This window comes from Brevundimonas sp. (assembly GCF_044336875.1).
Taxonomy (GTDB): domain Bacteria; phylum Pseudomonadota; class Alphaproteobacteria; order Caulobacterales; family Caulobacteraceae; genus Brevundimonas.
On sequence record NZ_JBIIOP010000011.1, the window covers coordinates 1 to 57,671 of the forward strand.

46 protein-coding genes (1 of these 46 running past the window's edge) are annotated in these 57,671 nt (G+C 66.0%); 27 read left to right on the plus strand and 19 right to left on the minus strand.

The genetic code is table 11. From position 1 onward, the window contains the following. Positions 1-205: hypothetical protein (locus tag ACIQ1T_RS12820; protein ID WP_395944942.1), on the plus strand; the 205-nt coding region annotated here is incomplete at its 5' end. A gap of 57 nt (positions 206-262) precedes the next feature. On the opposite strand, the gene ACIQ1T_RS12825 is transcribed toward ACIQ1T_RS12820, so the two are convergent. Next, positions 263-703 carry a CBS domain-containing protein gene (locus ACIQ1T_RS12825; protein WP_395944943.1) on the minus strand — a complete coding sequence of 147 codons (441 nt, stop codon included), beginning with the start codon at positions 701-703 and terminating at the stop codon, positions 263-265. A gap of 92 nt (positions 704-795) precedes the next feature. Then, positions 796-1,464 carry a rhomboid family intramembrane serine protease gene (locus ACIQ1T_RS12830; protein WP_395944944.1) on the minus strand — a complete coding sequence of 223 codons (669 nt, stop codon included), beginning with the start codon at positions 1,462-1,464 and terminating at the stop codon, positions 796-798. Positions 1,465-1,583: 119 nt separating this feature from the next. Here ACIQ1T_RS12830 and hfaA point away from each other — a divergent pair, with 119 nt between their 5' ends. From hfaA to ACIQ1T_RS12860, 6 genes are all read left to right on the plus strand, one after another. After that, positions 1,584-2,021, plus strand: coding sequence for a holdfast anchoring protein HfaA (hfaA, locus tag ACIQ1T_RS12835; RefSeq protein ID WP_395944945.1), 438 nt, complete (start codon positions 1,584-1,586; stop codon positions 2,019-2,021). Beyond that, a complete protein-coding gene (gene hfaB, locus ACIQ1T_RS12840) occupies positions 2,018-3,037 on the plus strand; it encodes a holdfast anchoring protein HfaB (protein WP_395944946.1) in 1,020 nt (339 codons plus the stop codon). The genes hfaA and hfaB overlap by 4 nt, the downstream gene beginning before the upstream one ends. After that, positions 2,964-4,223, plus strand: coding sequence for a holdfast anchor protein HfaD (gene hfaD / locus ACIQ1T_RS12845; protein WP_395944947.1), 1,260 nt, complete (start codon positions 2,964-2,966; stop codon positions 4,221-4,223). Before hfaB ends, hfaD begins: the two co-directional genes overlap by 74 nt. Positions 4,224-4,457: 234 nt before the next feature. Then, positions 4,458-5,354, plus strand: coding sequence for a beta-1,6-N-acetylglucosaminyltransferase (locus ACIQ1T_RS12850; protein ID WP_395944948.1), 897 nt, complete (start codon positions 4,458-4,460; stop codon positions 5,352-5,354). Between the two features lie 2 nt (positions 5,355-5,356). Continuing rightward, positions 5,357-5,767, plus strand: coding sequence for a hypothetical protein (locus tag ACIQ1T_RS12855; RefSeq protein ID WP_395944949.1), 411 nt, complete (start codon positions 5,357-5,359; stop codon positions 5,765-5,767). Positions 5,768-5,957: 190 nt separating this feature from the next. Further along, positions 5,958-8,843, plus strand: a complete 2,886-nt coding sequence (locus ACIQ1T_RS12860) for a M16 family metallopeptidase (RefSeq protein ID WP_395944950.1) — start codon at positions 5,958-5,960, stop codon at positions 8,841-8,843. Between the two features lie 130 nt (positions 8,844-8,973). On the opposite strand, the gene ACIQ1T_RS12865 is transcribed toward ACIQ1T_RS12860, so the two are convergent. After that, positions 8,974-9,852: a hypothetical protein gene (locus ACIQ1T_RS12865; protein WP_395944951.1), complete on the minus strand. Its 879-nt coding sequence runs from the start codon at positions 9,850-9,852 to the stop codon at positions 8,974-8,976. A 279-nt stretch (positions 9,853-10,131) separates the two neighbouring features. Here ACIQ1T_RS12865 and ileS point away from each other — a divergent pair, with 279 nt between their 5' ends. The 3 genes from ileS (at position 10,132) to ACIQ1T_RS12880 (ending at position 16,482) form a co-directional block, all read left to right on the plus strand. Further along, positions 10,132-13,044: an isoleucine--tRNA ligase gene (gene ileS, locus ACIQ1T_RS12870; protein ID WP_395944952.1), complete on the plus strand. Its 2,913-nt coding sequence runs from the start codon at positions 10,132-10,134 to the stop codon at positions 13,042-13,044. Positions 13,045-13,248: 204 nt separating this feature from the next. Next, positions 13,249-15,303, plus strand: coding sequence for a capsular polysaccharide biosynthesis protein (locus ACIQ1T_RS12875; protein WP_395944953.1), 2,055 nt, complete (start codon positions 13,249-13,251; stop codon positions 15,301-15,303). Between the two features lie 27 nt (positions 15,304-15,330). Next, the gene (locus ACIQ1T_RS12880; protein ID WP_395944954.1) at positions 15,331-16,482 is read left to right on the plus strand and encodes a beta-ketoacyl-ACP synthase III; all 1,152 of its coding nucleotides are present in this window, start codon (positions 15,331-15,333) and stop codon (positions 16,480-16,482) included. Here ACIQ1T_RS12880 and ACIQ1T_RS12885 read toward each other — a convergent pair. Further along, on the minus strand, positions 16,479-17,672 hold the full coding sequence (locus ACIQ1T_RS12885; protein WP_395944955.1) for a M48 family metallopeptidase: 1,194 nt from the start codon (positions 17,670-17,672) through the stop codon (positions 16,479-16,481). The genes ACIQ1T_RS12880 and ACIQ1T_RS12885 overlap by 4 nt on opposite strands. A 145-nt stretch (positions 17,673-17,817) precedes the next feature. Between ACIQ1T_RS12885 and ACIQ1T_RS12890 the strand changes: the two genes are divergently transcribed. Next, positions 17,818-18,075, plus strand: coding sequence for a hypothetical protein (locus ACIQ1T_RS12890; RefSeq protein ID WP_395944956.1), 258 nt, complete (start codon positions 17,818-17,820; stop codon positions 18,073-18,075). A gap of 75 nt (positions 18,076-18,150) precedes the next feature. Here ACIQ1T_RS12890 and ACIQ1T_RS12895 read toward each other — a convergent pair whose 3' ends face one another. The 3 genes from ACIQ1T_RS12895 to ppdK form a co-directional block, all read right to left on the minus strand. After that, positions 18,151-18,693, minus strand: a complete 543-nt coding sequence (locus ACIQ1T_RS12895) for a porin family protein (protein WP_395944957.1) — start codon at positions 18,691-18,693, stop codon at positions 18,151-18,153. Between the two features lie 105 nt (positions 18,694-18,798). Next, positions 18,799-19,326, minus strand: coding sequence for a porin family protein (locus ACIQ1T_RS12900; RefSeq protein WP_395944958.1), 528 nt, complete (start codon positions 19,324-19,326; stop codon positions 18,799-18,801). 222 nt (positions 19,327-19,548) lie between these two features. Beyond that, positions 19,549-22,227: a pyruvate, phosphate dikinase gene (gene ppdK / locus ACIQ1T_RS12905; RefSeq protein ID WP_395944960.1), complete on the minus strand. Its 2,679-nt coding sequence runs from the start codon at positions 22,225-22,227 to the stop codon at positions 19,549-19,551. 427 nt (positions 22,228-22,654) lie between these two features. On the opposite strand from ppdK, the gene ACIQ1T_RS12910 reads away from it, so the two are divergent. Continuing rightward, positions 22,655-23,008: an endonuclease domain-containing protein gene (locus tag ACIQ1T_RS12910; protein ID WP_395944961.1), complete on the plus strand. Its 354-nt coding sequence runs from the start codon at positions 22,655-22,657 to the stop codon at positions 23,006-23,008. Between the two features lie 126 nt (positions 23,009-23,134). Here the strand turns inward: ACIQ1T_RS12910 and glyS are convergent, their stop codons facing one another. From glyS to ACIQ1T_RS12940, 6 genes are all read right to left on the minus strand, one after another. Then, positions 23,135-25,201, minus strand: coding sequence for a glycine--tRNA ligase subunit beta (glyS, locus tag ACIQ1T_RS12915; protein ID WP_395944962.1), 2,067 nt, complete (start codon positions 25,199-25,201; stop codon positions 23,135-23,137). A 156-nt stretch (positions 25,202-25,357) separates the two neighbouring features. Beyond that, positions 25,358-26,251, minus strand: coding sequence for a glycine--tRNA ligase subunit alpha (locus ACIQ1T_RS12920; protein ID WP_395944963.1), 894 nt, complete (start codon positions 26,249-26,251; stop codon positions 25,358-25,360). A gap of 97 nt (positions 26,252-26,348) precedes the next feature. Further along, complete coding sequence (locus ACIQ1T_RS12925) at positions 26,349-27,242, minus strand: fasciclin domain-containing protein (protein WP_395944964.1); 894 nt, start codon at positions 27,240-27,242, stop codon at positions 26,349-26,351. 210 nt (positions 27,243-27,452) lie between these two features. Beyond that, positions 27,453-28,325 (minus strand): 4-(cytidine 5'-diphospho)-2-C-methyl-D-erythritol kinase, encoded by an 873-nt coding sequence (locus ACIQ1T_RS12930; RefSeq protein WP_395944965.1) that lies wholly within the window; start codon positions 28,323-28,325, stop codon positions 27,453-27,455. A 5-nt stretch (positions 28,326-28,330) separates the two neighbouring features. Continuing rightward, complete coding sequence (locus ACIQ1T_RS12935) at positions 28,331-30,247, minus strand: tetratricopeptide repeat protein (protein WP_395944966.1); 1,917 nt, start codon at positions 30,245-30,247, stop codon at positions 28,331-28,333. Positions 30,248-30,316: 69 nt separating this feature from the next. Beyond that, a complete protein-coding gene (locus tag ACIQ1T_RS12940) occupies positions 30,317-31,972 on the minus strand; it encodes an electron transfer flavoprotein-ubiquinone oxidoreductase (RefSeq protein ID WP_395945033.1) in 1,656 nt (551 codons plus the stop codon). Between the two features lie 196 nt (positions 31,973-32,168). Between ACIQ1T_RS12940 and ACIQ1T_RS12945 the strand changes: the two genes are divergently transcribed. Next, positions 32,169-32,966, plus strand: coding sequence for a uracil-DNA glycosylase family protein (locus tag ACIQ1T_RS12945; protein WP_395944967.1), 798 nt, complete (start codon positions 32,169-32,171; stop codon positions 32,964-32,966). A 197-nt stretch (positions 32,967-33,163) separates the two neighbouring features. Then, complete coding sequence (locus tag ACIQ1T_RS12950; RefSeq protein ID WP_395944968.1) at positions 33,164-34,747, plus strand: lytic transglycosylase domain-containing protein; 1,584 nt, start codon at positions 33,164-33,166, stop codon at positions 34,745-34,747. A gap of 4 nt (positions 34,748-34,751) precedes the next feature. Here the strand turns inward: ACIQ1T_RS12950 and ACIQ1T_RS12955 are convergent, their stop codons facing one another. The 5 genes from ACIQ1T_RS12955 to ACIQ1T_RS12975 form a co-directional block, all read right to left on the minus strand. Next, entirely contained in the window at positions 34,752-34,901 is a 150-nt protein-coding gene (locus ACIQ1T_RS12955) for a hypothetical protein (RefSeq protein WP_395944969.1), read from the minus strand. 95 nt (positions 34,902-34,996) lie between these two features. Next, positions 34,997-35,641 (minus strand): glutathione S-transferase, encoded by a 645-nt coding sequence (locus ACIQ1T_RS12960; RefSeq protein ID WP_395944970.1) that lies wholly within the window; start codon positions 35,639-35,641, stop codon positions 34,997-34,999. A gap of 21 nt (positions 35,642-35,662) precedes the next feature. Next, positions 35,663-36,835 (minus strand): glycosyltransferase, encoded by a 1,173-nt coding sequence (locus ACIQ1T_RS12965; protein WP_395944971.1) that lies wholly within the window; start codon positions 36,833-36,835, stop codon positions 35,663-35,665. Between the two features lie 10 nt (positions 36,836-36,845). Continuing rightward, a complete protein-coding gene (locus tag ACIQ1T_RS12970; RefSeq protein ID WP_395944972.1) occupies positions 36,846-38,189 on the minus strand; it encodes an oligosaccharide flippase family protein in 1,344 nt (447 codons plus the stop codon). Beyond that, entirely contained in the window at positions 38,186-39,187 is a 1,002-nt protein-coding gene (locus ACIQ1T_RS12975; protein ID WP_395944973.1) for a glycosyltransferase, read from the minus strand. The genes ACIQ1T_RS12970 and ACIQ1T_RS12975 overlap by 4 nt, the downstream gene beginning before the upstream one ends. 201 nt (positions 39,188-39,388) lie before the next feature. On the opposite strand from ACIQ1T_RS12975, the gene ACIQ1T_RS12980 reads away from it, so the two are divergent. Then, the gene (locus tag ACIQ1T_RS12980) at positions 39,389-41,299 is read left to right on the plus strand and encodes an acyltransferase family protein (RefSeq protein ID WP_395944974.1); all 1,911 of its coding nucleotides are present in this window, start codon (positions 39,389-39,391) and stop codon (positions 41,297-41,299) included. Between the two features lie 16 nt (positions 41,300-41,315). Here the strand turns inward: ACIQ1T_RS12980 and ACIQ1T_RS12985 are convergent, their stop codons facing one another. Beyond that, on the minus strand, positions 41,316-43,427 hold the full coding sequence (locus ACIQ1T_RS12985; RefSeq protein WP_395944975.1) for a WD40/YVTN/BNR-like repeat-containing protein: 2,112 nt from the start codon (positions 43,425-43,427) through the stop codon (positions 41,316-41,318). A 558-nt stretch (positions 43,428-43,985) separates the two neighbouring features. On the opposite strand from ACIQ1T_RS12985, the gene ACIQ1T_RS12990 reads away from it, so the two are divergent. The 12 genes from ACIQ1T_RS12990 to ACIQ1T_RS13045 all read left to right on the plus strand — a co-directional run. After that, positions 43,986-46,193 carry a GumC family protein gene (locus tag ACIQ1T_RS12990; protein WP_395944976.1) on the plus strand — a complete coding sequence of 736 codons (2,208 nt, stop codon included), beginning with the start codon at positions 43,986-43,988 and terminating at the stop codon, positions 46,191-46,193. Positions 46,194-46,396: 203 nt separating this feature from the next. Continuing rightward, entirely contained in the window at positions 46,397-47,719 is a 1,323-nt protein-coding gene (locus ACIQ1T_RS12995; RefSeq protein WP_395944977.1) for a UDP-glucose dehydrogenase family protein, read from the plus strand. Next, positions 47,719-48,693, plus strand: a complete 975-nt coding sequence (locus tag ACIQ1T_RS13000) for an SDR family NAD(P)-dependent oxidoreductase (protein WP_395944978.1) — start codon at positions 47,719-47,721, stop codon at positions 48,691-48,693. The genes ACIQ1T_RS12995 and ACIQ1T_RS13000 overlap by 1 nt, the downstream gene beginning before the upstream one ends. 59 nt (positions 48,694-48,752) lie before the next feature. After that, positions 48,753-49,151 (plus strand): glucuronosyltransferase, encoded by a 399-nt coding sequence (locus tag ACIQ1T_RS13005; protein WP_395944979.1) that lies wholly within the window; start codon positions 48,753-48,755, stop codon positions 49,149-49,151. Further along, complete coding sequence (locus tag ACIQ1T_RS13010) at positions 49,148-49,636, plus strand: glycosyltransferase (protein WP_395944980.1); 489 nt, start codon at positions 49,148-49,150, stop codon at positions 49,634-49,636. The genes ACIQ1T_RS13005 and ACIQ1T_RS13010 overlap by 4 nt, the downstream gene beginning before the upstream one ends. 3 nt (positions 49,637-49,639) lie before the next feature. After that, positions 49,640-50,758, plus strand: coding sequence for a glycosyltransferase (locus ACIQ1T_RS13015; protein WP_395944981.1), 1,119 nt, complete (start codon positions 49,640-49,642; stop codon positions 50,756-50,758). Beyond that, the gene (locus tag ACIQ1T_RS13020) at positions 50,755-52,059 is read left to right on the plus strand and encodes an O-antigen ligase family protein (RefSeq protein ID WP_395944982.1); all 1,305 of its coding nucleotides are present in this window, start codon (positions 50,755-50,757) and stop codon (positions 52,057-52,059) included. Before ACIQ1T_RS13015 ends, ACIQ1T_RS13020 begins: the two co-directional genes overlap by 4 nt. A 2-nt stretch (positions 52,060-52,061) precedes the next feature. Then, complete coding sequence (locus ACIQ1T_RS13025) at positions 52,062-53,171, plus strand: glycosyltransferase (protein ID WP_395944983.1); 1,110 nt, start codon at positions 52,062-52,064, stop codon at positions 53,169-53,171. Then, a complete protein-coding gene (locus tag ACIQ1T_RS13030; RefSeq protein ID WP_395944984.1) occupies positions 53,168-54,709 on the plus strand; it encodes a lipopolysaccharide biosynthesis protein in 1,542 nt (513 codons plus the stop codon). The genes ACIQ1T_RS13025 and ACIQ1T_RS13030 overlap by 4 nt, the downstream gene beginning before the upstream one ends. Continuing rightward, positions 54,706-55,809, plus strand: coding sequence for a polysaccharide pyruvyl transferase family protein (locus ACIQ1T_RS13035; RefSeq protein ID WP_395944985.1), 1,104 nt, complete (start codon positions 54,706-54,708; stop codon positions 55,807-55,809). The genes ACIQ1T_RS13030 and ACIQ1T_RS13035 overlap by 4 nt, the downstream gene beginning before the upstream one ends. 31 nt (positions 55,810-55,840) lie before the next feature. Continuing rightward, positions 55,841-56,884: an acyltransferase family protein gene (locus ACIQ1T_RS13040; protein ID WP_395944986.1), complete on the plus strand. Its 1,044-nt coding sequence runs from the start codon at positions 55,841-55,843 to the stop codon at positions 56,882-56,884. A gap of 99 nt (positions 56,885-56,983) precedes the next feature. Beyond that, positions 56,984-57,671, plus strand: the start of a protein-coding gene (locus tag ACIQ1T_RS13045) for a hypothetical protein (protein WP_395944987.1). It continues 1,100 nt past the right edge of the window; only the first 688 of its 1,788 coding nucleotides appear in the window; it begins with the start codon at positions 56,984-56,986; its stop codon lies off the right edge, out of view.

The following is a 57,671-nucleotide window of genomic DNA, read 5'->3' on the forward strand; positions in this document are numbered from 1 at the left end:
CGCAGAGGCCTTCCTCTTAACCGTTCGGCGATTCGATTGGAGCGCGGAACCTATTGAAACCAACCCAGGAAAGCAAGAAGTTTTTCAACTCTTTCTTCCCCCGATTTCCCCGGAAACCTCAGTCTCCGAAGCCCTCCGGGCCGGCCCGTTTCCGAGCGAGGCGGCTCTATACGGGCCACCCTTTTTGACCGCAACCGGATTCTGACCAATCAATGAAAAAACTGACGGAGTCGGAATCGGCGAACCCATGTCGGCGCCCCGCTCAGCCAGCCGCTATATAGGTTCTAAGGCTTTCAGCCTCTCGCGCATGATCCTCGATCTGGCATTTGACCACGTCGCCGATCGACACCACCCCGACCAGCCGACCGTCGTCGACCACCGGCAAATGGCGAATCCGCCGGTCGGTCATTCGACTCATCAGGGTGGACATCGCCTCGTTCGGGGCGGCGAAGATCACCTTCGACGACATATAGTCGGAGACGGGACGACCAAGGGCGTCGGGTCCGTCGACCGCCAGGGCCTTCACCACATCCCTTTCGGAGAAGACGCCGACGACGGATTCGCCATCCCCGACCCTGGCGCAGACGACCAGCGCCCCGACGCGTCTTCGCTCCAGTTCCCCGCAGGCCTGGGCCAGCGCCAGGTCGGGCGCGATGGAGAAGACGGCGTTTCCCTTGGTCTTGAGGATCTCGGCGACGAACATCGCGGCTCCTTCTCTAGGATTAGAGACGACCGCGGGGCCGGAATGGCGACAGGGCCGCTCGCGAACGATGATCGCTCAGCGGGCGGAGAGAATCAAACCTCGGTTTCGGCAGGCGCCGGCCCCTTGCCGAACGCCCGCGCCAGCGGCCCTATAAGAAGCAGGCCGGCGACGAAGCCGAAGGCGTGCGCCTCCCAGGCGATACGCGCGCCCTCGGCGCCGGGCGCATAGCCGATCAGCCCGGTGACGGCGTTGACCGCCATCCAGGCGATCGAGGCCCCGATCACCCGCCGGTCGAACAGGCCCAGCAGCCGCCCTCGCCCGCCCATCAGACGGGTCGCCGCCCCGATCAGGCCGAAGACGGCGCCGGACGCCCCCACCATGGGCTCGGTCGAGCCCCAGTGGACCAGACCATAACCCAGGGCTGCGATCACGCCGCACCCTATATAGAAGAGCAGGAAGACGGTCGGTCCGATCCGGTCGCCGAACAGACGGGCCACCGGCGCGCCGAAGGCCAGGGCGGCGATGGCGTTCATGATGGCATGGGTCCATCCCGCGTGCAGCAGCATGGCGGTGAACAGCCCGCCCCAGCGTCCATCCTGCAGATCGCTGGGCGCGAAGGCCATGCTGGCTCCCATGTCCGGCAATTGACGCTGGAAGAAGAAGAGCGCCGGCATGGACAGGGCGATCAACACCACCGTTACGGGGGCGTTGAACATCCTCTCGTTCTGCGTGCCGTCGAATCGGCCTTCTGGATCAGACATGGCCCACCCATGCGCAACGATTTCCGCGATCTCAAGCGCTTCTTAACATCCTTAACGCAGGTTGCGGTGCGGATCGTGCCTTCGGTCCGTCGTCCGTCTGCGCGCGAGGAGTCCCAAAAATGCCGGTCAACAGGCTGATCGCTCCCGTCGCGGCCCTGCTCGTCATGGCCGCCCCGACCCTCTCCGCCGCCCAGTCCACGGGCTCGGCCGGCGCCGCCCGGTTCCAGCAGGGCTACGGCGCGGCCCGCAGCACGACCAATACCGCCACCACCGGATCGACCCGTGACGCCAACGGCAACCGGCTGATCGTCAACGGCATCATCCAGTCCGGCGCCTCTTCCTATTCCAGCCAGTCCGGCGGCGTCGCCTCGGCCTACGCCGGGGCGGGCTCGTCCAACGGCGGCGGCTCGACCATCGGCGGCTCCACCGCCATCGGCAACCAGTTGAACGTCGTGGTCCAGGGCAGCTGGAACACCGTCATCGTCAATTCGAAACAGACCAACACCGGCGACGTCAACGCCGGGACGGCTCTCAACGGAAACATCACCCTGCCATGAGCCGTCGCCTCCTCACCCGCACCGGCGCCATAGCCGCCACCGCGGCCGCCCTGCTGCTCGCCGGCTGCGTCAGCCCGGTCGCCGGGCCGTCGGGCCAGTACGCCACGCCGATCGGCAATGCGCCGGTCACCGCCAACCCGACCCCCTATTCTACCGCTCTGTATTGCCTGGCCGACTACGCCCGGCGCTACAATCTGCCCTCGCCGCGCATGGCCGTGGGTCGGATCAGCGACTACACCGGCACAGTCTCTTCGGACGGCGGCCGCCAGATCACCGGCGGCGCCTCGCTGATGGCCAACTCCGCCCTGGCCAAGGCCGGGGCCCGAATCGTCGAACGCTACGACACCTCGGTGTCGGAGCTGGAGCTGCGCTACGCCAACAACAAGCTGATCGGCGACAGCGCCCCCGGCGCCCAGGGTCCGGAAGACACCCAGTACCGCCGCATCCTGGCCGGCCAGGTGCCCGGCTCGGACTTCTACATCGTCGGCGGCATCACCGAGGTGAACTACAATATCCGCTCGGGCGGGTTCGACGCCGCCGTGGGCGAGGTCGACAGCGACCGTCCCGGCTCGGGCATCGCCACCCACCGCACCTATGTGATGAACATCGCCATGGACCTGCGTCTGGTCCAGACCACCACCCTCGAGGTCGTCGATGTCGTCTCGTATCAGAAGCAGATCATCGGCCGCGAGATCTCGGCCGGGGTGTTCGACTTCCTGAACGGCAATGTCTTCGACATCTCGGCCGGGTCCGGCGGAATGGAGCCGACCCAGCTGGCCGTCCGCGCCCTGGTCGAACGGGCCACGGTCGAGTTCATGGCCAACCTCTACGGGGCCCCCGGCCCCGAGATCTGCCTCAACGCCGCCAACGATCCGCTTGGCGATTCCGCTGTCGGTCCGACCGGCGGCTATTATCCGGCCTACCCCACTACGGAGACGAACAATGGCCAGACCCGCGCCGATCCGTCTCGCTGGCATGATCGCCGCGACGGCGACGTTCGCCCTTCTCGCTACTGAGGCGACCGCGCAGGAAACGCCGCTCTGCGATCCAGAGACCGGCTCCACCTGCTCCAGCACCCAGACCCAGAACGGCGACGTCACCGGGACGGTGAACCTGAACGTCGCCGTCGACCAGCTCGAGGTCAGCACTAACGCGCGCGGCAACTCGCTGGCGGGCGGGATCGAGGATTCATCCGGCGCCCTGACCTCGCGCCAGACGATGAGCGGTTCGACGCGGGCTGAGACCACCCTGATCCTGAACGGCGAGTCGGAGGGCGCGATCGCCACGACCACCGATGCGCGGGCCAATTACCTCGGCGTCACCACCGACGGCGCGACCTTCGCCCTCGACGCCGCCCAGACCGCGAACGGCGACCGCGTCGAGGCCACGACCGACATCGACGCCCCCACAGCCCACGTTCTCGGCGGTATGGCCGGCGGATCTCTGGCCGTCGCCAACAGCGTCGCCCTGGGCGGTCCGTCCTCCTCGATCACCGGCACGGTCGCCCAGTCGGCCCAGACCACGGTCTTTGCCGAGACGGTCGCCGACGTGCAGTATATTCCCGCCCAGGGCGACTTTTCGGCCCAGGCCATGGCCAATGCGGTCCAGACCTCCACCACGGGGGCCTCACACCAGAACCTGGCGATCCGCCAGACCAACAGCCCCTCGACGACCGAGGCCCGCACCGACGTCTATGTCGACAACGCCTGGAACCTGGCCGCCCGCGCAAACGCCGGCGCCAACCAGACCGTGCTCTATAACGCCGGCGGTTCGATGGTCGCCAACACCAACCAGAACAACCAGGGCCGCGTCCGCGCCTTCACCCAGGCCCAGACCAATCTTCAGGGCGAGACCGTCGTCTCGGCCCGCGCCGTCGCCAACGAGGTGATCGCCGGCAACAACGACATCTATCTGGAACTGGACAACACCCAGCTGAACTCGGGCGGAGTCGAGGCGAGCGCCGTCTCGATCGGGGTCAACGGCTACGACACCTATGTCGGCGCCGACGCCGTCGGCAACAGCGTGACCGGATACGCCTGCTCGCAATGCGGCGGCGAGGTGAACTTCACCAACAACCAGGTCAACAACGGCAATGTCTCGGCCACGGCGACAACCACCATCGGCGCCGGCCGCGCGGCCGTGGTCGGCGCCAACGCCGTCGGCAACAGCGCGACCTTCTACGTGAGCCGTCCGGGCGGCTGAGATCGACGGCGGAGGGGTCTCGTCAGCCCCGAACGCCTTCCAGACTCGCAATTCGGCGATCCGTCCCCATATGCGACGATGGTCGCCGAGGGTGAGCCGTCTTGGGTGACGGTCGATCCGCCCCGGTTTGATCACCCTTCGAAAAAAATCGCCCATGACATGGCTCATCGAGCTGTTCGTCCGTCACGCTCGCGTGTCGCCCGTTTTCGCGCGTCTGAGTGATCGGCGGTCGGCATGATCGCCTATCTGCTGCTGGTCCATCGCTTCCCCGACCAGTTCGAGCGCCTGTTCAAGGCCATCCACCACCCCGCCCACCACTATGTCGTCCATGTCGACGCCAATGCCGACGCCAGCGTCGCGGCGCAGATCGAGACCTTCCTCTCGGCCTATCCGAACGCCGCCATGCTGGAGCGCCGCCCGGCGCTGTGGGGCGGCTACAGTCTGGTCGACGCGGAACTGCGCGGCATGGCCAAGCTGCTGGAAATGGGCGTGGACTGGGAGTTCTTCATCAATCTGAGCGGCCAGGATTTTCCGCTCAAGTCCCAGAGCTTCATCCGCGCCTTCCTGGCCCGCCATCGCGGCAAGGAATTCATCCGCGCGGTCAATCAGGCCATCGTCCGCTCGGACACCATGAACAGGGTGCGCCACTATGTGGTCGAGCGGCGCAACCGCGTGGTCCGCACGCCCTTCCCGCGCCCCTTCCTGCGCGGCGCGACGCCCTATATCGGCAATCAGTGGATGATCGTCAGCCGGCGCTTCTGCGAATTCGTCTGCCACGACCCGCAGGCGGACCGGTTCAAGGCCTTCTATCGGAACAGTTTCATCGCCGACGAGGGCTTCTTCCAGACGGTGATGATGAATACCGCGACGCACGGCGAGGTCGTCGGCGACGACCTACGCCGCATCGACTGGGTGCCGGACGGGGCGATCAAGCTGCGGCCCCGCACCTATACCATGGCGGATGCGGAACCGCTGACGGCGGGCAAGGATCTGTTCGCGCGCAAGTTCGACGCCGAGGTGGACGCCGACGTCCTGACCCATCTGGAAAACCACATCAGGGCCGAGGCGCACGACGGTCCCGCCCTGGCGTCGATCTCCACCCTTCCTCCGACCGAACGACAGGCGGCCTGACCATGATCGAAGAAAACTATGTGCGGCTTTACGCCAACGACCTGATCCGGATGGCGCAACGCGTCCAGGCGCGGCCGAACGAACTCGACCCGGTGCCGCAACGCCTGGGCCAGGCGCGAACCCATGCTGCGGTGATGGACGCGGCCAAGGGCGAGGGCCATCTCGCCGCGCTGATCACCAGGCTGCGCGATGAGGCGCGGCGTCCGTCCGGTCAGACCCGGATCGGCTCGGACGCCGAGGCCATCGCCTCGGCCCGCCGCCCCGCCCTGTTGCTGGCGATGGCGGATGCGCTCGGCGCGCCTGACGCCAGCCAGGACAGGCAATGGCGCGACGACATCCCTTCGGCGGTATGCGGAACGGACGCGGCGCTTTTGCCCACGTCCCTTGCCACAACATCCCGCGCACTGAACTGACCCGGATCAGACACCCCGTCCCTTCCTCACTTTGTGGGGAGGGGACCTTGACGCCGAAAAACTCAAGCTCGCTCACTCACGAGAAGAGAGACAGGCCTGCGAACCCGACGCCGCCTTGCCCCCGCCGCCGCCCTCCCCTACTCCAGTTCCGTCGCGCCATCGGGGGTTTGCGGTTTATCGGAGTGATCTCATGCGTTCTGCGCGTCGCCTGCTGCTTGTCGCGGCCTCCAGCCTGGCCCTGTCGACCGGCGCCTTCGCCGCCCCCGCACTGGCCTTCACGTCGCCCGCCGCCGTTCAGACCCAGCAGGTCGCCCCCTCCGATCCCTGGGCTCAGGCCGCCAGCGACATTCCCGCCGATCCGGCCGTGCGCTACGGCCTGCTGCCCAACGGAATGCGCTACGCCCTGCTGAAGAACGCCACTCCGCCGGGCCAGGCCTCGTTCCGGCTGCGGATCGACGCCGGTTCGCTGATGGAGCGGGACGACCAGCAGGGTCTGGCCCACTTCATGGAGCACATGGCCTTCAACGGCACCAAGGACATTCCCGAGAACGAGATGCTGCGCATCCTCGAACGTCTGGGCCTGGCCTTCGGCGCCGACACCAACGCCTTCACCAGCTTCGAGCAGACCGCCTATATGCTGGAACTGCCGAACACCAAGGACGAGACGGTCGACGCCTCGCTCCACGTCATGCGCGAGATGATGGGCGACGCCCTGATGGCCGCCGACGCCATCGACGCCGAGCGCGGCGTCATCGTCGGCGAGGAGCGCAGCCGCAACAGTCCGCAGATGCGGGTGCTGAAGACCCAGCTGGCCCTGCTGGCGCCCGGCCAGCGCCTGTCGCAACGCCTGCCGATCGGCGATCTGGAGGTGATCCGCACCGCCCCGCGCGACCGGTTTGTCGACTTCTACGACGCCTATTACCGCCCCTCGCGCGCCACCTTCATCGCCGTGGGCGACTTCGACGTGGATGCGATGGAGGCCAAGATCCGCGGCGCCTTCGCCGACTGGACGCCCAAGGCCGCCGACGGTCCCGAGCCCGATCTGGGCGTGGTCGCCCCGCGCCAGCCCGAGACCAGCATCATCGTCGAGCCCGGCGTTCAGTCCTCGATCCAGATCAACTGGATCAAGGCGCCGGACCTGGATCCCGACAGCTTCGCTGAACGCGCGGAATCCATCCGCCGCAGCCTGGGTCTGGCCGTGCTGAACCGCCGCCTGGGCGAGATGGCCCGCGCCGACAATCCGCCCTTCCTCGGCGCCGGCGCCGGCTATCAGTCCCTGTACGACAGCCTGGACGCGGGCATTCTGTCGGTCGCCTTCACCCCCGGTGAATGGAAGCGGGCCCTGGAGACCACGGAACAGGAGGCGCGCCGCCTGACCCAGTACGGCGTCACCGCGCCAGAGCTGCAACGCGAGATCACCGAATACCGCACCAGCCTGCAGAACGCCGTGGCCACCGCCGCCACCCGCTCGACCCCGGCCCTGGCCGGCGCCCTGCTGAACGCGGTCAACGGCGACACCGTCTTCACCGCCCCGGCCGAGAGTCTGGCCCAGTTCGAGCGGATCGTCGCCGACCTGACGCCCGAACAGGTCGACGCCGCCGTCCGCCCGGTCTTCGAGGGGCAGGGGCCGCTGGTCCTGTTCACCAGCCCGGTCCCGGTCGAGGGCGGCGAGGCTGCGGTCACCGCAGCGCTTGAGGCCTCGCGTCAGGTTCCGGTCGCCGCGCCTTCGGATCAAGCCGCGCTGGAATGGCCCTATGCCGACTTCGGCGCCCCGGCCGTCCCGTCGTCGCGCACCGAGGTCGCCGACCTGGGCGCGACCCTGGTCGCCTTCCCGAACGGCACGCTTCTGAACATCAAGAAGACCGACTTCCGCGCTGACCAGATCCTGATCGGCGCCACCACCGGTATCGGCGGCCTGGGCCTGCCCGCCGACCGCTTCTCGCCCCTGTTCGCCGCCAACACGGTTCTGAACGCCGGCGGTCTGGGCAAGCTGACGGTGGACGAGGCCGACCGCGTCCTCGCCGGCCATGTGGTTTCCTCCAGCGTCAGCCAGGGCGGCGACAGCTATAGCTTCAGCGGTGCGACCCGCCCCGAGGATCTGCAGCTCGAGCTTCAGATCCTGGCCGCCTTCCTGACCGATCCGGGTCTGCGTCCCGCCCCGCTGGAACGCGCCAAGGCCTCCTATCCGCATGGTCTGGAGCAGAGGGCCGCCACCCCAGGCGGCGCCTTCGGTCTGCAGGCCGGCGAATTGCTGGCCGGCGGCGACAAGCGCGCCGCCACCCCGACGGTCGAACAGTTCCAGTCGGTAGAGATCGAGCCCCTGCGCGAGCAGATCAAGGCCGCCCTGGCCCAGGGTCCGGTCGAGATCACCGTCGTCGGCGACGTCGATGTGGACGCGGTCATCGCCGCCGTCGGCTCGACCTTCGCCGCCCTGCCCTCGCGCGGCCCGGCGCCGACCCCGCCTGCCGGTTCGGATCAGCGTCGCTTCCCGGCCCCGACCGCGACCCCGATCCGCCTGACCCACACGGGCCAGGCCGAACAGGCCCTGGGCTTCGTCGCCTGGCCGACCACCGACCAGATCGCCGACCGCACCACGGCGCGTCAGCTGTCGATCCTGTCGGCCGTGCTGCAACTGCGCCTGAACGAGGAGATCCGCGAGAAACAGGGCATCGCCTATTCGCCCAGCGCCAGCTCCAGCAGCTCGGACACCTTCCCCGGCTACGGCTATCTGGCTGTCGCCGCCGAGGTGCCGCCGGAGTCCCTGAACAAGCTGTTCGACGCCGTCGACGTCATCGTCGCCGACCTGCGCGACAAGCCGGTGGATGCCGACGAACTGAACCGAGCCCGCCTGCCCGCCGTCGAACGCCTGCGCCGCAGCATGGCCGACAACGGCTACTGGCTGGGTCAGCTGTCCGAGGCCCAGTCCAACCCGGCCTCTCTGGACCAGACCCGCAACAATATCGCGGTGCTGGAAGCCGTCACGCCGGCCGACCTGCAGCGTCTGGCGCAGCAATACCTGACGGCTGACAAGGCCTGGCGCGCCGAAGTTGTCTCCGACAAGGCTGCCGCTCAGTAGGCAAGAAAAAGGCCCCGGTTCGCGCGCACGAACCGGGGCCAGTCTTCAGGATCGTCGACGGAGAAGCCGACGATCTTATGTTCGCCTGCGCGGCCTGAGCCGCGCCTGAACGGTCCGGTACGGCTCCCGTTCAGAACACCCGGCCGCCGACGCCGCCGTCCAGGGTGATCGCCCCGGTGATGACCGTGCTTTGGGCCTGTTCCTCGCGGTACTCGGTGTATTCCTCTTCGCGATACATCGTCAGGATCTTCACCCCGGCGCCGTAGCGACGCAGCAGCGAACGTTCGTTGCAGTCGCGTTCGGCCTTCTCGGGACGGCATTCCAGCCGGCCTTCGCCGCCGAACCACAGGGCCTCGTGCTTCTTGCAGGTCAGGGTCGTGCCGTGGTCGAAATTGATGTCGCCGGCATAGTCGGCGATGGTCGCCTGCAGCCAGGTGCCCGACAGACAGCGATAGATCTCGCCCTCATAGCCTTCCGCGATCTCGCGATCGGGACGAACCTGCGAGGCCGGATGCGGCACCGAGCGGTCGTCGATGCAGACGGCCTGGATCACGACCCGCTTCATCGAGCGGCGATAGGCGGTGAAGGGGGTGCGCACCGCCTGGGCCACGCCGTCGACGGCCAGACCCTGGATGGTGGTCGGATAGGGCTGGTCCACGGTCACATAGGCCGCGCCGCCGCCCCCGCCGTAACCGTATCCACCCGCATAGCCGCGCGCATTGACGAAGCCGCGCGAACCGGCGGTCGCCCCGGCGTTGGCGTTGGCGCCGGCGCCAACATTGACGTTCACATTGACGTTGGTGCTGGAATTCCAGTTTCCGCCGCCGGGCGGGCCGCCGCATGAGCCGCCGTTGCCGCAGCCCGGAATCTCCGGCGGCGGGGGCGGTTCGCAGCTGGTGCAGGGCGGGGGCTCGCAGCCGGTGCACTGGGCTGCGGCCACGCCGGCGCCCGCCATCATGGCGAATCCGGCCGCCAGGCCCAGCATCCAATTCCTGATCCGCTGCCGCATCGGCGGGACTCCCGAACGAAAAATCCTGTCGTCCGGACGAGACTCCGGGCGATCCAACCTTAACCAAGACGGCAAAAGCCTTTCGTTTCCGTTGAGACGGCGAAGTCTTCGGGGATGGCGCGATGCCGCATCCGTCTGCTAGACCGCCCCACAATGACCGTCCGCGTCTCCATTCGCCTGATTTCGATTAGCCGCCCGGCGTAGCGCCTCTGGGCCACTTGGCCCCGTGCACGCCGGGATCGACACGCGAACGTAAACCTAAAGACGCCGAGACGACCTATGGCCGACGCCCCCGAATCCACCGCCCGCGACTATCGCGACACCGTCTTCCTGCCGGAGACCCCCTTCCCGATGCGCGGCGGCCTGCCCCAGAAGGAGCCGGTCATTCTGGAACAGTGGGGCGACCTCTATGGAACCCTGCGCGCCGAACGCCAGAAGCAGAACGCCCCCCTCTACGTCCTGCACGACGGCCCGCCCTACGCCAACGGCGACATCCATATCGGCCACGCCCTGAACAAGACGCTGAAGGACTTCGTGGTCCGCAGCCGCTTCCTGCTGGGCTATGACGTCGACTATGTCCCCGGCTGGGACTGCCACGGCCTGCCGATCGAGTGGAAGATCGAGGAACAGTTCCGCGCCAAGGGCCGCCGCAAGGACGAGGTCTCCAAGGACGAATTCCGCGCCGCCTGCCGCGAATACGCCGGCAAATACATCGACCTGCAGCGCGACCAGTTCAAACGCCTGGGCATCACCGGCGACTTCGCCAACCGCTACGCCACCATGGACTTCACGTCCGAGGCGGCCATCGTCGCCGAATTCCACAAGTTCAAGAACTCGGGCCAGCTGTATCGCGGCTCCAAGCCCGTCATGTGGTCGCCGGTCGAGCGCACGGCGCTTGCCGACGCCGAGATCGAATACCACGACCACGTCAGCCCGACGATCTGGGTCAAGTTCCCGGTCACGGGCGTGTCGGACGATCATCCCGACGACCTGCTGGCCTTCCGCTCCAGCACCCCGTCCATCGTCATCTGGACGACCACGCCCTGGACCATCCCGGCCAACCGCGCCATCAGCTACGGCCCCGAGATCGCCTATGGCCTCTATGAGGTCACGGCCATGGAAGAGGGGCTGGAGTTCGCCCCCTGGGCCAAGCCGGGCGACCGCCTGATCATCGCCGACAAACTGGCCGAAGAAGTGTTTCGCGCTGCGAAGATCGCCACGTGGACCCGCGTCTACGACATCAATCCCTCGGGCCTGGAAACCGCCCACCCGCTGGCGGCCCTCGACAGCGGCTACGGCTTCTCCGTGCCCCTTCTGGCGGGCGACCACGTCACCGACGACGCGGGCACCGGCTTCGTCCACACCGCCCCGGGCCACGGCGCCGACGACTTCGAGGTCTGGAAGGCCCACGGTCATCACGAGGTGCCGGACACGGTCGACCCGGACGGCGCCTACTACCCCTCTGTCCCCCTGTTCGCGGGCCTGAAGGTGCTCGAAACCGAGGGCAAGAAGACGGGCAAGTTCGGCCCCGCCAACGGCGCGGTGATGGAAAAGCTGATCGAGGCCGGAAACCTGCTGGCGCGCGGCCGGCTGGAACACTCCTATCCCCATTCGTGGCGGTCGAAGGCCCCGATCATCTTCCGCAACACGCCCCAGTGGTTCATCCGCATGGACGAACCGCTGAAGTCCGGCGACACCCTGCGCGAGACGGGGTTGAAAGCCATCGACGACACGGCCTTCCACCCCGCCGCCGGTCGCAACCGCATCCGTTCGATGGTCGAGGGCCGTCCCGACTGGCTGGTCAGCCGCCAGCGCGCCTGGGGCACGCCCCTGGCCATGTTCATCGACAAACAGACCGGCCAGCCCCTGCATGACGCCGAGGTCGACGCCCGCATCGTCGCCGCCGTCGCCGAACAGGGCGCCGACATCTGGTTCACCGCGCCGGACGCCGACTTCCTCGGCGCCCACGACCCGGCCCGCTACGAGAAGGTCGAGGACATCCTCGACGTCTGGTTCGATTCCGGCTCGACCCACGCCTTCACCCTGGACCCGCGCCTGCCGGAGAACGGCTATGCCGGCGACCGCCCGGCCCACTGGCCGGCCGACCTCTATCTGGAAGGCTCCGACCAGCACCGCGGCTGGTTCCAGTCGTCCCTGCTGGAGGGCTGCGGCACCCGCGGCCGCGCCCCGTTCAAGGCGGTCCTGACCCACGGCTTCACCCTCGACGAGAAGGGGGAGAAGATGTCCAAGTCCAAGGGCAACACCACCGATCCCCTGACCATCATCAAGGAGAGCGGCGCCGACATCCTGCGTCTGTGGGTGGCCCTGGTCGACTATTCCGAGGACCAGCGGATCGGCAAACAGATCCTGCAGACCACGGTCGACGCCTATCGCAAGCTGCGCAACACCGTCCGCTATCTGCTGGGCGCCCTGTCTGACTTCGACGAGGCCGAACGCCTGCCGCTGGACCAGATGCCGCCGCTGGAGAAGTTCGTTCTGCACCGCCTGCACGAACTGGACGCCCAGGTCCGCGCCGCCTACGCCGAATACCGCTTCCAGGACGTCGTCCGCCCGGTGCTGGAGTTCTGCTCCAACGACCTTTCGGCCCTCTATTTCGACATCCGCAAGGACGCCCTCTACTGCGACCGTCCCGACAGCCTGCGCCGTCGCGCCGCCCGCACCGTGATGGACGAGGTCTTCTCCCGCCTGACCGCCTGGCTGGCGCCCCTGACCCCGTTCACGATGGAAGAGGCCTGGACGACCCGCTTCCCAGACGCCGGCACAAACTGCGCGCGGGTGATCCCGGAAACCCCGACCGAGTGGCACAACCCGGCCGAGGCCGAGCGTTGGGCCGCGATCAACACCGTCCTTGAAGTGGTCAACGAACAGCTTGAGGCGGCGCGCCGCGACAAGCTGATCGGCGGCGCCCTGGACGCCTGGCCGACGGTCACTGCCCCGGCCGGCGCCTTCGCCCCGTTCGACGGCCTAGACGCCGCCGAAATCTTCCGCACCTCGGGCGCCGAACTGGTCGAGGGCGGCGAGACGATCACCGCCGTCGTCGCCGTCGCCGACTATCCGAAATGCGCCCGCTCCTGGCGCCGCGTCCCCGACGTCGGTTCCGACGCGGCATACCCCGACCTCTCGGCCCGCGACGCCGACGCGGTCCGGTATTGGGACCAGACGCACGGGTGATCCAGCCCCTCCCCCGCTCGCGGGGGAGGTGGCCGGGCGGTCGCGCAACGAACCAGGGTCGGAGGGAGAGGTTTCGCCGATCGCGAACCTCCCCCATCATCACGTGTCTCGCTTCGCTGCGACCGCGCGAAGACGGAGCCAATTGCGCCTAGCCCGCCCGACACAACCGCCCTAAACCTCGCGCTCAACCCCACCGGATCCGTCTTGACCACATCCGCCGACAGTTCTGCGAAAAGCCCCGCCTGGGTCTGCGCCCCCGGGGTGCTGAAGGTTCCCTTCCTCGACGCCTTCCTGCCCGACTACGACCTGCGCCGCCTGCCCGGCGCCGAGGTTCAGGCCGTGCTCGGCTGGGGCATGAAGCCGACCGCCGCCGCCGGACGTCGCTGGGCCGAGAAGAACGGGCGGCCCTATGTGGCGCTGGAGGACGGCTTCCTCCGCTCGGTCGGGATCGGCGAGGCGGGGGCGGCCAGCCTCAGCCTGATCGTCGACGACCTGGGCGTCTATTATGACGCGACCCGGCCCAGCCGGCTGGAACAGCTGATCCGCACCGCCGACGACTGGTGCGACGCCGCCCTGACCGTGCGGGCGCGCGGCCTGATCGACCGGATCACAGCGTCCGGCGTGTCCAAGACCAATATGGGCGCGCCTCTGGACCCGACCGTCCTGAAGCCCGGCCGTCGCGTCCTGATCGTGGACCAGACCTTCGGCGACGCCTCCATCGGCTACGGCCTGGCCTCGCCGCAGAGTTTCGCGGACATGATGGCCGCCGCCCGCCGCGATGAGCCGGACGCCCAGTTGATCGTCAAACGCCACCCCGCCGTCGCTGCGGGCAGGAAACAGGGCTGCGTCACGGACCTGGCCGGCGCGACCCTGATCGACACCGACGTCCGGCCCGCCGACCTGCTCGCGGCGGTGGACGCGGTCTATTGCGTGACCTCGGCCCTGGGGTTCGAGGCCCTGCTGCGCGGTCTGCCGGTCCGCTGTTTCGGCGCCCCCTTCTATTCCGGCTGGGGTCTGACGACCGACGCCGTGGACACCGGCCGACGGGGCGGGGCGCGGACCATCGAACAGGTCGCCGCCGCCGCCCTGATCGCCTACCCCCGATACGTCGATCCGGTGACGGGCCGGCGATGCGAGGCCGAACAGGCGCTGGAGCGGCTGATCGCCCTGCGCGACCGGGCCGACCGTCTGGCCGGCGACTGGGCCGCCGTCGGCTTCGCCCCGGCCAAACGCCCGGCGGTGCGCCGCCTGTTGAACTCGCCCAAGGCGCGGCTGCGCTATTTCATGTCGCCGGGCCGCGCCGCCGACCATGCGCGGGCGACGAACGGCAGGCTGATCTGGTGGGCGGGCAAGGAGAGCGCGGCGACGCGCGAGGCGGCCGCAGCCTTCGGCGGCCCCACCGTGCGGATGGAGGACGGCTTCATCCGCTCGCGCGGCCTGGGGTCTGACTTCGTCGGCGCCCTGTCGGTCGCCCTGGACGACCAGGGCGTCTATTACGACCCGTCCCGTCCGTCGCGGCTGGAGACCCTGATCGAGGCCTCGGACCTGTCGCCCCCGGCCCTGGCCCGCGCCGCTCGGCTGCGGACCCGCGTGGTCGAGGCGGGCCTGTCCAAATACAATCTGAAAGGTCAGGCTCCGACCGACTGGCCCACAGATCGTGACATCCTTCTGGTCGTCGGCCAGGTCGAGAACGACAAGTCGATCCTGCTGGGCTGCGCGCCGGACCTGAACACCAACTCGGCCCTGGTCGAGGCGGCGCGGCGCGATCGTCCCGACGCCTTCCTGGTCTATCGCAACCACCCCGACGTCCTGGCGGGCAACCGGCCCGGTCGGCTGGACGCCTCGGCGATGTCCTCGGTCGACGCCAGCGCCGACGGTTTCGACATCATCGACTGTTTGAACGCCTGCCGCCGCGTCGCCACCCTGACCTCCCTGACCGGGTTCGAGGCCCTGATGCGGGGCAAGGCCGTGTCGGTCTATGGCCGGCCCTTCTACGCCGGCTGGGGCCTGACCGACGACCGGCTGACCTTCGAGCGCCGCAGCCGCCGCGCCACGGTCGACCACCTGATCCACGCCGCCCTGATCGCCTATCCCCTCTATGTCACGCCCGAGGGCTGGCCCTGCGAGGCCGAGGATCTGGTCGAGGCTCTGATCGCCGCCCGCGACCTGCCGACGCCCAAGGCGCCGCGCGGTCAGATCCAGCGTTGGGCCACGGGCGTCATCGCCAGTCTCGACCGGAGGCCGCCGCCGTCCTATTGAGGGGGTTCGTAAAGGAAACTTGCTTCCGTGAACTCAGCAGTCATCGCCGCCACCGGCCTCTTCACCCCCGAACAGTCCGTCTCGAACGAGGAACTGGTCGTCAGCTACAATGCCTGGGCCGATGGCTGGAACGCCCGCCACGCCGCCCAGATCGAGGCCGGCGAACTGGTCGCCAAGACCCATTCCTCGGCCGAGTTCATCGAGAAGGCGTCCGGCATCAAGAGCCGCTTCGTCCTCGACAAGGCCGGGGTGATCGACCCCGAGCGGATGGCCCCGAACCTGGCCGAACGCTCGAACGACGACCTGTCGATCCTGGCAGAGATGGCGGTCAAGGCCGCCCGCCAGGCCATCGAAGCCTGGGGCAAGCCGGTCAGCGAGATCGGCGCCGTCCTGTGCGCCGCCTCGAACATGCAGCGCCCCTATCCGGCCATGGCCATCGAGGTGCAGCAGGCCTTGGGCATCGAGGGCTTCGCCTTCGACATGAATGTGGCCTGTTCGTCGGCCACCTTCGGCATCAAGACCGCCGCCGACTTCATCGCCGCCGGTTCGGTCAAGGCCGTGCTGATGGTCAATCCGGAAGTCTGTTCGGCCCACCTGAACTTCACCGACCGCGACAGCCATTTCATCTTCGGCGACGTGGCCACGGCCGTGATCGTGGAATCGGCTGAGACTGCGGGGCCGGGCGGCTGGGACGTGCTGGGCACGCGGCTGAAGACGGTCTTCTCCAACAATATCCGCAATAATTTCGGCTTCCTGAACCGCAATGCGCGGGACACCGAACACCTGGACGCCCCGGTCGCCGACGACAGCGAGCAGAACGACAAGCTGTTCATCCAGCAGGGTCGCAAGGTCTTCAAGGACGTGGTGCCGATGGTCTCGGACATGATCGTCGACCACGCCGGCGACCTGGGGCTGGATCCGCACGGGCTGAAGCGGATGTGGCTGCACCAGGCCAACATCAACATGAACCAGCTGATCGGCAAGAAGGTGCTGGGGCGTGAGCCGGAGCCCGAGGAGAACGTCATCATCCTCGACGACTACGCCAACACCTCCTCGGCCGGATCGATCATCGCCTTCCACCTGCACAACGACGGCTTCGCACCCGGCGACGTGGGCCTGATCTGCAGCTTCGGCGCCGGCTATTCGGCCGGCACCGTCTTCGTCAAGAAGCGCGCTTAAGAAGCGGGCTTGCCCGTCTGCGGGTGAGCCTTCTTCCACTCCATCGCCCGGCGCACCCGGTTCTCGACGCTGGGGTGGTCGTAGAACAGGAACTCCTCGACGGCCGAGGGCGAGGGCGCCCGGTATTCGGCCGTCTTGACCAGGGCCTTGGCCAGACCGTCCGGCTCGTTGGCGTGAACCAGCGAGAAGTGGTCGGCGTCCTCCTCGATGGTCCGGGTCATGGTGGCGAACACCGGGGTCGCCAGGACGCCCAGGAAGGCCAGGACCAGGGCCAGCACGGGCAGGCCCGCCGGATCAGCGATGTCGCCCACCCGGTCCGCGCCCAGCAGCCGGCGGCCCAGCGGGAACAGCCGGTCCGTCAGCCAGAAGGCCAGGGCCGCCAGAACCACCAGTATGCCGACCATCCACAGCACGTGGGCGTGGACGTAGTGGCCCATCTCGTGCCCGACCACGCCGCGCACCTCGGCCAGATCCGCGCCCTTCTGGAACATGACGTCGCTCATCGCCACCCGCGCCGTGCCGAACAGGCCCGAGACGTTTGCGGTGTAGCGGTCGGACTGTTTCGACCCGTCGAAGATGAAGATCTTGTCCGACGGCGTACCGGTCTGTTCGGCCAGTGCGACGACGGCGTCGCGCACCGGGCCGTTGGGGGCGGGCGTATAGGTGTTGAAGATCGGCTCGATCAGAATGGGCGAGATCACCAGGCCGAGGACGATGAAGACCGCCGTCACCCCCGACGCCCAGGCCCACCAGAACCGCCGCGCCTTGCGGATCAGGGCGTAGATGGCGACCAGCAGCAGCGAGGTCATGACGACCGAGATCGCCGCCCCGATCAGACCCTCGACCAGCCAGCCGCCCAGGGCCTGGCTGGTCAGGCCGTAGGACTTCTCGCGCCACCAGCTTTCATAGACGGCCCATGGCAGGGTCAGGACCCAGCTCATCGCCGAATAGACCAGGGCCACGACGAAACTGACCAGCAGGGGCCGTTTGCGGCGACGCTCCATCCGGCTGCGGATCGCGACCAGCCAGTCGCTCCGCACGATGATCCAGGCGACCAGGGCCGAAACCAGGAAGGACCACAGGATCAGCCAGTGCGACCCTTGCGTATAGGCCACCGCCCGCGCGGTCTCCTGCGGCGACAAGGTCGCCAGCCACTGGGCGGTCGCGGCCGCCGGATCAAAATTGGTCATCAAGCTCTCCCTTGGGAGAACCAGAGCGCGCGACCTGCGTTATGTCAGGTTAATTCCCGTCCATGATGATTTTTGCGCAGTCACGCTTGAATCCGTCACAGGTTTTTGTCACGCATTTCAGTGTCGAGAACAGGGGAGTTCCCAGATGGCTCAGACTCCGAAACAGGTGCTGGAAGCCTTGGCTCAGGATATCGCCGCCGTGCTGAAGAGCATGGGCGGTTCGGCGCACCAGAATCTGGTCGTCGACTGCGTCGCGGCGATGAAGCGCCAGCGCGGCGAGGCCGTGAATCCCCCCGACCTGCGCCAGAAGATCATCGAGGCCTTCGAACAGTATCGCGACTGGTTCGTCCGCCCGTTCGGCGAAGGCTCGCAACGCTGGGCCCTGGCCGGCGACTTTGCCTAGTCCTGAAACCTGAACCTGCAGACATGAGAAAGGGCGCGCTCCTCGCCGAGCGCGCCCTTCTTCATTTCGGCGAGATCAGAAGCGACGGATGTAGCTGACCGAATAGGCATCCGCCTCGCCCGCATCGTCGCGGTAGTCGCGACGGGTCCAGTCGGCCCGCAGGCCATTCACGCCGTCGACGTAGTAGTTGGCGCCCACGCCATAGTTCCAGCTGTCCGCGCCGACGTCGGCATTGGCGCCTGCGATCTCCTGCTTCAGCTCGGTATGGCCGTAGCCGCCGCGCGCGAACAGTTCCAGCTTGTCCGAGACGGGGTATTTGCCGACCACGTAACCGGCGGCGTCCCACTCATGCTTGGTCGTACCGTCGACGCCGGCGACGGTGAAGTCGTCGTCCTTGACGCCCACCGAGGCCTCGGTCTCGACGGCCAGGTAACGATTGAGGTTCACGCCCAGACGACCGGTGACCGCGCCGGTCGTGGCGGCGTCGCCTTCAAGATGGGTATAGCCCAGCGAGCCGTAACCGCGCGGCTCGGCGTCTGTGACGGACGCGGTCGATTGGGCGAAGGCGGGGGCGGCCAGGGCCGACAGGGCGGCGGCGGCGATCAGAATCTTGCGCATGGTTGCATGCTCCTTGGTGGGCCGTCACGCGACGGCCGGGGATTGGAAATCGGAAGGGGGGCGGAGAGGCCGTGCGTCGGGCGCGGCCTCTCCTGTGCGTCCGGCTTAGAAGCGGCGGACGTAGCTGACCGAATAGACGTCGGCCTCGACGTCGCCGTCGGTGAAGTCGCGACGGGTCCAGTCGGCGCGGACGCCGTTCTGGGCGTCGAAATAATAGTTGGCGCCGGCGCCGTAGTTCCAGCTCTCGCCGTCGGCTTCTTCCTCGACGCCGGCCAGTTCGGCCTTGATCTTGGTCGTGCCGTAGCCGGCGCGGGCGAAGACGTCGAAGTTCGGGGTCACCGGATAGGTGCCGACCACATAGGCGGCGGCGTCGTATTGGTGCTCCAGCTTGCCGTCGACCCCGGCGACGGAGAAGTCGTCGTCCTTGACGCCGACCGAGGCCTCGCCTTCCACGCCGATATAGGGATTGAACTTGGTGCCGACGCGGCCGGTGATCGCGCCCAGATCGCCGTCGGAGTGGTCAAGTTGAGAATAGCCCAGCGTGCCGTAATAGCTCGGACCTTGCGTGGTTTGAGCAAAGGCGGGAGCGGCGATTGCGGAAACGGCGGCCGCAGCGAGAAGAATGTTACGCATTGTTTCTTAGAACTCCTAGATGCGACGACCTGAACAGATCATCGGCCCCATCCAGCGAGTGCTTAAATAGGTGGCGAAAACGGACGTTCCATAAGGATCCGAAACTGAACCTATGCTGTGCGCGGCAGGACACATACGGCGTTCCGCTAAAGGCGGCGGCAATGCGAACGAAAAAGGGCGGCCCTTGCGGACCGCCCTCTGATCGTCAAGCTGCGGACGGGATCACCGATCCTTTTCGCGCTCGATGTCCAGCGCGGCCTGGGCCGCCGCCAGACGGGCGATCGGCACGCGGTAGGGCGAGCAGGAGACATAATCCAGACCGGCCTTCTCGCAGAAGGCGATCGACGACGGGTCGCCGCCGTGTTCGCCGCAGATGCCCAGCTTGACCTCGGGACGGACCGCGCGGCCGCGCTCGGCCGCGATCTCGATCAGGCCGCCGACGCCGTCCTGGTCCAGGCGGACGAAGGGATCGGTCTCGAAGATGCCCTTGTCCAGATAGGCCTGCAGGAAGCGGCCCGAGTCGTCGCGGCTGATGCCGAACGTCGTCTGGGTCAGGTCGTTGGTGCCGAAGCTGAAGAACTGGGCGTATTCGGCCAGGTCCCCGGCGCGGATGGCGGCGCGGGGCAGTTCGATCATCGTGCCGACCAGATAGTCGACGCTGTCGCCGGCGTCGGCGAAGACGGCCTTGGCGGTGCGGTCGGTCAGTTCGCGGAGATATTTCATCTCCAGACCCAGGGCGACCAACGGGTGCATGATCTCGGGGATCGGCGCCTCGCCCGAGGTCTTCTTCACCTCAAGCGCGGCCTCCAGCACGGCCCGGACCTGCATCTCGTAGATCTCGGGATAGGCCACGCCCAGGCGGCAGCCGCGGTGGCCCAGCATGGGGTTGGTCTCGTGCAGTTCCTTGGCGCGGCGCTTCAGCTTCTCGGCGTCGATGCCCGAGGAGGCGGCCAGGGCGTCGATGTCCTCGTCCGTGTGCGGGATGAACTCGTGCAGCGGCGGGTCCAGCAGACGCACGGTCACCGGCAGGCCGGCCATGATCTCGAACAGTTCGACGAAGTCCGACTTCTGGAACGGGGCGATCTTGGCCAGGGCCGTGCGGCGGCCGGCCTCGTCGTCGGCCAGGATCATCTCGCGCACGGCGGCGATCCGGGTGTCGTCGAAGAACATATGCTCGGTGCGGCACAGGCCGATGCCCTCGGCGCCGAAGCCGCGCGCGGTCTTGGCGTCCAGCGGGGTCTCGGCGTTGGCGCGGACCTTCAGGCGGCGCACCTTGTCGGCCCAGCCCATCAGGGTCTGGAAGTCCCCGGTCAGCTCGGGCTCGATCATCGGCACGGCGCCGTCCAGCACCTCGCCCTTCGACCCGTCGATGGTGATGATCTCGCCGGTCGAGAAGGTGCGGCCGCGCGCGGTGAAGGTCCCCTTGGCCTCGTTGATGTGGATCTCGCCCACGCCGGAGACGCAGGCCCGGCCCATGCCGCGCGCCACGACGGCGGCGTGGCTGGTCATGCCGCCGCGAGCGGTGACGATGCCGCGAGCGGCGTGCATCCCGTGGATGTCCTCAGGGGACGTCTCTTCGCGGACCAGGATGACGGCTTCGCCCAGACCGGCCAGGCGCTCCGCCTCGTCGGCGTCGAAGACGATCTTGCCGGTGGCCGCGCCGGGCGAGGCCGGCAGGCCCTGGGCGATCACGGTGCGGTCGGCGTTCGGGTCCAGGGTCGGGTGCAGCAACTGGTCGAGCGCGGAGGGCTCGACGCGGCTGATGGCCTCTTCCTGGGAGATGACGCCCTCGGCGGCCAGATCCACGGCGACCTTCAGGGCCGATTTGGCGGTGCGCTTGCCGTTGCGGGTCTGCAGCATCCAGAGCCGGCCCTGTTCGACCGTGAACTCGATGTCCTGCATGTCGCGATAGTGGCTCTCCAGCTTGTTCACCACCTCGACGAACTGGCCGAAGACTTCCGGCATGGCCTCTTCCATCGAGGGAGCGGTCTCGCCCATCTCCTCGCGGCCGACCTTGGTCAGGGACTGCGGCGTGCGGATGCCGGCGACCACGTCCTCGCCCTGGGCGTTGATCAGGAACTCGCCGTACAGGCGGGCCTCGCCGGTCGAGGGGTTGCGGGTGAAGGCGACGCCGGTCGCCGAGGTTTCGCCCATATTGCCGAACACCATCGACTGGACGCTGACGGCCGTGCCCCAGCTTTCCGGGATGTCGTGCATCCGGCGATAGAATTTGGCCCGGTCGTTCATCCAGCTGGCGAAGACGGCGCCGATCGCGCCCCACAGCTGGTCCTTGGGATCCTGCGGGAAGGCGTGGCCCAGTTCGCGCTCGACCACGGCCTTGTAGTCGACGACCACCTTCTGCCAGTCGTCGGCGGTAAGGTCTGTGTCGACGGTGACGCCCAGACGGTCCTTGTGCTGGTCCAGCACCTCTTCGAAGTCGTCGTGGCTGAGGCCCAGCACCACATTCGAATACATGGTGATGAAGCGGCGGTAGGAGTCGAAGGCGAAGCGACGGTCGCCCGACAGCTTGGCCAGGCCCTCGACCGTGGCGTCGTTCAGACCCAGGTTCAGGACCGTGTCCATCATGCCCGGCATCGAGGCGCGGGCGCCCGAGCGCACCGAGACCAGCAGCGGGTTTTCGACATCGCCGAACACCTTGCCGACAATGCCCTCGACCTTTTCAAGCGCGGCCTTCACCTGGGCTTCCAGGTCGCCCGGATAGGTTTCGCCATTGCCGTAATAATGGGTGCAGACCTCGGTCGTGACGGTGAATCCGGGTGGGACAGGCAGTCCCAGCGAGGACATTTCCGCGAGGTTTGCGCCCTTGCCGCCGAGAAGGTTCTTCATCGACGCGTCGCCGTCGGCGGACCCGCCGCCGAAGCCGTACACCCACTGAGTCATCTGTAGCCCCTGAGCTTTTGGAAGGTTCGGCGGGTTGGCCCCGCTCGCACATGCAGCATGGTCTAGCGCGGCGAAACCGGCTTGGCCATGGCGGATGTAACAAAGCGTGAGCGGTAAACCGGTTTCCTCGGGGGCGGCTTTCGTCTGTGGACTGAAAACGGCGGTTTCCATGACGGACGTTTCCAAAATCGGGCTACCCGCCCCAGAAACAGGCCCTCTAGGGCATAAGACCGATCAACTCGCCGCCTCCCCCGCAAAGCGGGAAGGAGACGCACCAACCGTACGGTCTCCTCCCCATTTCATGGGGAGGTGGCTCGGAGCGCAGCGGAGAGACGGAGGGGCTCTTGACGCAGAATGACCCTTGCATCACCTATAAACTTCAGATTGTTGCAAAAACAACCAAAAGAATTCGTTGTCGGAGACTGAAATGGCGAAATCCGGCGCCGTTTCTCGCGCCCGAATCCTGCGGCGAGCCCTGACGCCGCCAGAGGCACGACTGTGGATTCGGCTACGCCGCCGCGCGCTGGGCGAGTTGAAATTCCGCCGCCAACACCCGGTCGGCGTCTATGTGCTGGATTTCTACTGCCCCGAAGCAAAACTGGCCGTCGAAATCGACGGCGAAAGCCACGCCGAACGCGCAGAGCATGACGCGCACCGGACGAGGTGGCTGGAAACGCGAGGGATCGCTGTAGTGCGGTTTACGGCCGAGGCGGTGCGGGTAAACTTGGACGCCGTGCTTGATTTCATAGCGCTGACGGCGCGGGACCGAGTTCGCGGCTAAGAGCCCCTCCACCGCTTCGCGGTCCCCCTCCCCGCAAGCGGGGAGGAGACGTATCCCGTACCCGTCTCCTCCCCATGCAATGGGGAGGCGGCTCGGAGCGCAGCGGAAAGACGGATGGGTTCTCCCCTACCCCGCGATCTGACCGAAGTCGGCGACCTGGCCCATCACGTCCCGCACCTGGCCCAGCAGTTTCAGGCGATTGTCGCGTTCCTCGGCCACGTCCGAGTTGACCAGAACGTCCTCGAAGAAGGCGTCCACCGGAGCGCGCAGGGCGGCGAGGGCCGTCATGGCGGCGGCGAAGTCCTCGGTGTCCAGCGCCGTCTCGACGGCCGTGCGGGCGGCGCCGACGGCGAAGGCCAGGACGGTCTCGGGCTCAGGCTGGTTCGGCAGGCCGGTCTGGACCATGCCGGTCGGGACCGGCCCCTTCTTCTCCTCGGCGCGCAGGATGTTGGACGCGCGCTTGTAGCCGGCCAGCAGATTGGCCCCGTCGTCCGTGGCCAGGAAGGCGGCCAGAGCCTCCACCCGACGCACGATGCGGACCAGATCGTCGTCGCCCAGGGCGAAGACGGCGGCGACGAGATCGTGGCGCTGGCCCTGATCGCGCAGGAGGACGGTCAGGCGGTCGGCCAAGAAGATAAGAAGTTCCGCCCATTCACCAGCTACAGCGACGTTGCTTTCACCAAATCGGCGCGGGAAATGCGCGCCGTGAGCCTCAATGATGTCACTGATTTTGATCCGGTAGCCGCCGGAAATGAGTAGCCGGATCACACCCAGCGCCGCGCGGCGCAGGGCGAACGGGTCCTTCGACCCCGTGGGCTTTTCGTCGATGGCGAAGAAGCCGACCAGGGTGTCCAGCTTGTCGGCCAGAGCCACTGCGACCGTGACCGGGGCGGTCGGGACGGTGTCGGCCGGGCCCTGCGGCTTGTAGTGGTCGCGCACGGCGTCGGCGACGGCGTCGGGATGACCGGCGAGACGCGCGTAATAGCCGCCCATGATCCCCTGCAGTTCCGGGAATTCGCTGACCATGCCCGACAGCAGATCAGCCTTGGACAGGCGCGCGGCCGTCTCGGCCTGATCGGCGTCGGCGCCGACCAGGGGCGCGATCTCGCGGGCAAGCGCCGCGATCCGCTCGACCCGCTCGGCCAGGGTGCCCAGTTTGGCGTGGAAGGTGACGCCGGACAGTTTGGCGTTCCAGGCGTCGAAGCCGACCTTCTGGTCCTCGTCCCAGAAGAAGCGGGCGTCGTTCAGGCGGGCGCTCAGCACGCGGCTGTTGCCGGCGGCCAGGGCCTCGCCGCCGTCGGTCGCCTCGACATTGGCGACGACCAGGAAGTTGGGGGCCAGCCCGTCCTTCAACGGATCGCGGACGGCGAAATACTTCTGGTGCACCTTCATCGACAGACGCACGACTTCCGGCGGCAGGGCCAGGAACTGCGGATCCATGTCGCCCAGGATCGGGGTCGGCCATTCGGCCAGACCCGCCACCTCGTCCAGCAGACCGTCGTCGTCGACCAGGACCAGCCCCTTGGCGGCGCAGGCGGCCTTGGCCTGTTCCAGAATGCGCAGCTTGCGGTCGGCCACGTCCAGCAGGACGAAATTCTTCTCCAACTGCGCGCGATAGCCGACGAAGTCGCTGACCCGCAGCGGCTGGCCGGAGCCCAGGAAACGGTGCCCCTCGGTGACGGCGTCGCTCTGGATCCCGTCGATCTCGAACGGCACCACCTTGTCGTCGAACAGGCACAGGATCCGCTTGATCGGACGCACCCAGCGCAGCGTGCCCGAACCCCAGCGCATCGACTTGGGCCAGGGGAAGGCGCGGACCACCTGATCCACCGTCTCGGCGACCAGATCGGCGGTGGCGCGGCCCTTGGACGACAGGACGGCGAACAGGACGCCGTCGCGCTCGACCAGTTGTTCGCGGGTCAGGCCGGTCTTGCGCAGGAAGCCTTCCAGCGCCTGTTCCGGGGCCGAGGCGCGCGGTCCCTTGACCTCTTCCTCGCGGTCGGGCGTGGCGGCGGGCAGGCCGTCGATCACCAGGGTCAGGCGGCGCGGACCGGCATAGGTGGTCAGGGCGTCCCAGGTCAGGCCGGCGGCCTTCAGACGGTCGGAGACCAGACGCTCCAGGTCGCGCGCGGCGCCCTGCTGCATCCGGGCGGGGATTTCTTCGGAGAAGATTTCGAGGAGGAGTTGGGGCATCAGGGTCTCAAATCTGTCCGCTCATCCCCGCGAAAGCGGGGACCCAGCGCTGTGGGCGCGCGACCGGCGCCGTAGGGGCTTTAACCGCAATCCCAGACATCGCGCCTCGCGACAGGACTGGGTCCCCGCTTTCGCGGGGATGAGCGGAATGGGAAATCATGCCTCGGCCCGTTCCCGCTCGACATAGGCGAGGGCGCAGGCTTTGCAGAGTTCGCGGATGCGGCCGATGTAGCTCTGGCGTTCCGCGACGGCGATGGCGCCGCGGGCGTCCATCAGGTTGAACAGGTGGCTGGCCTTCAGCACCTGGTCATAGGCCGGCAGGACCAGGGGCTGGCCCTGGGGTCCGGTCATGGCCAGCAGGCGCGTGACCTCGGACACCATGTCCTCGAACCGGCGCTTCAGCCCGTCGACGTCATAGCCGTGGAAATTGGCTTCCGACTGCTGGCGCTCGTTCTCCAGGAAGACCTCGCCATAGGTCAGCCCCTCCTTGGTGAACTTCAGGTCATAGACGTTGTCGACGCCCTGGACATACATGGCCAGACGCTCCAGCCCGTAGGTCAGTTCGCCCGAGACCACATCGACCTCGATGCCGCCGACGCCCTGGAAATAGGTGAACTGGGTCACCTCCATCCCGTCGCACCAGACCTCCCAGCCCAGGCCCCAGGCGCCCACGGTCGGGTTTTCCCAGTCGTCCTCGACAAAGCGGATGTCGTGCAGCTTGGGATCGATGCCGATTGCCGCCAGCGAGCCCAGATACAGCTCCTGCAGATTGTCCGGGTTCGGCTTCAGTATGACTTGATACTGATAATAGTGCTGCAGCCGGTTGGGGTTCTCGCCATAGCGGCCGTCGCCGGGGCGGCGGCTGGGCTGGACATAGGCGGCCTTCCACGGCTTGGAGCCGAGGGCGCGCAGCACGGTCGCGGGGTGGAGCGTCCCCGCCCCGACCTCGATGTCATAGGGCTGCAGTATGGCGCAGCCCTGCTCGCCCCAATAGCGATGGAGGGTCAGGATCAGGTCCTGAAACGCGAGCGGTTCAGTCGAGGTGGTCAAATCGGGCTCGGGAGGGACTGTAAAAAAGACGGCGGACCATAGGGCCCGCCGCCTTCCGCTTCAACACGCTCCAAGCAAGCGCGTGGATCGACCCGTATTATTGCGGGGTCGGAGGGGTTTCTTCAGCGGCGGCCTCGGCCGGATCGGTCGGGGCGACCGGCGGCGTGGCGGCCGGATCGACCTGGCCGTCGGTCGGATTGGCGACCGGGGGCGAGGCCGTGGTGGTGGTCGCCTCAGCCGGCTCGCCGGTCGGGGCGGTGTCGCCCGGCTCGGCCGGAGCGACCGTCTCGGTCGAGGCTTCGACGGGCGCGGCCTCTTCAGCCGGAGCCGCAGCCTCTTCGTCACCCATGGCGACCAGCGAGCTGGCCGGGTTCAGGACCTGGTCGATCGGGAAGACGGCGCCGTTCGAGGCGTCAAGCTCGGCGCTGACCACGCTGGCGTTATCGGCCTTGATGGCCTCGCCGGTGCCGTCCAGCAGGACCTGGCTCTCGGCGGCGGTCGGCACGCCGCCCTTGCGACCCTCGATCTGGTCAGGCGTCACATCGGCGACGATCACATGGTACAGCAGGATCTGGCGCAGCTCATCGGCGTTGGCCGGATCCATAAGACGGGTGCGCTCGGCTTCCGGCAGGGCGGCGAAGGCCGCATCGGTCGGAGCGAAGATCGAGATGGCCGGGCGGGTGGCCAGGGTCTCGGTCAGCTGGGCGGCGTCAAGCGCCGACAGAAGGGTGGTGAACTGGCCCGAAGACTTCAGCACGTCGATCACGGACTCGGCGGCGGCGGGCGTCGCGGCCTCGGCAGCCTGAGTCGGAACCGGAGCGGCCTCCTGGGCGACCGGGCCGGTCGTTTCCGGCGATGCGGGCATGGCCGGATCGGTAGCGGGCACTTCAGCCGGGGCTGGAGCGGTCGGCGGGGTCATTTCCTGAGCGAAGGCCGGGGCGGCCATCAGGGAGACGACGGCGGTGGCGGCAAGCAGCTTTGCGCGAAGCATTGGCGTTATCCTTTTTCCTGTTTGAGGATCGTGCCGGGGGAGGCGGCGATCCGTTCCAGTTGTCGGAACTGACCAATCAAATCGGAGACCGGGGAAGCGGTTCCGAAATTTTGAAACAAACTGTAACTTTTGTGATGATCAGGGCGAAACCTAGGCGGAACGGGCGTTTCACGGGGTGAATCGCCGGTATTCGGCCACAATGCTTGTCGGTTACTGAACGCCCAAGCTTGCCGATCTGACCCATGCCGTGGGTTGCAACAGCGCCAGATGGGCGGCGGCGGTCTGGGCGGCGGCGGTCGTGCGACACAGGCCAAAGACCGTGGCGCCCGATCCCGACATTCGCGTCAGGTCCACGCCGGGCGTCGCCGCCAGGGCGTCCAGAGCCGCGCCGATGGCGGGGGTCTGGGCCAGGGCGGGCGGTTGCAGATCGTTGCGCTGGGCCGCCAGCCAGTCGATCACACCGTCCACGCCCCAGTCGGCGGGCGGCGCGGGTCCGTCGTCCGTCCTGACCGGCCCGGCGTCATAGGCGCGATAGACGGCGCCGGTCGGGGACGGAACGCCGGGATTGAACAGGACGGCCGGCAGGGGCGGCAGGCGCGGCTCGTCGGTCAGAAGGTCTCCCCTGCCCTCTGCCCAGGCGGAGCGCATCCGCAGGCACATGGGACCGTCAGCGCCGATGACGGCCGCCACCGCCTCCAATTCCGCGTCGGCGATGTCGAGCGCCAGGACCTGGCGCGCCAGCTTCAGCGCCGCGCCGGCGTCGGACGAACCCCCGCCCAGACCGGCGGCGATGGGCAGGCGCTTGTCCAGCGTCACCTTCAGCGGCGGCTCGCCGGTTCCCGTCGCCTCGCCCAGGCGGCGCAGGGCGCGCAGGATCAGATTGTCGGGCTCTGCGTCCAGACCCGCGCCGAACGGTCCGGTCACCGTCAGAGACAGGCCGTCGGCGGGTTCGACCGTCACCACGTCGCCCACGTCGGCGAAGGCGACCAGGCTGGACAGGGGGTGATAGCCTTGGCTGTCGACCGGTCCGACATGCAGGAACAGATTGATCTTGGCCGGAGCCAGGGCCGTGAGCGTGGACATGGGCCTTATTGCGAAACGCCCTGGGCCGTTCCCGCACCGTCCAGCCCTTCGGCGATCTTGCGTTCGACCTCGGCCTTGCGCTCGGGTTCGGCGTCCAGGATCAAGACGCGGTTCCACAGCCAGACCGCCTCACGCTGGCGTCCGACCTTCCAATAGGCGTCGCCCAGGTGGTCGTTGATCTCGGCGTTGGCCGGTTCCTTGTCCACCGCCTCCTCCAGAGTGGCGACGGCGTTTTCGTAGTGTCCCTGCTTGAACTGGGCCCAGCCCAGCGAGTCCTGGATATTGCCGTTGTCGGGTTCGGCAGCGTGAGCCTGGGCCAGCAGCCCCGCGCCCTCGTCGATGCGCAGTCCCTTGTCGACCCAGAGATAGCCCAGATAGTTCAGGGTGTTGGCGTTGTTGGGATCGGCCTGATGCGCGGCCCACAGCTCGGCCTCGGCCTCGGGGATGCGGTTCAGAGATTCCAGAGCGGCGCCGCGCAGGAAGTGAATCTGCGCCCCCTGGTTCGGCGTGTTGAGCAGCGGGCCGTTCAACAACTCCAGAGCCTGGTCGTACTGTTTCAGCTGGATCAACTGACCGGCCATGACCAGGGCGATGCGCGGATCGGCCGGTTCGGCGGCGGCGGCGGCGCGCAGCTCTGTCAGGGCGGCCTCCGACTGGCCGTCCTCCTCCAGGCTGATGGCCAGCTGGGCGCGGGCGTTCGAATAGAGGACCGGATCCTCCGGCCCGACACGCGACAGGGCCGTGCGGGCGGCGGACTTCAGCCCGACGCGGTCCAGCACCTGGGCCAGCTGGATCTGGGTCGCTGCATCCTCATGCAGATTCTGGGCGAGGCGCAGATAGACCACGGCGAACTCATTGCCGCGTTCGGCCACGGCCTGGGCCGCCGCCGTGGTCAGGGCCTGGGCCGCGCCTTCTCGGAAATCGGGCGCCGCCGGCGCACGTCCTCCGGCCTGAAGCCGCTCCAGCGCGCGGGCGGTGGCCAGATCGACGGCCTGCCCCTGCACCGCGACCTGATAGACGGCCTGGGCCTCGGCCTTCTTGCCGCGCCGTTCCAGGAACTCGCCAAAGGGGCGGTGGAACAGGGCGCCGATGGTCGGCGTGTCGGACAGGGCCTTCAGCTCGCTTTCGGCCTCGGCGTAGTTGCGACGCTTCTCCAGCAGCAGGGCGCGGTTCTGCCGCGCGAACGCCAGGGTCAGGGGATCTCCCTGGGTCGGCGGCGCGCTCAGGGCGCGGGTCCAGTCCCCTGCCGCCGCCGCGATCCACGGCGCGACCATCAGGCCGGCGCGGGCATGGGGCGAGGCTATGGGGCGGTCGACCAGCGCTGCGTTGGCGGCGCGCGGGTCGCCGTGCACGAAGGTCTGGATCGCCGAAATCAAACGCCCGGCCTCGGTGAAGGCGGGCGAGGCGTCGGTGACGGGCGCAAGTCGAGCGGCGACATCAAGATCGCCGCTCAACAACGCGGAGGTGAAGGCCTGCTCGCGGACACGCGGCTGTTCCGGCGTCAGGCTGTTGGCCTGGGCCAGCCAGTCGGCGCCGCGCGCGGGCTCGCCGGTCATCAGGGCCACCTTGCCGGCCAGATACAGACCATAGGCGCTGCGTTCCTGGTCGTTCAGCGGGATCGGCGACCAGACCTCGGGAATGGCGGGCTCCGCCGGTTCGTCGGCGATGACGATATGGGGCGGAACGTCGTCGGCGACCGGCGCATCCTCGGCGGGGGCGCCGTCTTCGGGCTCATCCTGAACGGGGGCGGCGTCCGCCGGCGTGGCGTCGTGCGGCAGGACGACGGCGGGCGGCATGGCCCCGGGACCGTCCTGTGCGGGCGTGGTCGGCGTCGGGATTTGCTGGGCCGCAGCCTGCCCGGCCAAGGCCAGGGCGAGAACGGTCAGGGAGGCGGCGAACAGGCGCGTATGGGAGGCGATCATGCGCCGACCCTTCACGCTTTTCCGGAACGGGGCAAGGGGCGGATCGCCTCCCCTCGCCCCCTGTGCGGATCACATGTTCGGATAGTTCGGACCGCCGCCGCCCTCGGGCGTGGTCCAGACGATGTTCTGCGACGGATCCTTGATGTCGCAGGTTTTGCAGTGGACGCAGTTCTGGGCGTTGATGACGAAACGCGGGTCGGTCTTGGCGACCTCGTCCGCATAGACGACCTCGTAGACCCCCGCCGGGCAGTAGAGCCGGGCCGGTTCGCCGTATTTGGGCAGATTGACCCGGATCGGCTTGGTCGGGTCCAGCAGCTTCAGATGGGCCGGCTGGTCCTCGGCGTGGTTGGTGTTCGAGATGAAGACCGACGACAGCTTGTCGAACGACAGCTTCCCGTCCGGCTTCGGATAGGCGATCGGCTTGTGCTTGGCGGCCGGCTCGGTCGAGGCGGCGTCCGTCTTCTCGTGCTTCAGCGTCGGGATCGGAGACCAGCCGCCCAGCAGGGTGCGACACCACATGTCGAACATGCCCAGCGCCCCGCCCAGGGTGGTGCCGAACTTGGACAGCAGGGGCTTGGCGTTCCTGACGACCGACAGCTCCTTGAACACCCAGCTCTTCTCGAAGGCCGTCTGGTACTCGACCAGTTCGTCGCCCTCGCGCCCGGCCTGGACCGCCTCATAGGCGGCGTCGGCGGCCAGCATCCCGGTCTTCATCGCATTGTGGCTGCCCTTGATGCGGGGCACGTTCACGAAGCCGGCCGAACAGCCGATCAAAGCGCCACCGGGGAAGCTGAGCTTCGGGATCGACTGCAGACCGCCCTCGGTGATGGCGCGCGCGCCGTAGGAGATGCGCGTGCCGCCTTCCAGATGCGGGGCGATGGACGGGTGGTGCTTGAACCGCTGGAACTCGTCGAACGGAGACAGGAAGGGGTTCTTGTAGTTCAGGTGGACCACATAGCCGACGGCCACATAGCGGTCGCCGAAATGATACAGGAAGCTGCCGCCGCCGGTGTGTTCGTCCAGCGGCCAGCCGGTCGAATGCTGGGCCAGGCCGGGCTGGTGCTGTTCGGCCGGCACCTGCCACAACTCCTTCAGGCCGATGCCGTATTTCTGCGGCGACTTGCCGTCCTGCAGCCTGTGGCGGGCGATGATGGTCTTGGCCAGCGAGCCGCGCACGCCCTCGGCGATGAAGACATATTTGCCGTGCAGTTCGATGCCCGGCTGAAAGTCGCCGGTCGGCTGGCCCTCGCGGTCGACGCCGAAGACGCCGGCGACCACGCCCTTCACTCGACCCGTCTCTTCTTCCCAGACGACGTGGCTGGCGGCCATGCCGGGATAGACCTCGACGCCCAGAGCCTCGGCCTGTTCGCCTAGCCAACGGGTCACATTGCCCAACGAGGCGATGTAGCAGCCGTCGTTATGCATGAAGGGCGGCATCAGCCCCATCGGCAGCGACGCCTCGCCCTGCGGGCCCAGCAGCAGGAACTTGTCCTTGGTGACCGGCGTCTCCAGCGGCGCGCCACGTTCCTTCCAGTCCGGAAACAGCTCGTTCAGCGCCTTGGGATCGATCACCGCGCCGGACAGGATGTGCCCCCCGACCTCGGCGCCCTTCTCCAGAACCGCGACATTGATCTCGGTCCCGTCCTTCTCCGCCCTCTGCTTCAGCCGGATCGCCGCCGACAGGCCCGCAGGACCGCCGCCGACGATGACGACGTCGTACTCCATGATCTCACGCTCGACGCCCTGCAGCGCTTCTAGCGGCGGCAGATTGTCGATGATCGCTTCCTGTCGGGCGTTCTCTGCGCCGCCTTCGATGGCTTCTTCGGCCATGTCTTCCCCTGAAATCCTAGTCTTTAGTGTGGTTATGCCGCTTATCGGAAGGTGACGCGAGGGCGGTCAAGGCTTATCGGTGATCCGAGACATGAACGCGCAACCCCACGACATAGCTGCGGTGGAAAGCCTGCTCGCCTTCTGGCGGGATGCGGGCGTCGACGCCTGCTATGGCGAGGCGCCGGTCGACCACACCCACATCGCCCCGCCCCCGGCGGTGAAGGCGGTGCAGAAGGCGACCGCCTCGGTCGTCACGCCGATGGTCGGCGCCAATGCGGCGGACGCCATCGCCGAAGCCCGTCACCTGGCGGCCGGCGCGGCCACCCTTCAGGATCTCGCGGCGGCGGTGGCGAGCTTCGAGGGCTGTCCGCTGCGGGGGCTGGGCGCGACCCAGTCGGTGTTCGGACGCGGCAATCCCAACGCCCCGGTCCTGGTGATCGGCGAAGGCCCCGGCGCGGACGAGGATCGGGTCGGCCAGCCCTTCGTCGGCACGGCGGGTCAGCTGTTGGACCGGATGCTGGCGGCGGCTGGCCTGACCGACCGGGTCTTCATCACCAATACCGTCTTCTGGCGGCCGCCCGGCAACCGTACCCCGACGCCGCAGGAACAGGCCGTTTGCGCCCCCTTCGTTGAGCGAGTCTTCGCCCTGCTGCAGCCCAAGGCGGTCCTGCTGCTCGGCGCAGCCTCGGCCAAGTCGGTCCTGCAGACCGAGGAGGGCATCATGAAGACGCGCGGTCAGTGGAAGGAATGGCGACTGGCGGAGGGGGCGGTTTCGGCTCCGGTCATGCCGACGCTCCACCCCGCCTTCCTGCTGCGTCAGCCCCAGGCCAAACGTCAGGTCTGGGCCGATCTTCTCGCACTTGCAGCAAAAGTGGACGGCTCAGGTTGAGCCCTGCCCCATTATGGGGCATCCTGATCGCTTGACGACCAACGCCAAACGATCCCCGTCTGACGAGAACGGACAGGGTGACGCCAACGGGGCCGCCGCGTATGTATTTGTTCCGCCGGGCGTTCCTCGCCTCGACGTTGGCTTTCGCGCTCTCCGCAGCGGCGGGCTCCGCCATGGCGGAGGCGCCTTATGACGGAATGTCCGGATCCAGTTCCGGTTCCACGCGCCCCACAGCCCTGAGCTCGGCCGACAGGCTTTCCTACACCACCGCCTTCGACGCCCTGCGGCGCGGCGACCTGGAAGCGGCTCGCGCCTCGGCCCGTCAGGCGCAGGACCGGGTGCTGCTGGGCCAGGTCGAGTTCGAGAGCCTGTTCCACCCCGACCACGTCGCCACCTATGACGAACTGGCGGCCTGGCTGGAGACCTATTCCGATCTGCCCTGCGCCGACCGGGTCTATACATTGGCCATGCGCCGCCGTCCCGACGGCGCGCCGGAACCGGTCAAGCCGGGCGGCCTGATCGGCCGGACCTGGAACAGTGTGATCACCGCCGTATCGGGCGGCCCGACCATCGACCCGATGAAGGCCGCGCGGATCGCCTACAACGGCGACGACCTGACGGGCGCCTCGGCCATCGGCCGCGAGATCGGCGACTGGTGGACCGTCGGCCTGGCGGAATGGCGCCTGGGTCAGTTTCACGAATCCTATTCCGCCTTCCAGCGGGTCGCCAACGATCCGACGGAAGATCCCTGGGTCCGCGCCGGCGCCGCCTACTGGACCGCGCGCGCCGCGTCCCAGTCGGGCCGCCAGGACCGGGTCGAGGAATATCTGCGTCTGTCGGCCCAGTGGCCCGCGACCTTCTACGGCCAGATCGCCCTGCGGCAACTGGGCGAAGAGCCCACGATCGAGAACATGGGGCCGCGCGCCTATCAGGCCGGCCCGCGCCTGCAGCGCGCCATCTATGTGCCCGAAGGCGCCCGGGTCGAGGCCAACGAGCTGGAAGCCTTCGTCCTGAGCGACGTCCGCGCCAAGCGCACTGTCGCCTATTATGAAGTGGGCCGCCGCGCCGAGGCGGAAAGCGAACTGCGTTCGGGCCTGCGCACCGCCGTCGGCGACGCCGCGCGGATGTGGACGGCCCTGGCGCGGGTGATGATGCCGGGCAGCAATGACGCGACGAAGATCGACGCGACCCGTTTCCCCATGCCGGACCTGCAGCCCGACGGCGGGTTCACCATCGAGAAGTCGCTGGTGTACGCCCTGGCGCGCAAGGAGACCGACTTCAATCCGGACGCCCGGTCCAGCGTCGGCGCCTATGGGCTGATGCAGGTGATGCCGACGACGGCGGCGGAGATGACGGGCGACCGGACCTTCGTCAGCGACCCGTCCAAACTGTTGATCCCGGCGACCAACATGCGGCTGGGTCAGGCCTATATCAACCGGATGCTGCAGTTGCCGGCCTTCCAGGGCGACCTGCTGCGGGCGGTGGCGTCCTACAACGCCGGACCGGGGCCGATGCTCGCGGCCGTGCGCAAACTGGGGCCGGACGCCGATCCGCTGCTGCTGATCGAGACGATCGACGTGCCCCAGGCGCGTGATTACGTAGAAAAGGTCGTGGCCAGCTACTGGATATATCAGCGCATGTTCGGCGGCCCGCTGAATACGCTGGACGCGGTGGCCTCGGGCGCGAAACTGGTCCCGGTGTCGCTGGACTATGTGCCGCCCGCTCCGGTCGCCGAACCGATCCTGGTGGCGCAGGCGACGACCGTCGCCGGCGACCAGTAAGGCCCTAGAAGATCGCCGAGAGCAGGATCGCCCAGAAGGCGACGCTGACCACGATGGCCAGGGCGTAGCCCGTCACGGGATTGATCAGACGCGACGCGAGATCGCGGACCGGGGCGTTCTGGCCCTGAGTCGTGTTGATGGCCGGAGCCCGCATTGGTCTTCCTCCCGGCGGAACATTCGGTTCCGTGTGTGATCCACGGATAACGACGTCAGCTTAATACAGCGTGCGCGGGAATGGTTGCGCTGGGATTAAGGCTGCGCTTGCGTCTCCCATAGACGAAAGTCGGGCTGGGCCAGCAGGCGCTCGACATAGGTCGACGCCGTCCCGTCGTCGCCGTGATCGGCCAGATCAATCTGGAAATGACGCACCCGCGCCGCGACCGGCGTGTAGAAGGCGTCGGCGATCGACCAATCCCCGAACAGCCACGGCCCCTCGCCGCCGAAGCGATCGCGCATCTGGCGGAACAGGCTGACGACCCGCGCCAGATCGCGATCAAGGGCGGGATCGGACGGGGTCTCAGAACGGGCGTCGCCGACCATAGGTCGATCCGGTCCCGTGCTGCAGAAGGTCCGCAGGGCGGAAAAGCCGGAATGTATCTCGGCCGTCACCGATCGGGCCAAGGCTCGCGTGGTCGGATCGGCGGGCCAAAGCCGGGCCTCGGGATAGGATTCCGCGGCCCATTCGGCGATGGCCAGCGTGTCCCAGATCAACTCGCCGCCGACCCGCAACACCGGCACGAAACCCGACGGCGAAACCTCGCTCAGCGCCGCCTTCTGGGCTGCGGTCTCGTAGCGGGCGTCAATCGTGACGAAGTCCGCACCCGTGCGCTTCATCACCATCCAGCCTCGCAGGGACCAGGTGGAATAGGTGCGCGGCCCAATGATCAGTTCCATGTCGCTTTCTCGCCTTCGGGGTTAAAGCCTCACTCGGTTCGCTGCGAACCATTGACGGTCCTCCGGCGCATCCTCTACCCAGTGGCGCAGGACGTCACCCCATTTCACGGGGTTCTGCATTCGCCCCCAGGCCGCCAGGGTCGCCTCCGAGATCGCGGCATAGAGATCCGGATCTGACAGCAGGGCCTCGACGCTGTCGGCCAGGGCGTCCGCTCGCCCGGCCGGGAAGACCATGGCGGATCGACGATCGACCAGATGGCCGGCAAACATCGGGTGATCCGACGCCACTATGGGGGTGCGGGCGCAGAGGGATTCGTAGATCGTCAGCGGCAGGCCCTCGGGATAGTCATGGCGACTGGGCACCACCACGGCCGTCGCCGCCTGCATGGCGTCGAACACGGCGGTGTTGGGGATCAGGCCAAGGAAGTCGACGCGATCCGCCACGCCGAGCTGCGCGGCCATGGCTTCGAACTGGGACACCTGCCCTCCCCCCGCGATCCGGAGCGTGACGTCCATGCCCCTGCGCTTCAGTTCGGCGATGGCGCCTATGGCGTCTCCGACGCCCTTCTTGGGCTGGATGGTGCCGACATAAAGCAGGCTGTGCGGCCCCGACGCCAGGCTGCGTGGCGGCGTCTCTTCGGGACGACGGACATAGGGCCAATCCCAGGCCAGGAGCTTTTCGGGTTTCACGCCGATCCGGGCCAGAGACCGGCAGGCGTTGACCCCGTGGTTCGAGATCCAGTCGACACCGCTCCCGTTGAGGACAGACGCCAACCGGCCGTACTTCAGCAACCGCACGAGGGGGTGGATGTCGAAGGAGTCCGCGAACTGGCACAGGACCTTGCGGTCCGTCGCCACGCCCCAGCGGATCAGGGCCGTCAGCGGACCCAGGACGACCAGATGGGTGGGATTCCAGTCGGCCATGATCTGCCTGATCCGACCGGCCTGCTTCTTGGGATGGGCCTTGGCGCCGATGACCGTCAGGCCATTCGGCAGCACCTCGTTGTAGGCTTCGGGCGAAAGACAGCAGACCATGGCCACGTCGCCGTGTTCACGCTGCAGAGCCTCCAGCTGTTCCAGCACATAGCGATGACCATAGTAGGTCTCCGTGCCTGTCGCCTGGAGACGATGATAGGCCTCGCGATAATCGCCCGCATACTGGACGATCAGGATACGCTTGCGCTCGGTTTTCATCGGATCAGGCTCACTTCAACCCCTCAAGCATCATCCGCCACGGATCACCCAGTCCCAGCGCAAGCCGCCCGCCGACCCAGACGCATACGACCAGCAGCAGGGCGCCGGTGGCCAGGGCGTCCTGGCGCAGGAAGGACAGACGTTCGCGGCGCTGGCCATAGGCGACAAATACATACCGCCCCAGCTCCGCCGCCACGATCGCCAATATGGCGCCCGCCACCCCGGCCCAGACGTAACCGAACCACAATCCCCCGGCTAGGACGGCGAACCGGATGACATTGGCGCCGCTCTCGTAGGCCGGACGCCCCGCCCCCATCAGCAGGGCCTCGTTGAAATTGGACAGGATCGAGAACCACGAACCGAACAGCAACAGGGACAGCATCCAGCCGGCCTCGACATAGCGGCTGTCATAGAGGATCGAGACCGCCCAGTCCGCAGACCCCACCCCCAGGCCGATCACGGCCGCCGCCAGAAGCACCAGCTTCATGCGCGCGGGCGATACGCTGGCGACCATGACCTCGTCGCCGCGCGACCTGGCGTCGGCCAGCATGGGGAAGATGATCTGATAGCCCAGCCGACGCGCCATCAGGGCCGGAATATCGGCCATGGTGCGCGCCAGACCATAGATGCCGACAAGGGCCAGGGGCGCGATCTTGCCCAGGGTCAGACGGTCCAGATTGGATGCGGCGAAGATGATCACCGACGACACCATGATCCAGCCGCCGAAGTTCAGGATCTGTTTTGCATAGCCCCGATCGATCATCAGCCGGTGCCCGGGGTGCGGCAGGCGATAGCTGAGGATCGATCGGATCGAAATCGCGCACAGGGTGCCGATCAGCAGACCCCATACGTTCGGCATGGCCAGGACCAGGCACAGGGTGACGACGAAACCGGCCAGTTCGGCGGAAAATTCGAACAGGGTCCGCCGCTTCACCTCCAGATTCTTCACCGCCAGAAAGATCGATGTCGAATGCAGCGAGGTCAGCAGGGGGGCGAAGGAGATGGCCAGAAATATGCGGGTGTCGACTTCATAGAAGCCGGCCAGCAAAGGCGACAGAACCAGGAACAGCGACGTCAGGCAGAAGCCCCGGATGATCTGCATCGTCCAGGCGGTGTTGAAGAAGGCGTGGTCCGCACCGTCCTTGTGCCGCACGATATTCTGCTCGATGCCGACGTCGGTCAGCAGTTCGATGCCCAGCCGCATGGCGTTGACGATGACCATGACGCCGAAGACGGCAGGATCCAGCAGTCGCGTCAGTATGACGTTGGAGACGAACCTGAGCCCGAAGGACGAGGCGAAATTCCCGAGAGACCAGAGAAAGCGTCCGACCAGCGCCGATCGATCGGTCGTCATCCGGCCTTCACCCCGGCCTGCGTCATGTCCCGAGCGGCGAGCGGCGTTTCCGGCGACACCCGTCGGCGGAACAGGCCCATGATCAGGCCAAGGGCGCTGACATTCCAGGCTGTCAGGGAATACAGGCCCAGTTTCAGCGATCGCCGACGGAAGGTCAGGAAGGCGAGCGGAGCGATCAGCAGCCCCAGCAGCACCAGCCATTGCCCGGTCAGCAGGCTGGCCAGAAGCAGCAGCCACCAGCCGCCGACCACGATCCCGACCCGCACATGGCTGAGGCGCTTCAGGACGATGGGCATATGGGCGCGCGACAGGGCGCCGCGAAGCACTTCGCCGGGCGCGCCGGAATAGCCGGACTTCAGCCGTTTCCACAGCAGGCGATAGCCGTCCATCTGGTGACCGTAATGGTCGACGGCGGCGTGATCGATGCGCGCCAGCTTCCAGCCCCGCGCCTGGAGCCGCGCCGCCAGCTCGAACTCCTCGAAGGCGTGCAGGTTGCGGTCGGCGAACCAGCCGACCTGACGCACGGCCTCGGTGCGGTACAGGCCGCCGCAGTCGAGCCGGTCGACGACGCCGGGCAGCCAGTTCCGGTCGCGCGCGACAGTCGTGGCCCGGATCTGGAACTCGTGCGCCTCGGTGTTCATCTCGCGCACCCGCCCGCCGACGGCGGCGATCTCGGGATTCTGCTCCAGATAGGCGATGCCGGCCCGCACGAAATCCGGATCCAGCACCATGTCGCCGTCCAGCAGATAGAAGTAGTCGCCTTCGGCATGCTGGAAGGCCAGCTGGGCGCCGGCGCCGCAGCAGCGCTCGGCCGTATTGGCCAGTTGCACCACCCGCACCGGGAAATCGGCCGCGATCTCCAGGGTGCGGTCCGTGGATCCGCTGTCGGCCAGAACAACCTCGCCGCCCAGAGGCTCGACCGCCGCCACCGCACTGGCCAGGGCGGCTGCGATGTGCCGCTCCTCGTTGAGCGCCTTTATACCTACGGTGACCTTCACGCGTCGCCTCCAGCGCCCTGCCTGTCGGCCGCGCCCCCCGAACCTGGTTGCATCTTCATGGACACGTATCCCCGCGCCCGTCTGGTTCGGCGTCTTCTTTGCACGATGTGCGATTTTGAGACATCCAAATCGTCGCTCAATACGAATATTTCATAAGCCGGACCAACAGGGTAGTGCTGTCGGCATCAACGGGGAAAGTCAGTGTCGCCAATCGCCTACAGAGCCGAGATCGACGGGCTGCGCGCCATCGCCGTTCTGGCCGTGACCCTGTACCATTTCGGGATCACCTCGATGTCCGGCGGTTTCGTGGGCGTCGACGTCTTCTTCGTCATCTCCGGCTATCTGATCACCGCCATCCTGCAGCGCCAGTTCGCCGCGAACCAGTTTTCCATCGCCGACTTCTATCGTCGCCGCGCCCTGCGCATCCTGCCCGCCCTGCTGTTCCTGCTGGCGGTGCTTTGCGTCCTGATGCCGATCGCCTTCACACCGGTCGACATCAAGGCCTTCGCCCGCAGCCTGCCGCCCGTGGCGGCCTTCCTTTCGAACTTCTATTTCGGAAAGGAATTCAACTATTTCGACGCCGCATCCGACACTCAGATGCTGCTCCATACCTGGTCTCTGGCGGTCGAGGAGCAGTTCTACATCCTGTATCCGATCATGCTGGGGCTGGCTTTCCGCTATGCGCGCCGTTTCATGGCGGCCCTGGTCTGGATCTCCGTCCTGCTGTCCTTCGCGCTAAGCGTCTATCTGCTCGAGACCAACCAGGCCAAGATCGCCTTCTACATGTTCCCGCCGCGGGCCTGGGAACTGGGCCTCGGCGCGGTGATCGCCCTGGGTGCGACGCCGACCGTCGCCAATCGCATGGCGCGAGAAGTCCTTTCGGCAGGCGGCGTGGCCTTGATCGCCTTCGGGGTGTTCAGCCTGACGGCCGCCTCCAGCTTCCCGGGGGTCAACGCCCTCGCGCCCTGTCTGGGCGCGGCCCTGATCATCGCCTATGGTTCGGGCACCCGGCTCGGCGCCGTGCTCGGCTCAAGACTGCCGCGCGGCATAGGCAAGATTTCCTACTCCCTGTATCTCTGGCACTGGCCGGTCGCGGTCGTCGCCCGGCAATTCATGGGTGCGGAACTGGGCCTGTCCGGCTTGGCCATCTGTCTGGTCGTCTCCGTGGCCCTGGCCGTCGCCTCCTATCGCTGGATCGAGACCCCCTTCAGAGCCAGGACATGGACTCAGGTTCCGGTTCGCAAACTGTTGGCGGGCGCCCTGGCCAGTCTGCTGATCGCCGCAGCCGCAGGCCCTGCCCTGGCGCATATGGCGTCCGCCAGCCTTCTGCTTCGCCAACCCCAGGCGAAAAGCGATCTGGCCTATCTGGATTACGACCGCCGTCCCGAAAGCCGCGTCGAAGTCTCTCGCGACGTCTGTTTCCTGACCGAGGAATCTCCCAATCCCGAACTGAATGTCCAGACCTGTCTGACGGATCGCGCGGACCGGCCCAATGTCCTGACGTTCGGCGACAGCCACCTGGCCTATCTGCTGCCCGGGCTGCGTGAGGCCTATCCCGCAACCAATTTCGTCCAGGCCACGGCGGCCGGCTGCTCGCCGATCGACGACTATGCGCTGGGCAAACCCTACTGCCGCCCGATGATCGACATGATCTACGACCGGCTCGGGAAGCACCGCTATCAGGCCGTCATCCTCGGCGCCCGGTGGGCCGAACGGGACGTGCCGTCCCTGGTCGCCAGCATCGGTCGGCTCAAGGCGTCCGGCCAGACCGTCATCGTCATGGGGCCGGCGCTGGAGTATTCCGACGCCCTGCCCGCCGTTCTGGCGCGGATGTCGTGGATCGGCACGGGCTTCTCGACCGAACCCTTCCTGCGCGAGGACCGGCGGGAACTGGATCGGATCATGCGCGACGCCGTGACCCGCGCCGGCGCGACCTATGTTTCGGAACAGACGCCGCTGTGTTCGGAGAACCGCTGCGAGGCCCGGGCGCCGTCAGGCGCGCCGATCGTCTTCGACTACGCCCACTACACGACCGATGGCGCACGACGTCTGGCGGCGCGTATCCGCGAGGACAATCCGGGGCTTGCGGATGTTATTGGGCCAGGGAACTGACCGGCTCCGGCCCACCCTATGACGCGTCGCGAAGCCCGAAACATTCCTGATCTTCTCCATAGACATAAGGTGCGGCGCGGCATTCCGCAGGCTGCCCATATCGCCAACCCGACCCCTTGAATCCCAGATAGACACGGCCGAACACATCCTTGTCGGCATCCATGGTCACGACTTCATCCAAAGTCCCGACCGGGAAGGCGCCGACCATGGTCCAACTGGCGGCGTCGTCCGTCGAGCGCCAGACGCCGTAACGCCCCTGCACTCGGGCCGCGACATAGATTGCGGGGTAGTCCGCGCCGGGCGCGGCCTTGCCGAAAGCGATGTCGTGCGCATGCTCGACGCCCTCCAGCGCCTGCCAGGTGCGGCCGCCGTCAGTGGACCGACGCAAGCGCTTGTCGGCGGAATGTTCCGCATTGGCTGTAAAGAACAGATGGCCGGCCCGCCCCGGAACGGCCCGAAGCTTGGCGCTGAAGCGGCCGTCCGGCGCGATGGCGCCCCGGAAGACCCGACGCCAGTTGCGACCGCCGTCCTCCGTCGTCCACAGCCCTTCCAGCCCCGCGTTTGCACCGTCCCCGCTATGCATCAGATAGAAGGTCGCCGGACGCACCCTGTCCGCCGTCAGGGTGCGTCGATGGTAGTTGTATCGGGAATAGGAGCCGGTATCCGGCAGCACTTCCCCCGGCAGCGACACGCGTTTCCAGGTCACGCCCCGGTCGGTCGTATAGAAGGGCGAGCGATTATAGGCGGGCGCCCAGACGATGTTGTTCACGTCGCTTGAGGACACGGCGATGGTCCCGAAGGCCATGCGCCAGGGGTCGGAGGCTTCAGTTCCCGGCGGCTGGGGCAGGTTGGCGAACTTGGCCCAGGTCCGACCGCCGTCTGTGCTGTACCCCGCGAGGATCGCGTCGCCGTCCTCCGAACAGCAGGAGGTGCGGGTGTCCGAGGCGTTGGTCACCATGAAGCCCGGATCCGCCGCGCTCCAGTCGACCTGCTGCACCCCGATCAGCACACGCTCCTTGGGGCCGTATCCGGTGGAAAACCGGGTCAGGTCGTCCCGAACGTGCAGGCCGAAATCCCAGCCGGCGAAGATGGGCAGGCGTCCCGGCGCCGCGACAACGTCATTCGCCACCAGTTCCTCGATGCCTCGCACCCGGCTTTTCCAGTTCACCCGGCGAGGATCAGCGCCGACATCGGCGAAATAAACGCCGGTGCCCGCCGCATTCCAGAGACGGTCGGGCGTGACCGGGTCAAAAACCACCTCCCCCGTGGCGAAGAAGCCGTTGTCGACGACATGGAGCCATGGCGGATCCTTTTCGCCGACGCCGGGACGGCCTCCGAGCCGCGACCAGTGGTCGCCGCCGTCAGTGCTGAGATAACCGCGCCCCCCGACGTCGAAGACATAGACCCCGCCGTCGCGCGGATTCACGGCGACGGCGGCGAAGGCGGCCGATTGGATGCCCGCGTTTCCGGTCAGGTCGGTCCAGCGGCCATCCGCGAACTTCCAGACCTTCTTGTTGTCGACATCAACGCCGAAAAAGGCGCCGTCAGGTGCGAAAACGCCATGCCTGAGACGTTGGGGAGCCGGCTGCCCGTTTCCGCCGAGGGGACGGAAGCTCTTCCCGTCATCCCTGGAAATCCAGACGCCGCGACCGGCGACCGCCGCCCAAAGCGCCGATCCGTCCGGAGTGAACCACAAAACCGCGCCGGGCGCGGGATCATTGGGACCGCCGGTAGCAGAAGGCAGTGTGTCGTTCCGGGACCAGGTCAGCCCTCCATCCTCGGATCGCCACATTCCGTCTCGCGGGGTGCCGAAGACGACGAGATCGGGATTGTCGGGTTTCACCGCGATGAAGGGGCCATAGTGCCGGAAGGGGCTGTTGGCGTCGAAGGACAACATCGGCAGGGCCGCCTTATCGAACCGGCGCCCGCGATCCGTCGACCGGTACAGACCGCCCGCCATGGCGAGGTAGATACGCTGTGGATCGGACGGCGCTACGACGACCTCATAAACTCCCTGGCTCAGCCGCATGGGTTGAGGGTCGGGCATGTTCGCCGTGGTGACCAGGGAAACCCAGCGGTCCTCCGCATCGTCCCAGAGATAGGCGCCATAAACATCGGCGCGCGCCACGCGCGTTTCGCCACGCCGATCCATGCTCAGGCCGGTCAGGAACCCGCCGCCTCCGATCGGGACCGCACGCCAAGCATAGGTGGAAGCCGAGGGGCTTGCGACGGGAGGCGCTATCGGACTTTCCACGCCTTGGGCCGTCGCCGCCGCAGAAGGTCTGGTCCCGTCGCCAGACAGTGCCAAAAGGAGAATCGCCGAAACGAATGCGGACAACATAGCCAGTTTCCCCAAGCGGATGGCCTTTCGGCGAAATGAGCGTCTAAAGGTTGAAAACAGCGCACGCCACGCTCGCACGAGCCTCGCGCCCGCAACATATCGTCGTTAGACCACGAAATTGGATGATCGCGAGCCTCAGTCGCTTTATCGTTTCTTTTGTGTCAACGCGGCATGATAAGTGCAGAATGCACAGGCAATTGTTTGGTAACGGGATCGATTTTAGACGACACGCCGCCGCAGCTAGGCCGTTTTTGTGCGGTGCGGTATAAGGTGGGCGTCTTGCGATCCCCGACTAGAACCTGACCTGTCCAATCCGGCTGCGGCCAAAGTCCTGATGATGGTGCAATGACTGAGACGAACGACTATTCGCCGAGCAATGCCGGCCGCGCAGGCGAAACGATCGACATTCAGCGGCTGATCGCCGTGTTCCGCCGTCGATTGAAACTGTTCGCGGCGGTCGCCGCCGTGGTCTTCATCGTTGTGGCCGTGGTTATGCTGCGCCAGACGCCGCTATATACCGCGACCAGCAATCTCCAGATCAACACCCGCACCGAACAGGTGGTCGATTCAAAGGCCGTCTTGTCCGGCCTGAACCCTGAGACCAGCGTGGTCGACACCGAGGTCGAGGTGCTGAAGTCGCCGGAACTGGCGGCTGCGGTCGTCGACTCTCTCCGACTGACCGAAGATCCGGAGTTCAACGGTCGCCTCCAGAAGCCGGGTCTGCTGGGCACGATCAAGGGCTGGGTCGGCCTCGGCGCAGACCGGACCTCACCGACGACCGAGGCGGGCCGCGAAGCAGAGCGGCAGAGCGTCATCAATGCTGTCGGTCAGCGGCTGGGCGTGCGTCGGGTGGGCCTGACCTATTCGATGAATGTCGGCTTCACCTCGGAGAGCCCCGTCAAGGCCGCTCGGATCGCCAACGTTTTCGCTGAAAAATACATCGAATCCCAACTGGACCGAAAGCTGGACGCCACCGGCCAGGCCAACACCTTCCTGCGTAGCCGTCTGGAAGAACTGCGCCAGCAGGTGCAGGAGGCCGACGCCGCCGTCTCCAGCTACCGGATCGCCAACAATCTGCTCAGCTCGCAGGGCGCGACCCTGACCGAGCAGGAGATCTCGGCCTACAATCAGCAACTGGCCGGTGTCCGCGCCCAGGAAGCCGAACAGGTCGCCCGTCTTCGCACCGCCCGCGCCCAGCTGGCCTCGGGTTCCAGCGGCGACGACGTCGGAGAAGCCCTGACGTCCCAGGTCATCCAGAACCTGCGCTCGCAACGCGCCGCCATCAGCGCCCGTGTCGCTGACATGAGCAGCCGCTACGGCCCTCTGCACCCCGACATGGTGCGGTCGCAGCGCGAGCTGGCCGATATCGACGCCCAAATCCAGGCCGAGATTCGTCGGATCATCTCCAACCTGGAAGCCCAGGTCCGGGTCGCTCAGGAACGTACCGCCTCGGTCCAGACCAGCCTCAACTCGGCGCGGGGCACCCTCGCCAGCAACAGCGGCGCCTCGGTGCAACTGCGTGAGCTGGAAGGCAACGCCGACGCCGCCCGCTCGGTCTATCAGACCTTCCTGGACCGTTATCGCGAAACCAGCGCCCAGGCCGGTATCGAACAGGCCGACGCCACCATCGTCTCCCGCGCCTCGATCCCGACTTCGCAAAGCTCGCCCAATGTCATGCTGAACCTCGCGCTCAGCATCGTTCTGGGCGTCGGCGCCGGCCTCGCCGCCGTGGTCCTGGCGGAAATGATGGACGCCGGTCTCGGCACGACCGAGGAAGTCGAGCGCAAGCTGGGCCTGCCGGCCATCGGCTCGGTTCCCCTGGTGTCCTCGGTCGCCGAACCGGCGGATCGCGGGATCAACCCCATCGACTTCGCGGTCAAGAAGCCGCTGTCGGTCTTCGCGGAGGCCTTCCGGTCGCTGCGGACGTCGATCAACTACGCCGGCGGCAGCCAGGGCAGCAAGGTCGTCGTCCTGACCTCGGCCCTGCCCGGCGAAGGCAAGACCACCACCTCGATCGGCCTGGCGCGCGTCTCGGCCATTGCGGGCAGCCGCGTCGTCCTGCTGGACTGCGACCTGCGCCGTCGGGCCGTCAGCCGGGCCCTTGGCCTGAACGCCGGCGCCGGTCTGGTCGAAGTCATCCAGGGCACGGCCACGCTGGAGTCGGTGCTCAAGCTGGACGAGTCGTCCGGCGCCTATATCCTGCCGCTGTCCAGCGTCACCGCGACCCAGGACATCTTCGGCGCCCAGGCCATGGACGAGCTGCTGGCCAAGCTGCGCACGTCGTTCGATCTGGTCTTGATGGACACCGCGCCTGTCCTGGCCCTAGCCGACACCCGCGTCCTCGCCGCCAAGGCGGACATGACCATCCTGCTGGCTCGCTGGCGCAAGACGCCGGCCCGCGCCATCAACAGCGCGGTCAAATTGCTGCAGCAATCCGGGGCTTATATCCTGGGCGCCGCGCTGACCCAGGTCGACGTCAACGCCCAATCGAAACAGGGTTATGGCGACGCCGGCTACTATTACAGCGAGTACAAGAAGTACTACACGGCCTGATCTGATTGATCAGAATGCCTGGATGGATGTCACGAGATCGATATCCATCCAGGGCCGTTTTTGTGACGGTTTGAACACCGCCCATCTTAGCCGCTGCCGCACGGTACTTAAATTCACGCCCGACGTGGATTTAGCCGATCAGCGCTGTTGCACTGCAACATGGCGGATCGTAAGCTTTCGAGAAGATTAACGGGGATTTCTAGATGCGCGTCGCAATGATCGGCACCGGCTATGTGGGCCTGGTGTCTGGAGCCTGTTTCGCCGACTTCGGTCACGTGGTCACCTGTATCGACAAGGACCCTTCCAAGATCGAGCGCCTCGAACGCGGCGAGATCCCCATCTTCGAGCCGGGCCTCGACGACCTGGTCGCGACCAATGTCCGCGAAGGCCGCCTGTTCTTCACCCTGGACGGGGCTGAAGCCATCCGGAACGCCGATGCGGTCTTCATCGCCGTCGGCACCCCGACCCGTCGCGGCGACGGCCATGCGGACCTCTCCTACGTCTATGCGGCGGCGGAAGAGATCGCCGGCCTGATCGACGGCTTCACCGTCGTCGTGACCAAGTCGACCGTGCCCGTCGGCACGGGCGACGAGGTCGAGGCCATCATCCGCAAGGCCAACCCCGACGCTGATTTCGCCGTCGTCTCCAACCCCGAGTTCCTGCGCGAGGGCGCCGCCATCGGCGACTTCAAACGCCCCGACCGGGTCGTCATCGGCGTCAACGACATAGAGACCGACACCGGCGTCCGCGCCAAGGGCGTGATGGCCGAACTGTATCGCCCGCTGAACCTGAACGAGAGCCCGCTGCTCTTCGTCGGTCGCCGCACGTCGGAGCTGATCAAGTACGCCGCCAACGCCTTCCTGGCGATGAAGATCACCTTCATCAACGAGATGGCGGACCTTTGCGAAGCCGTCGGCGCCGATGTGCAGCAGGTCGCGCGCGGCATCGGCCTGGACAAGCGTATCGGCTCGAAATTCCTGCACGCCGGTCCCGGCTATGGCGGCTCCTGCTTCCCCAAGGACACCATCGCCCTGGTCCGCACGGCCCAGCAGTACGGCGCCCCTGTCAAGCTGATCGAGACGACGGTCGAGGTGAACGACGCGCGCAAGAAGGCCATGGCCGGCCGCGTCGAGACCACCCTGGGCGACAGCGTCGCCGGCAAGACGGTCGCCCTGCTGGGTCTGACCTTCAAGCCCAACACCGACGACATGCGCGACGCCCCTTCGCTGGACATCGCCCCGGCGCTCATCGCCGCCGGAGCCAAGGTCCAGGCCTTCGACCCCGAGGGCATGCACGAGGCGTCCAAGCTGCTGGACGGCGTCGACATGAAGACCAACGCCTATGAGGCTGTCGAAGGCGCCGACGCCGTGGTCATCATCACCGAATGGGACCAGTTCCGCGCCCTCGATCTGGATCGGGTCAAGAGCCTGATGAACCAGCCGGTTCTGGTGGATCTGCGCAACGTCTATCGCGCCGAGGACATGGAACGCCGCGGCTTCAAGTACAGCGACATCGGACGGGGCTGATGGCCAACCCCGTTGTTGTTACGGGCGCGGCCGGTTTCATCGGCATGCATACGGCCGAGCGTCTGCTCGACCGCGGTGAGACGGTGGTCGGGATCGATGTCTTCAATGACTACTACGATCCTGCGCTGAAGGAAGCCCGCGCGGCGCGCCTCGAAGGGCGCGAGGGTTTCCGCATGGTTCGCGCAGATATCGCTGACCATGAACAGATGCGAACCCTCGTCGCCGAAAGCGGCGCGGATCGCATCGTTCACCTCGCCGCCCAGGCAGGGGTGCGATACTCGCTGGAAAACCCGTTCGCCTACGAGAGGTCCAATCTGGCCGGGCACCTTTCCATGCTGGAAGCGGCCCGCCACAACGGCATAAGGCATCTGGTCTATGCATCGTCGAGCTCGGTCTATGGCGACCGGCCGCTGGATGGGCAAGGCTTCCGCGAAGACGACCCCACCGTCACACCCGTCTCGCTCTACGCAGCGACGAAACGGTCCTGCGAACTGATTAGCCAGAGCTATGCAAAGCTGTACGGCTTCCCTCAATCCGGCCTCCGCTTCTTCACGGTCTACGGTCCGTGGGGGCGACCGGATATGGCCTACTACAGTTTCACACGAAAGATCGTCCGAGACGAGCCGATCGAAGTCTATGGCGAAGGCAAGATGGCCCGGGACTTCACCTATATCGACGACATCGTCGATGGAATCGTCGGCGTCCTCGACAACCCGCCGGCAGAAGGTGTTCACGAGGTCTATAACATCGGCGACAGCGAGCCTGTCGGCCTGATGGACATGATCGCCACTCTGGAAGACGCCTTGGGCGCCGAGGCCCGCAAGATTATGCGTCCCATGCAGCCCGGCGACGTGACGGCGACATATGCCGACATCACCAAGCTGAACGCCCTCACCGGCTACAAGCCCAAAGTTCCTCTGAAGGACGGACTGGAAAAGTTCGCCCGTTGGTGGCGCACTTTTGAGAACGGATAGGGGTGGCGATGGCTCGGATTTTCGCCGTCTCCTCTGGCGGAGGACATTGGGAACAGCTGATGCTCCTGAGAACCGCCTTCACTGGACATGACGTGGTCTATGCGAACACGATCGAAGGCTTGGCTGAGAAGGCCAGCGTCTCGCCCTCGGTCGTGATCGCCGACTGTAATCGCGACGATCTGATGTCCGTGCTTCGCTGCGTAAGGGATCTTCTCAAGATCTTCCAAAAAGACCGGCCGGACATCGTGGTGACCACCGGCGCCGCGCCCGGAGTTCTGGCCTTGGCGATCGGACGCCTTCACGGCTCCAAGGGGATCTGGATCGACAGCGTGGCTAATTCGGAGCGGCTGTCGTTGAGCGGGCGAATGGCGCGCCGTATAGCGGCTCTTCATCTGACCCAGTGGGAACACCTAGCCGACGAGGCGTCCGGCACGCACTATCTTGGGAGCGTGCTTTGATCCTGCTCACTCTCGGCACCCAATTGCCATTCGACAGACTCGTAAAGGCACTCGACCAGATTGCACCCACGCTGGACCAGCCGATCTTCGGCCAGATCGGTCGTTCGACCTATCGCCCCAAATCCTTCGAGTGGGCGGAGTCGATGGATCCACGCGTATTCGATGAAAAATTCCGCTCGGCCGACCTGGTTGTCTCTCACGCGGGCATTGGAACGATTCTGACGGCCCAAAAGCACGGCAAGCCCATCGTCCTGTTCCCGCGCGAGGCGCGCTATGGCGAACATAGAAATGACCATCAACTGGCGACCTCCAGTCAGCTGACAGGCCGACCGGGCATTTACATCGCCCGTACGCCGGAGGAACTCGAAGTCATTATCCGCGCGCGCCCACAGGCCGCATCGACCGCAGCAGATTTGGAACAGAAGAGAACCAGCTTCGTCGCGCGCCTGGCGCAGCAGATCGACACACTGGCGGGCGGACGATAGCGAATGGGAAATGCCGACATCATCTGCCTCTGCAACTGGCATGGGATCGGCGGCGCGCAGTTGAATGCGGGCATGCTGACTGCGGAGTTCCAGCGCCGTGGGTACATCGCCGAACTGGGCTTCCTGTTCGAGCGCGAGCCCGAAGCCAGACACGGGACGGAGGATTTCTTCGTCGTTGCCGAAGGTGCGCCTTCATCCCCAAACAGTTGGTATCGGTTCCTTCGCGACAGCAAACGGCAAATTCTGGATCGCCGCCCCAAGGCGATTTTCGGTTTCCAGCCCATGGCCAACATCATGGGCTCCCTGGTAGCCAAGCGCCTTGGGGATTGCCGCATGATCGCGACGCAACGAAACCCTTCCGACAGGCAGTCGCCCGTGGTCGCCCGTGTCGAACGCGCAATAGGCGGCGCCGGGCTCTACAACGCCAATATCGCGGTCAGCCGGACGGTGGAGGAATCCTTTGCCGCCTACCCTGAACCATACCGTCGGCGAATGCAGGTTGTGCATAACGCGACCCCAGCCCTGCCTGCGGTTCCGGACGGACGAGAGGCGAGCCGGGCCAGGTTCGGTATGCCGCGATCCGACCTTGTCCTAGGCGTACTGGGTCGGCTTCACCCCCAGAAGAACACTGAGTTTGCGATCGACGTCGTCAACCTCTTGCCCGACGCGCATCTCTACCTGGCCGGAGACGGACCGGAGGAACCTCGTCTTCGGCGAAAGGTCGCGGCGCTGGGCCTGCAGGACAGGGTCACCTTCTTGGGAGCAGTGCGCGGAGCAGACATCACCCGCTTCTATCAGGCTATAGATGTGCTGTTGTTCTGTTCTATCTACGAAGGTTTCGGGCGCGTCTTGGTCGAGGCTATGTCGCAGTCTACCCCAGTGATCGCCAGCGACATTCCGATTGCACGGGAGGTCGGCGGCGAGGCTGCCCTGTTCCGCCCATTCGATCCCCGAGAATGGGCGGACGCGATCAACTCGATCGCTGGTGACAGCACACTGAAGCAAAGTTTGACGGCGGGAGGACCGGCACAGGCCGCCAGATTCCAGCTTGACGCCATGGTGGAGGGATATCTCGACGCTGCCGGCCTGCCGCACAGGAAAACGAGCGGGGCTGACGCATGACGGCCGCATCCGAACTCACGCTCTCGCCTCAGATTCGTCCGCTTCCGACGCAACGCCCTGCCCAGGAACCGCCGTCGCGGTGGCCGCTGATCTTCTGCAGCCTAGCCTTTCTCTTTTTCCAGGGCGCGCTGACCCACCTGTTCGGCGCCTCGGACGGATCGAGCGGGGGTGCGCTTAAGGCGCTCTTCCTGCCTGTGGCGCTGCTGATCCAGCTAAGCGCGATCGTTTTGCTCGCCCTGCCGAAGCGACAACGGATCGTGCTGGAGCTTCTGCCTCGCAATCCGTGGATGCTTCTGGCGATCGCCTTCATCGTGCTGAGCGCCCTGTGGTCGATAGATCCGAACCTAACGATCCGCAGATCGATCGCCCTGCTGGGCACGACTGCCGTTGGATTGCTTGTCTATATTGAGGTGGGACGCGAGCGGTTGCTGCGCTTCTTCGCCATCAACCTGGCCATATTCACCGTCCTTTCGGTGCTGTTTTCAATCGCCGTGCCGAGCCTAGGCACCCACGTCCACGACAAGTTTGCTGGCCAGTGGCGGGGCCTGCTGGGCTTCAAGAACCAGGCGGCCTGGTCGGCCAGCCTGTTCATCATAATTTGGCTGGGGTCCCGCAAAACGAACTGGATGAAGAAGTTGAACTGGCCTCTGCTGGCCGTCGGCTTCCTGATGCTGCTCCAGACTAAATCTGCGACAGGCCTTGCGGCAACGACGTTTGGTGTCGCTACTTTCATCTCGCTCTATCTGTTCCGCCGGTTCGTCATTTTCCGCCCGATCGCACTAACGGCGCTAGCAATCATTCTGGTGCTTGTATTCACCGACGCGGGAGCACTCTTCAGTACGATTCTGGAGCTTCTCGGCCGCGACGCCAGCTTGACAGGGCGGACTTCGATCTGGACCGCATTGCTTCCATTCATCCAAGACAGACTCTGGCTGGGCAGCGGCTATCAAGCATTCTGGGATCATGCAGCGGAATTCTTCGGGACATCAAGCTGGATGGCCAGCATCGGCCACGCCCATAACGCCTATATCGAGATCCTGCTGGATGTCGGCATTGTTGGCCTGATTATACAGTTGGCCTTTCTTCTTCACGCACACCTCAAATTGTTTCTCTCATCCATGCGCGGGAACCCAGACTCGGCGACGATGTTCGTGATCTTCCTCACCTTCACCGTTATCGGGTTCGCTGGAGCCCTTTTCTTCAGACCCAATACGGGAATCTGGGTGATGATCGTGGCCTTCTCATTCTATGCCTTCGACCGACGCCCCCGGCTGGCGCGTCAACGCAGCGCCGCAGGCTAAATATGAAAAAAGTCACCTTCTTCATAAGGTCGATGCAGGGCGGCGGCGCCCAACGCGCCATGGTGCGTCTCGCCGGGGGTTTCGCTGACGCAGGATACCAGGTCGAAGTGCTGACGCTTGAGCCAGAAGGTAGTTTTAGAAGCGAACTTTCCCCTTCGGTGAAACTGACCCGCTTGGGTTCGAAGCGAATTTTCGGCGCTATTCCAGCATTGGCGCGCTATATGCGGCGAGAGCGGCCCGATGTGATGATGGTCACTGAGCCTGCGTGCAACATCGCTGTGATTGCCGCAAAACTGCTTTCTGGAGGACAGACCCGCGTCCTGATCCGGGAGGGGCTATTTCCTTCGGTCGCGGTGCGCGAAAGCCCTCACAAGGCGACTAGGCTGGCCTACAAGCTTGCGCCCTATCTCTATCGCCACGCCGATGTCATCGTAGCCGTAGCTGGCGACATGGCGGCCGATCTTGCGCGGTTCGCTCGCCTAGAGCGCAACCGGGTCACGACGATCGCAGTCAATCCTGTCGTAACAACCACCTTGACCGAAGCGGCCGCGATCAAGCCTGAGCACCCCTGGTTCTCAGGCGATATTCCTGTCGTCGTGGGCGTGGGGCGCCTAGATCGGCAAAAGGACTTCCTCACCTTGCTCAAGGCGTTCGAGCGTGTGAGGCAAGCACGGTCGTGCCGACTGGTGATCGTCGGCGAAGGCCCTTTGCGCGGCGCGCTTGAAACGGCCAGGGGGACTTCGGCCTACCCTGAGGACATCGACCTGCCTGGCTTTGTCGCCAAACCCTTCAGCTATATGTCCCACGCCGACGTCTTCGTGCTTTCATCGCGCTACGAAGGCTTGCCGAACGCGCTGATCGAGGCTTTGGCGTGCGGTGCTCCGGTCGTCTCCGCAGACTGCCCGAGCGGCCCACGTGAAATTCTCGACAACGGCCGTTTCGGGCGGCTGACGCCCGTCGGCGACGACAAGGCCATGGCGGACGCTATATTGGCGACACTCGACCATCCGGTCGATCGGCAGATATCCAAGGCTCGTGGATTCGATTTCACTATAGGAAACAGCACGGCGCTTTATGTGAAAGCCCTGTTTCCCACACCGCACGTATCATGAACGTCTCCACTCCGCCTGAGAAGGCCAAGGAGAAGCTGTCCTCCACGGTGATGAAGGGCGGCGCATGGTTGGGCATTGCGGCCGGTGCGCAAGCTGTTTTGCAGATTGTGATCTTCGCGATCCTGGCGCGCCTGCTTTCGCCGACCGCGTTCGGCCTGGCGGCCATAGCCGGCATCATCATAGATGTTGCAGCAGGGGTCGCGCCGCTCGGCATCAGCCAAGCGGTGGTTCAACGCAAAGAGTTGCGGCCCGAACATCTGCGCGCGGCCTTCACCCTGTCCCTCGCCACCGGCTGCCTGTTCGCCGCCGTGCTCTCGATCGCCGCAGAACCTATTGGTCGACTGCTGGGCAGCGCCGACAGCGCCCCTCTGATCGCCGCGCTGGCGTGGATGTTCCCGATCAAATCCCTGTCGTTTGTCGCTGAAGGCTTGGCGGCGAGAGGCAAGAAGTTCCGCCTGCTCGCTTCCCGGCAGATCACGGCCTATGTCCTTGGTTACGGCGTGGTCGGCCTCACCTGCGCCAGCCTGGGTCTGGGCGCCTGGTCTCTGGTTTATGCCCAATTGACCCAAGCCGCTGTCGTAGCCCTACTGCTCAACTCGACTGTCCGGTTCCCCAAAAAACCGACTTCGGATGTCCAAGCTTATAAGGACATTCTTTCCTTCGGCAGCGGATTTTCGGCTGCGCGCGTCATCAACTCGCTGGCCACGCAGTCGGACAGGGCGATCGTCTCGTCCTTTACCAATCCAGCCGCTGTCGGCCTTTATTCCCGCGCTCTCCAGATCGTACGTTACCCAACCCTGCTCGTGGGCCAAGTCATCGAAGACGTGCTTTTCCCATCCTTCGCCGGCGTGCAGTCGGACAAGGTGCGACTGCGTCAAGCCTTCTATAAAACCCAAGGATCGATCTTCGTGGCGATGACGCCGGTTACGGCTCTGGTCTGTCTGACGGCCGGCCAGATCTGCGATGTCCTTCTGGGTTCGCAATGGACCGGCGTCGTTCCGCTTGTGATCGTCTTCGGTTTCGCCCTGCCCTTCCGCTCCGCCCAGCGCGTCTGCAGCGCCACTCTTCGGGCGCTTGGTCATTCGTGGTGGGTCGCGGCCCTCCAGGCGCTCCTGCTTGTCGCCACCATCATCGGATCGGTGATCGGTATTCGCTTTGGCCTTTTCGGAGCAGCCATAGCCGTGACGATCGCATTCCTGATCCACTACGTCGCGCTGCTCATCGCCTGCGCTGTCACCCTTGAGTTGACACCGGGGCGTCTCATCCGACATCACCTTTCAGGCGTGCCCATCGGCTCGCTCGTGGCCATCGGCTCCATGATCGGTGCGGTAACCGCTACGGTCGTTCCATCCATCGTCGCCCTGATCGTCGCCGGCGTCGCATCCGCCGTCCTGACCTTGGCTGGGCTGTGGGTTGCGCCTCGCGTCTTCATCAACGAAGACGGCCGGTGGCTGCTTTCACTCCTGCTATCCAAGGCGCCCCGCAAGATTTCAGGCCTCAGCGCGGTCTCAGCATTCCAAATGAAGGTGTTGAAGTGAACATTCGACGTCCCGTCCTGCGCCTGCACGGCGCATATGAAGTCGAGAACTTCGGCGACATTCTTCTGGCGCGCATCTTCGCCGATTGGGCGCGGGAAGCTGGCTGGGAACCGATCACGATCGGCGCTCCGGACTATGTGCATCGAGACCTGAATCTTTCGCCGGACGTCACCGATGCGCCTCGAGCCGTCCTGCTGGTCGGCGGTGGCTACCTCGGAGAGCCAAAACGGTCTCTGCCAGGACGATGGAACTGGGGTTTCAAACTTGTCGAACGCCACCTCTCCGTCATGGCCGAAGCCAGAAGCAAGAATTTGCCCTACGCCGTGATCGGTGCGGGTTTCGGCCCGATCTCGAATCTGTTCGCGCGTTGGAAGGCCAAGTCGCTGATGAAAGGCGCCGCCGCTATCGTGCTCCGCGATCCGGAGAGCGCTAACTGGGCGAAACAATATGGCGTGCGGTGCGACGCCATTTCCGCCGACGCCGCCGTCACTTTGTCAAACACTCCCCTGAACGCTATCGCGCAGACGGAAGCCGCTCGATTCAGAGCGCAAGCAGAGGGCCGAAAGATCGTCGCCGTCCAATTCGATCGGGCGCCGTCCGGGGCAGATGAGTGGGCGGTGGTGTTCGATGAACTGGAAAAGCGCCTGCACGGGCTCGACTGCTTCGTCGTCGGCATCTCGGACCAACGAGGCACAGCCGTCGCCGAGATGCATCGACAAGCGGCAGAGCTGTTCTTGACGCGTTTTCCCAACGGTCGCTTCGAAGCCTATGACGGACTGGATTCGATGTTGGGACGGTTGTCCGCCGCCGACCTGATCATCACGACCAAGCTTCATATCGGCATCGTCGGATCGGCTTATGGCCGCGCGGTTCTATCCCTGCCGACGCACCAGAAGACGGTGCGCTTCTACCGCCAACTCGAACGGACCCAAGTCTGCGTCCCCAAGGCCGACTGGAGCTCCGCTTCGATCTCAGCCGCTTTCGACCAGGCATGGGCGCTCGTGGACAAGACGCCGCTTACTGTCCCCGAGGCCTTGACGCGCGCCTCACGGTCAAACGCCGAGTATGTCAACGCATTCCTAAATAAGTCCGCAGGTTAACGCGGCACTTCAACTCGAAGGGAAAGATGGGATGATACAATCCATACAGACATCTCGCGGCATGGCGGCCGTCGCCGTCGCCGTGTATCATGTGTATCTTATCTTTCTCCAGAAATTTGGCACCCCAACCTTTGAGGTCGTGTCTCAGTACGGTCAACTCGGCGTTCCGTACTTCTTCGTTCTGAGCGGATTTATCATCACCCATGCCCACTGGAAGGACCTGGGAAACGCGAAGAGCATTCCGACTTATTTCTACAGGCGTTTTGTTCGCGTCTATCCAGTCTACTGGATATTTAGCATCGTATTCGTGATCGCCGCATTGGTCGGCTTTGGAGACGCAGAACTAGACCCCAGGTGGTCAAGCATAGTCGAAAACATTGCGCTTATTCATTTCACGCCGGACTTCACATCACCACCACTCAAGGTTGCCTGGACTCTGTTTTATGAAATCCGCTTCTACCTGCTGTTCGGAATCGCTATCATAAACCCCCGTATCGGCGCCGTTTTGGGGGCCTGCTGGGTGCTTGCGTGCCTGCTGCTCAAGCCATTCAACGCCTTTACCACGGAACTTCTATCTTTCTGGAGCTTCGCCTTCCTGTTCGGAATATTGGCTGCCTTGGCCTACAAGCGTTTTTCCCCAAAGGCTTGGCTCGTGTGCGGCGGCTTGGGCCTGATTCTCTGCGCATCGATCCTTCTTGGCGACGCCATGGACCTTCGCAGCAAGAGAAGCTGGTTCATCATTCCCGTCAGCGCGGGTTTCGCCCTCGTCGTTTTGAGCCAGGCCTTGCGTGAGAAGCAGACAGGCTCGAAGACCAATCGGATCGGCAAACTGCTCGGTGACGCCTCTTATTCCCTCTATCTCGTTCATTCCGCCGCCATCTCCGCCGCCGTCATCATAATTTCTCGATTGGGCCTGCAGAACACGCTGCCTCACGCCGTGCTCTTCATTCCCGTCCTGATCGGCGCGATCATCGTTGGCGTCCTGGCTCACCTGGTGGTCGAGAAGCCGCTCATGAAGGCCCTGCGGCGGCCAAAACGGCACGACGCGGCCGAGGTAGCTACCGCCAAGGCCTGACTGCCGCCGCCATCCATCTCCACATATCGACGCCGTCACGACATGGTCCAACTTCTCCGGCGAGATATGCGCGAGAAGGAGCGAAGCATGAGATCAGGCATGAAGCGGCGCACACTGATCGGCGGTTCGATCCTCGGCGCGACCTTGCATGGTTCTGCCGGCGCGCAGTCGGCGCATGCGCCGCAGAATGAGGTCACAGAGCTGCAAAGACAGGTTCGAGATGTCGACGCTAGAACCTTCGCTGATTTCCTATCCGCTCGTGCGGATACCGCAGACCGGGCGATCGGCAGGATGCTCGGCACGCTCGCCGGCGCCTATCAGGTCGTCGAGACTGGCGGAGACGTGGTCACCACGGGCGGAGTGCATCTCAAGGATCTGGACCTGGCTCCTGTGGCGATCACCGTGGGGCGGCGGGGCGACTTTGCGACCCTCAACGAGGCCCTGTGGGCGGCGCAGAAGATGCGGCGCTCCTACAGGTCCCGCGGGATCGCCGTCGAAGTTCGACAACTGGCGGACTTTGTATTGGAGGAACAGGTCTTCGTTGTTCAGGACGATCTCAGCTTCATCACCCTGACGTCCGAGGCCCCCGAGGTCCGAATAAACCGGGCCTCATTGAACAAGGGCAACGGAAGGGCCGCAACAAACAACTGGCGGACAGGCGTTCTGCCCGCCTTCTGCGCCATGCGGGGCGGCGCCCTGCCCTATATTCGCACCCTATACGCAATGGACGACAGCGGCGACGGCTCGGGCACCGTGGGGGTATATGTGTTCGAGAACGGCCGAGCAG

Bases quoted from the DNA above. Each gene is read 5' to 3' on its own strand.
- ACIQ1T_RS12825 (WP_395944943.1), bottom strand. From the start codon at position 703: ATGTTCGTCGCCGAGATCCTCAAGACCAAGGGAAACGCCGTCTTCTCC.
- ACIQ1T_RS12830 (WP_395944944.1), bottom strand. From the start codon at position 1,464: ATGTCTGATCCAGAAGGCCGATTCGACGGCACGCAGAACGAGAGGATG.
- hfaA (WP_395944945.1), top strand. From the start codon at position 1,584: ATGCCGGTCAACAGGCTGATCGCTCCCGTCGCGGCCCTGCTCGTCATG.
- hfaB (WP_395944946.1), top strand. From the start codon at position 2,018: ATGAGCCGTCGCCTCCTCACCCGCACCGGCGCCATAGCCGCCACCGCG.
- hfaD (WP_395944947.1), top strand. From the start codon at position 2,964: ATGGCCAGACCCGCGCCGATCCGTCTCGCTGGCATGATCGCCGCGACG.
- ACIQ1T_RS12850 (WP_395944948.1), top strand. From the start codon at position 4,458: ATGATCGCCTATCTGCTGCTGGTCCATCGCTTCCCCGACCAGTTCGAG.
- ACIQ1T_RS12855 (WP_395944949.1), top strand. From the start codon at position 5,357: ATGATCGAAGAAAACTATGTGCGGCTTTACGCCAACGACCTGATCCGG.
- ACIQ1T_RS12860 (WP_395944950.1), top strand. From the start codon at position 5,958: ATGCGTTCTGCGCGTCGCCTGCTGCTTGTCGCGGCCTCCAGCCTGGCC.
- ACIQ1T_RS12865 (WP_395944951.1), bottom strand. From the start codon at position 9,852: ATGCGGCAGCGGATCAGGAATTGGATGCTGGGCCTGGCGGCCGGATTC.
- ileS (WP_395944952.1), top strand. From the start codon at position 10,132: ATGGCCGACGCCCCCGAATCCACCGCCCGCGACTATCGCGACACCGTC.
- ACIQ1T_RS12885 (WP_395944955.1), bottom strand. From the start codon at position 17,672: ATGACCAATTTTGATCCGGCGGCCGCGACCGCCCAGTGGCTGGCGACC.
- ACIQ1T_RS12890 (WP_395944956.1), top strand. From the start codon at position 17,818: ATGGCTCAGACTCCGAAACAGGTGCTGGAAGCCTTGGCTCAGGATATC.
- ACIQ1T_RS12895 (WP_395944957.1), bottom strand. From the start codon at position 18,693: ATGCGCAAGATTCTGATCGCCGCCGCCGCCCTGTCGGCCCTGGCCGCC.
- ACIQ1T_RS12900 (WP_395944958.1), bottom strand. From the start codon at position 19,326: ATGCGTAACATTCTTCTCGCTGCGGCCGCCGTTTCCGCAATCGCCGCT.
- ppdK (WP_395944960.1), bottom strand. From the start codon at position 22,227: ATGACTCAGTGGGTGTACGGCTTCGGCGGCGGGTCCGCCGACGGCGAC.
- ACIQ1T_RS12910 (WP_395944961.1), top strand. From the start codon at position 22,655: ATGGCGAAATCCGGCGCCGTTTCTCGCGCCCGAATCCTGCGGCGAGCC.
- glyS (WP_395944962.1), bottom strand. From the start codon at position 25,201: ATGCCCCAACTCCTCCTCGAAATCTTCTCCGAAGAAATCCCCGCCCGG.
- ACIQ1T_RS12925 (WP_395944964.1), bottom strand. From the start codon at position 27,242: ATGCTTCGCGCAAAGCTGCTTGCCGCCACCGCCGTCGTCTCCCTGATG.
- ACIQ1T_RS12930 (WP_395944965.1), bottom strand. From the start codon at position 28,325: ATGTCCACGCTCACGGCCCTGGCTCCGGCCAAGATCAATCTGTTCCTG.
- ACIQ1T_RS12935 (WP_395944966.1), bottom strand. From the start codon at position 30,247: ATGATCGCCTCCCATACGCGCCTGTTCGCCGCCTCCCTGACCGTTCTC.
- ACIQ1T_RS12940 (WP_395945033.1), bottom strand. From the start codon at position 31,972: ATGGAGTACGACGTCGTCATCGTCGGCGGCGGTCCTGCGGGCCTGTCG.
- ACIQ1T_RS12945 (WP_395944967.1), top strand. From the start codon at position 32,169: ATGAACGCGCAACCCCACGACATAGCTGCGGTGGAAAGCCTGCTCGCC.
- ACIQ1T_RS12950 (WP_395944968.1), top strand. From the start codon at position 33,164: ATGTCCGGATCCAGTTCCGGTTCCACGCGCCCCACAGCCCTGAGCTCG.
- ACIQ1T_RS12955 (WP_395944969.1), bottom strand. From the start codon at position 34,901: ATGCGGGCTCCGGCCATCAACACGACTCAGGGCCAGAACGCCCCGGTC.
- ACIQ1T_RS12960 (WP_395944970.1), bottom strand. From the start codon at position 35,641: ATGGAACTGATCATTGGGCCGCGCACCTATTCCACCTGGTCCCTGCGA.
- ACIQ1T_RS12965 (WP_395944971.1), bottom strand. From the start codon at position 36,835: ATGAAAACCGAGCGCAAGCGTATCCTGATCGTCCAGTATGCGGGCGAT.
- ACIQ1T_RS12970 (WP_395944972.1), bottom strand. From the start codon at position 38,189: ATGACGACCGATCGATCGGCGCTGGTCGGACGCTTTCTCTGGTCTCTC.
- ACIQ1T_RS12990 (WP_395944976.1), top strand. From the start codon at position 43,986: ATGACTGAGACGAACGACTATTCGCCGAGCAATGCCGGCCGCGCAGGC.
- ACIQ1T_RS12995 (WP_395944977.1), top strand. From the start codon at position 46,397: ATGCGCGTCGCAATGATCGGCACCGGCTATGTGGGCCTGGTGTCTGGA.
- ACIQ1T_RS13000 (WP_395944978.1), top strand. From the start codon at position 47,719: ATGGCCAACCCCGTTGTTGTTACGGGCGCGGCCGGTTTCATCGGCATG.
- ACIQ1T_RS13005 (WP_395944979.1), top strand. From the start codon at position 48,753: ATGCTCCTGAGAACCGCCTTCACTGGACATGACGTGGTCTATGCGAAC.
- ACIQ1T_RS13015 (WP_395944981.1), top strand. From the start codon at position 49,640: ATGGGAAATGCCGACATCATCTGCCTCTGCAACTGGCATGGGATCGGC.
- ACIQ1T_RS13020 (WP_395944982.1), top strand. From the start codon at position 50,755: ATGACGGCCGCATCCGAACTCACGCTCTCGCCTCAGATTCGTCCGCTT.
- ACIQ1T_RS13025 (WP_395944983.1), top strand. From the start codon at position 52,062: ATGAAAAAAGTCACCTTCTTCATAAGGTCGATGCAGGGCGGCGGCGCC.
- ACIQ1T_RS13030 (WP_395944984.1), top strand. From the start codon at position 53,168: ATGAACGTCTCCACTCCGCCTGAGAAGGCCAAGGAGAAGCTGTCCTCC.
- ACIQ1T_RS13040 (WP_395944986.1), top strand. From the start codon at position 55,841: ATGATACAATCCATACAGACATCTCGCGGCATGGCGGCCGTCGCCGTC.